Consider the following 57,671-nt stretch of genomic DNA (forward strand, 5'->3'; position numbering starts at 1 on the left):
CTGTGTCGAGGTGCCTTGCCTGGTCGACGGCAATGGCATCCAGCCCACGCGCGTAGACGACTACCCGGCCCAACTGGCCGCGCTGAACCGCACCAACATCAACGTGCAGGAACTGATTGTCGAGGCGGCGCTGACCGGCAAGACCGACGCCGTCTACCACGCGGTGATGCTCGACCCGCTGACGGCGGCGGTGTGCACGCTGCCGCAGATCCACGCGATGGTGGGCGAGCTGCTGGCGGCGCAGAAGCAGTGGCTGCCGCAGTTTGCGTAGGGCAAAAGAAAGCCTAATGCAAGACACTGAAGTCTATTAGTTTTACCACCAAGACACCAAGACACCAAGATTAACTTTCCAAAACCTTGGTGTCTTGGTGTCTTGGTGGTTCACTTTCGTCTTTCGTCATCTGTCTTTCGTCATCTGTCCTTCGTCGCGTTAGCTAGCCCTCGTCTTCGGCAATGCGCGCCTCGCGCCAGCGAAACACAAACTGCTCGTCGCCACGGTTGCGCCGGAAGCGATACAAGGTAGTTGGGCGGCCGCGCCCCTCACGGCGCATCCCCGTGTCTTCCAGCACATTGGCATCTTTGATCTTGCGGTAGAAGTTGCCTTTGTCCAGTTCCTCGCCCAAAATCTGCTCGTAGATATGTTTCAGCTCAAGAATCGAAAACACCTCGGGCAAGAGCTGAAACGCCAGCGTGGTGTACTCCAGCTTCGAGCGCAGGCGATCCAGCCCGGTCGCCAGGATCAGGTCGTGGTCGAAGGCCAGCGTGCCGGGCAGCTTTTGCAGCGAAAACCAGCGCACCTCGGTGCTTTCGTCCGACACGCGCAGGGTTTGCTTGTCGGCGCTCACCAGCGCGATATAGGCGATGCTGATCACGCGCGTGCGCGGGTCGCGCCGTGGCTCGCCAAAGGTGTAGAGCTGTTCGAGGTAGATGTCGCGCACGCCGGTTTCTTCTTCCAGCTCGCGCCGCGCCGCCTGCTCCAGCGATTCGTCCATATTGATGAAGCCACCCGGCAGCGCCCAGCGCCCTTCGTGCGGCCAGTGCCTGCGTTTCACCAGCAGCACATGCAGCTCGCGCTCTTGCAGCGTGAAGATCACCACGTCGACGGTGACCGAGGGGCGTTCGTAGCGGGATGGGTCGTATGTTTCAGCTTGCTCGCTCATTTCCGCTCCTTTAGTGTTAATTACACACTAAGTATACACAGCCAGCGGCGTGTTGTCAAGGATGTGGCGATTTTGGATTTGCGATTGGCGATTTGCGATTGGGACGAACAACGACGATTATTCACCGCAAAGAACGCAAAGAGCGCAGAGGTTTTGCGGTACGGAACCACGAAGGCGCGAAGGCACGAAGAAAGAATAGCGTACGGCGTACTGCTGCCGACTGCCGACTGCCAACCGCCTCCTGCCAACTGCCGACTGCCGACTGCCGACTGCCAACGGCCGACTGCCGACTGCCAACTGCCAACCGCCTCCTGCCAACTGCCAACCGCCTCCTGCCAACTGCCCGCTGCCAACTCAACACTCAGCATTCAAAACTCAAAACTTCGCGCCCACGGTTGCGCGTGGAAATGTTCTCCCCTATAATGCGGCGCACTCGCTTCCAACGCACAACGTTCGCCCGGCGCGCCGCGTGTGACTATTCGCCCGGCGCGACGTCTCATTTTCCGGCAGGCATCTCGCCCGGGGCGGCAGCGCCGACCCTGCAACTTTGCCCACTGCCACGAGCAATGCAACGCATGCAGAATTGCCAAAGGCAAAAGGAGCAGGTATGAGCTGGTCTTCGCTGATCATTGGCTTGATCATCGGCTGGGCGGTTGAGTGGGTTATCGACTGGGTGTACTGGCGCCGCCGCACCTCCGACGGCAGCGCCGAGGCCGAAAACCTGCGCGCGCAAAACAAACGTCTGCGCGCCGACCTCGACGCCGCCTCCGAGCCAGTCGAGCGCCTGAAAGCTGACATTGCCGCGACCAACGAGCAGCTAAGCGCCAGCCGCAGCGAGCTGGCAAACCTGCGCGCGCAGGCCGCCGCGCCAGCCGCACCCGCTGCCGACCTGAGCGGCGAGCTCCAGCGCCTCCACGCGCGCCGGATCGTCGAGCGCGGCGAGGCAGCCTTTCTGAGCGACCAGCTTGCGCAACTGCGCGCCGAACAGCCCGCCGCAGCGAGCGCGCCGGCTGCCAACACCTTTGCCACCCAGCAGATGAGCGCCGACGAAGTGCAAAGCGCGCTTGAGCTGGAAGGTCTGCGCGCCGAAAATCGCCAGCTCCAGGCCGAAAACGAGCGCCTGGCCGCACAGATCAGCGCGGGCGCACCAGTTGCCAACACCTTCGCCACCCAGCAGATGAGCGCCGCCGAAGTGCAGGCCGCGCTGGCCGCCGAACAGCGCCGCAGCGCCCCAAACACCTTCGCCACCCAGCAGCTTAGCGCCGACGAGGTGCAAAGCGCGCTGGCAGCCGAGGGCCGGGCCCGCAGCCGCGCCGTGGGCGAAAGCGACGACAGCGCACGCCTGCGCGCCGACCTTGATGACGCCAACGGCCAGCTTGCGCAATTGCGCGCCGAGCTGGCTGCGCTGCGTGGCAAGCCGGCCCGCGATGCACTGATCGACATCAACGGTATTGGCCCGGTGATCGAGAAGCGCCTGTTCGAGGCCGGCATTCTGACCTTCGCGCAGCTTGCCGCCGAGGCACCCGAGCGCCTGCGCGAAATTGCGCGCCTGAAAGACTGGCAGGACGCCGACCCGAACGCGTGGATCGCCGAGGCGCGCCAGCGCGCCGACCAGCAGAGCGAGGGCTAGCGTATGAATACGCGCACCCTGGGCTGGATCGGCTACGACTGGTTCAAGCTCGTTGTTACGATCATCCTGATTTTGCTGCTGATCTGGTTTGCATACGCGGCCAGCGGCGCGCCGGCCACCAGTGTGCCGCGTGAGCTGCCCGCTGCGCCGGGCGCTGCCTCGCAACCCACCGCCGCTGCGGCTGGCGCGCCAGCCGCGCCCACCGCCATTGCCGCCCCGGCCGCACGCGCGCCGTCGCTCGAACTACCAGCCGGCGCAGCCCTGCCGCCCGGCACGGTGACGTTCCGCGGAACCGCCGCGCCAAACAGCCAGGTGCAGGTAACGGTCGATGGAAAGCCGGCTGGCACCGCCACGGCCGACGCCAGCGGCGCGTGGACGCTCGACGCGACGATTGATCAGGCGGGCGAGCATAGTGTGGTGGCGCAAACGCTTGATGCGAATGGCGCGGTTGCTGCTGCCTCGCAGCCGGCCACGCTGAAGCTCGAAGCCAGCGCGCCCGCGCCCGCCATCGCCGCGCCAACGATCAACCTGCCGGCCACCGCGCAGTCCGATGCGCCGGCAACCATCAGCGGCACCGGCACGCCCGGCAGCACCGTCGAGATTGTGGTGGATGGACAGGCGGCTGGTAAGGTCACGGTCGGGGCCGATGGGTCATGGAGCATCCCCGTGACGCTGGCCGAGGGCGCGCACGAAATCAGTGCGCGGGCGCTCGCGCCGGGCGGCGAGGTGGCTGTGGAATCCGGCCCGTCCACGCTGACCGTGAGCGCGCCCGCCGCCGCTGCCGCGCCAACGGCTGCCGCCGCGCCAGGCGGTGCCGCGCCCGCAATCGGCTTCCCGGCCGATAACGCAGCCCTGCCCGCCGGAGCCTTCACCATGACCGGCACCGGCACGCCCGGCAGCACAATCGAAATTCTCGACAGCGACAAGGTGATTGGCACCGCAACGGTTGGAGCCGACGGCACCTGGAGCTTCCCAATCACGCCAAGCGGCGGAACGGCTGCCTACAGCGCGCGCGCCGCCGGCACCACCGACGTGACGGCCAAACCCATCCGCGTGACCTTTGGCGCGGGGCAGGCCGCCGATTGCAGCACACTCGCGCCCAACTGCGACGCCTGGGTGACGCGCAAGGGCGGGCTTTCGCTGCGGCTGCGGGCGGGAGCGGGCACAGGCCAGGCGATTGTGGCGCGGCTGCCGGTTGGCACGCAGCTCACTCTGCTCGACGGCCCGCAGCCCGACGGCGGCCTGAACTGGTGGCATGTCCGCACGGTTGGCGGGCGCGAAGGCTGGGTGGCGGGCGAGGAACTAGTGCTCCAGCCCGATTAGCGCGGGCTTCAGCGAACGGCGTTGCCCTGGCACGCACACAGAAAGAAGACGAAGGCGTTGATCGCGCTTTCGTCTTCTTTTTATAGAAATTCGTCCACAGATTTCACAGATTGCACAGATTTTGGAAAGACTCGAGCAATCCACCGGCAAGTTCTGATGATTTAGAAATAAACTGCAACCAAAACACCGGCGCAGTCGTTATGCGAGTGAGCACCCTTCGATACGCGCTTCGCGCTACTCAGGGTGCGATAAGGCAGGGCAATCAAACCTGCTTTGAAATACATTTTGCCACGCCGCATCGTTTATAATGGCAGGGACCACACAGAGCGAAAGGCATCCTGATGCATCATTCACGTCTTCTGATAGCCATTGTTCTTGGGCTGCTGCTGGCAGCTTGCGGCCAGGCCGCCCCGACGCCGGGCGGCAGCAGCGGTGCCGCGCCGACCAGCGCCGGCACAAACGCCGCGCCCGCCAACATCACGCCCGTGTTTGCGTTTTCCGAGGCGGTAGCGGGCAAAAACCGCATCGCCATCGGCCTGGTGAGCAACAACACGCCGCTGAACGAGCCAAATGCCAAGGTGCACCTGCGCTTCTACAACCTCGACGAAGCCAACCCGCAGGTGAAGTTCGAGTCCGACGCGAGCTACTTCGGGCAGGGCTTGCCAGCCGCGTTCTACGTGGCCTACCCGAACTTCGACACCGCTGGCAACTGGGGCGTCGAAATCGCGGTGCAGATGCCCGGCCAAACGCAGCCGGTGGTAAGTAAAAACAGGCTGGAAGTCAAGCAAAGCTCGGCGGTGCCCAATGTCGGCCAGCCAGCAATTGCAGCCAAAACGCTGACCGTGAAGGATGTGCCCGATCCCAAGCAGCTTTCTTCGGGCGCAACCGTCGACCCGGCGATGTACCAGATCAGCCTCGACGAAGCGCTGAAGAATGGCAAGCCGACCGCGCTGCTGTTTGCCACGCCGGCCTTCTGCCGCACCGCCACCTGCGGGCCAAGCCTGGATGTGATGCAGGGCTTGCAGAAGACCTATGGCGACAAGGTGAACTTCATCCATGTCGAGGTCTACAAATACCCGTTCGATCAATCGGTCGCGGCGCAGGAGCAGGCAGCCGCGACGGCCCAGAAGGAAAACCGGTCGCTGACCGAGGCCGAGGCCGCCACGGGCCTGGCCGACCCGATGGTGCAGTGGAAGCTGAGCTCGGAGCCGTGGCTGTTCCTGATCGACGCGAAGGGCGTGATCGCCGGGCGCTACGAGGGCGGCCTGACCAAAGAAGAACTTGGGCCGGCCATCGAGAAGATTATCGCCGGGCAGCCGGTCTTTTAGCCGGTTTGAATGTTTGAAGGTTGACAGGTTGCACGTTTCCAAACACGGCCAACCTGCAACCGAACAGGCGTATTGCAATACGCCCAGACGCCAACCTGCAACCCGCTAACCCGCTAACCCGCTAACCTGCAACCTGTCAATCTGCAACCTGCTAACCCTGCAGTGCCTGCTCGATCAGCCGCTCCAGCGGCGTGACGCCACCCGCCGCCCAGGCCGCGTCGAAGGCGGGTGGGGCAAGAGTGGCGCGCGCGGCGGCCAGTGTCGCGTCGTGCTGGCGCTGGTCGAGCAGGGCCATGGGCATGTTCGCCTGAGCGCGGTAGGCCAGCAGCGCCGCGCATAGCCGTACCGCCGCTTCGGCCTGGCCGCGCGCCAGCCACAGCTCGGCAATATAGCCCAGGTAGGTCGCCAGGTCGCGCCGGTTGGCCGAAGCCCACGAGATCGCCAGCCCCTCGTGCAATTGGCGCGTCGCCTCGTCCATTCGCCCCGCCCGGAGTGCAATACTGCCCAGCCCCTGCAATGCCAGCGCCGCGCTGCGTGGGTCGCCCAGGGCGCGGTATTGCTCCAGCGCACTGGCGTACAGCGCCCCGGCGCGCGCGTGGTCGCCCTGCACGCGCGCGACATCGGCAAGGTTGCCCACAATCATGGCGGTGAGCTGCTCGTTGCCAATCGGCCGCGCCACCGCCAGCGCTTCTTCGAGATACTCCAGCGCCCGCGCATGCTCGCCCGTATTCTGTGCCAGCGTGCCCAGGCTGTTCAGGCGGTTGGCAATGCCCCACTGGTGGCCCAGCTCGCGGCACACTGCCAGGCTTGCCTCGAACTGCGCCTGCGCGGCGGCGTAGTTGCCCTGCTCGGCATGCAGCAGGCCCAGGCTGTGCATGGCCGCCTGCACGCCCACCGAATCGCCAAGCTGCTGGTTCAGCGCGATGCTGGCAGCGAAATAGGCTGTCGCCGCCGGGTAATCGGCCTGGTCGCTGGCAAGCACGCCCACGCCCTGCAGCAGGCGGGCGCGCACGGCGGGCGCGATTGGCGGGGCGGCAGCGTCGGCGGCGCGCAGAATGCGTTCCAGCCACTCGCGCCCTTCGGCAATATAGCCCCGAATATACCAGAACCAGCGCAGCACCGCGCCCATGCCAGCGGCGGCGGCCACGTCGCCCAGCGCCAGCGCGTGATCGAGCGCGGCACGCAGGTTGTCGTGCTCGGCGGCAAGCCGGTCGAACCACAGCTGCTCCTCCGCGCCCTTCAGGTGCGGCTCGGCCTGCGCGACCAGCCCGGCCATGCAGGCGACAAAGGCGCGCTGCGTCGCCGCCTCTTCACCCGATTCCGCCAGTCGCGCAGCAGCATACTGCAGCACCAGCGGGTGCATGTCGTAGCGGCCGGCCGTGCCACGCGCCAGCAGCGACTTGCCAGCCAGCGCGGCCAGGTGCGGCAGGCCAGCCCCGGCCACGGCAGCGGCCGCTGCGCGATCAAAGCCGCCGCGAAACACGGCCAGGCGGCGCAGCACCTGCTGCTCGGCGTCGGGCAGCAACTGCCAGGTGGTGGCAAGCAGCGCCCGCAGGCTGCGGTGCCGCTCGGGGCGGTCGTGCTCGGCGCTGGCGGCCAGATCGAGGTTCGCGGCAATTTCGGCCTCAATTTCCGCGCATGAAAGCAGCGGCACCCACGCCGCCGCCAGCTCGATGCCCAGCGGATGACCCGCAAGCTGGCGGCACAGGCGCGCAATTGCCTGCCGGTCGGCCGGGCCGGGCGCGAACTCAGCCGCCACGCGCCGGGCGCTCTGCACAAACAAGGATCCTGCGGCGCTGGCTTCCAGCACGCCCGGCGCATCGACGTTTGGCAGCTCCAGTCCACCAATGCTCAGCACCCACTCGCCGCGCGCCTGCAAGCGTTCGCGCGATGTTGCCAGCACCGTCAGGCCAGCGGCGCGCTCCAGCAGCGCGGCCACCACGCCGCCCGCGCCGGCCAGGTGCTCAAGATTGTCGAGCACGAGCAGGGCGTGCTTGCCATGCAGGTGCGCCGCCACCTGCGCCAGCGGGTCGTCGGCACCGCTGAGCGCAAGGCCAAGCGCCTGCGCGATTGCCGGCATGATCTGGCTGGCGGCCTGCGCAACAGCCAGCGGCACCACCACCACCTCGTCAAAGGCGTCGCGCTGCTCGTCGGCGGCTTGCAGGGCCAGGCGGGTTTTGCCGCTGCCGCCCAGCCCGGCAATCGTCACCAGCCGACAATCGCGGTTGCTCAGGTAGTCGGCCAGGCGCGCAAGCTCGTCGGCGCGGCCCAGAAACGGCGTGGCCGCCTGGGGCAGCGCGGCCGGCGCGGGCGAAGACGCCGGCTCGCCTAATGTGCCCGCACGAATCTGTTCGTGCAGCGCCAGCGTCTCGCCGTCGGGCTCGACGCCCAGCTCGCGCTCCAGCACGGCCCGGCAGCGCTCGAACTGGGCCAGCGCGGCCGAATGCTGGCCGTCGCGCTCAAGCAGGCGCATGGCGGCGCGGTGCGCTTCTTCATTCCACGGGTCGAGCTCAAGCTGGCGAAACACGGCCGGCAGCGCAAGCGCGTAGGCTCCGCGCCGCTCGTGAAAGGCGGCCAGTTGCTCCAGCGCGGGCAGCACTGCGCGCTGCAAACGCTCGCGCTGCACCAGCGCCCATTCCTGAAACTCCAGGCAATCGCGCGGCGTGAAGCCTTCCACAAACGCGCCCCGGTACAGCGTCACCGCTTCGGCGCGGCGGCGGGCGCACTGCGCGCAGCTCGCGGGGTCGCGGTGCGGGTGGCGGTCGCACTCGTCGAGCAGCGCGCCAAACGCGGCGGCGTCGAGCGTGTAGTCGGCAGCGGGGTTGATCTGAATGGCGTCGCGCGTGGCGAGAATGAGCGGCGTGGCGGCCTCGCGGTCGCCCAGCGTGCGCCGCAGGTTGGCGAGCGCCTGGTTGAGGTTCAGCAGCGCGGCGCGCTCGGGGCGCTCGGGCCAGAGCAGCTCGGCCAGCGCGCCGCGCCGGTGCGGCCGGTCGGCCTCGGCCAGCAGAAAAATCAGCAGCGCGCGCACCTTATCGGATTCAAAGCCACCAAGCGCGGCACCATCGCGCATAAACTGAACCGGGCCGAGCAATGCGGCTGCAAACTGCGCCATGGCGTGTTCCTTATAGTTTCCTTATTGGCTTTCGGTACAGTGCCGCTGTGGAAAAACGTGCTAGGAAACAGGAGAATTCAATGCGCTTTCGAGCTTTTCATATCGGCAATTCGCTGCTGCGGCCCGCGCGCCTGCTGCTCGCCCTGGTGGGCGTGCTGCTGCCGCTGCTGGTTCCCACCGCCGGGTTCGCCGCCGACGGCCCGCCCAGCGATCCCGCCAGCGCGCCTGCGCCCGCCGCTGCGGGTGGCCGCATTTTCGTGCCAGTGGCGGTGAAAGTCGGCAAGCCGACACCCCCGCCTCCGCCGCCGCCAACCAACACCGTTGGCAGCTTCTTTGTGGCGCGCGACGGCAAAACTTTCAGCGCCAACGCCAAGGTGGACGCAAACGGCGGCATGCATATGGCCTTTGGCGTGTTCGCCTCCGAGGGCGATCGCCCGCCGGCGGTGTATGCCTACTGCCCCGGCCCCGAGGCCGCCTGCGCCACCGACGCAGGCTGGCAGGGCGTTGCGCTTTCCGACACAGTGGGCGAAGTGCAGCTTCAGCTCACACCCGAGGGCAAACCGCGCCTGCTCATTCGACGATATAGCACCGAAGTTTCGCACGACCAGTACGTCTATGGCGAGTGCGACAGCAACTGCACCGTGGCCGCGCAGTGGCAGTTTACCACGCTTGTCACCATTGGCGGCATCGACGTGTTTGGGAAAGATAACCCGCAGCACTCGTTTGCGCTCGACCCGTGGGGCCGCCCGCGCTTTGTGTTCACCAATGGCTATGGGGCGGGCTGGACGCCGGGCGTCTACTACGGTTACTGTGACGATGGCTGCACCGACACGAATAACTGGTACGCCACCCAGATCGAAGAAGGGCCACAAAATCGCTCGCTGGAGTTCGATCTTCCGTCGCTCACCTTCACCCGCGATGGCCGGCCGCGCATTGTCGCCAACATGTCGTTCAGCGGCGAGGCGCAGGGCGTGCGCTACCTGGAGTGCGACACCAACTGTGGCGAGCTGAGCGGCTGGGGCAGCGTTGCGCTCTACCCGCGCGGCGGCGGCGTTTCGGCCACCTGGGATCTTGTGCTCGACCCATTTGACCGGCCGCGCCTGGCCTTCTACCAGGCCAGCACCGGCGATGGCAGCGGCGACCGCTTGTTCTACACCTCGTGCAATGGCGACTGCCTGAGCGCGGCGAGCTGGCAGCGCACGCCGATTGGCCTGCCGCAGGAAGCCGGCCAGAACGCCGATCTTGAGCTGGACGCGCAGGGCCGCCCGCGCATCGCCTACGAGGGGCTGCTGGGCAATGGCCTGGGCTATAGCTGGTGCAACAGCGGCTGCGAAAGCGCGGCTGGCTGGCGGCACACCATTGTCGAAAGCGCGGCCGCCCTGCAAGCCGATTTCCCGGTGGTCAACCCAATCACCTGCGACCCGTCGTTCTGGACCGACGCCATCCCGTCGCTCACGCTCGACGCGGCCGGCAACCCGCGCATCGCCTACGACAACCTGAGCGCCGCCAAGTGCTACTACCAGAACCCGGGCGACCCGAACACCTACTCGCGCATCGAGAAACTCTTCCGCGCCGTGCGCTGGCTCCAGTTCAACCAGCCATAGCCCAAAATACCAGCCTGTTTCTGGTGCCGCTTCCAATGGCGGGAGCGGCATCAGCAACAGAACTGCAAGAAAGAAAAGAACAGGCCATGAAGGAACAGCCCCCTCCCTACCGCTCGTTTATGCTGCGCGTGTGGCGCAGCGGCGCAGCCGAGACCCCATGCTGGCGTGCGTCGCTGGAAGACCCGCGCACCGGCGAGCGCCACGGTTTCGCCAGCCTGAGCGAGGCATTTCACTACCTGGAAGCGCAAATCCAGCCGGCCGAGGTTGAGCCCAGCCAGAAAGGCACACAAAGAGATTGACATGCACCGCCACTGTGCCTACAATGTAATCACATCGCAGGAGGTGCGCTATGTCAAACGTCATTCGGACACGACTGGTCAAAATCGGGAACTCGCAGGGAATTCGCATCCCCAAAGTGCTGCTCGACCAGCTCCATCTCGACGACGATATTGAGCTGGAAGTGCAGGACAGCCAGCTGATCATCCGAGCCGCCCAAACTCCGCGCGCCACCTGGGCGGCAGCATTTAAGGCAATGGCAGCACAGGGCGACGACGCGCTGCTCGACGCCGATCTCCCGCCGACGGCGTGGGAAGCGAGCGAGTGGGAATGGTAGCCAGGCGCTTCGACGTTTACCTTGTCAACCTCGACCCGACGGTCGGTACCGAAATACAGAAAACACGCCCCTGCCTGGTTATCTCGCCCGACGAGATGAACGAGCATATTCAAACCGTCATTCTCGCCCCTATGACCACCAGGGCGCGCAGCTACCCCACCCGCATTGCCTGCCACTTCGATCAGAAAGACGCGCATATCGTGCTCGACCAGATTCGCACCGTCGATAAGCGCCGCCTGATTAAACGAATGGGGCGTATCGACGCACAAACGCAGCGGCAGGTGCTGGCGGTGCTTGCCGAATTGTTCGCCGAGTAGTGCCAGCCTTTTCTCCTAGGGGTAAAACGCATAGCGCTCGCTGATGCGCATTCCCAGCAGCCGGTAGTAGCGCGTGCTGCGGCCAGCCTCGGCGCGCAGGCGCAGCACATACACCGGCGGCACGCACGCCCGCTGCACAATCCGCTGCAGGCAAATGCGATTCTCAATCGTCAATTCCAGGGCATACGGCCCCAGCGTAATCTCGCCGGTTGGCGGGGCGAGCGCGCCGGCCCGAACTGCCGCCGCCGGCACGGCACAGGCCAGCGCCAGCGCCAGCAGCCCGCCGCACAGCGCCAGCAAAATCCCGCGCCGCGTGGCCGGCACGCCCGGTTCTTCTCGCATCGCATTCCCCATCAGCACAAAAGGGGCGAAACGCGTGATCGCGCTTCGCCCCTTTCGCCGCCCGAATAGCGCGCTACGCCATCGCTTCCAGCTCGTCCACCAGCCGGTCGAAGGTATCCATCGCCGCCTGCACAGGCGCGGGCGTGGTCATATCCACCCCGGCGTCGCGCAGCATGTCGATCGACGAGCGCGACGAGCCGCTGCTGAGGAACTTCAGGTAGCGGTCGACCGCTGGCTGCCCTTCGTCGATGATCTGGCGGCTGAGCGCCAGCGCCGCCGACAGGCCAGTGGCGTACTGGTAGACATAGAAGTTGTAGTAGAAGTGCGGGATGCGCGCCCACTCAAACGCGATCTCGTCGTCGAGCGTGACGGGCGGGCCCTGGTAGCGCTTCACCAGCTCGTAGTAGCCCTTGCTGAGCGCGTCGGACGTAAGCGGCTCGCCGGCCTCGGTGCGCGTGTGGATGTCCAGCTCGAACTCGGCAAACATCGTCTGGCGGAAGATCGTGGCGCGAATATCGTCGAGCTGCTGCACGATCAGGCTCTTGCGCAGCATCGGCTCGTCGCGCGTTTTCAGCAGGTAGTCGTTCAGCAGCGCCTCGTTCAGCGTCGAGGCCACTTCGGCCACGAAAATGGTGTAGTTGCCATACACAAAGGGCTGCGTGTGGCGCGTGAAGTAGGAATGCATCGAGTGGCCCAGCTCGTGCGCCAGCGTGAACATGTCGCGCACACGCTCCTGGTAGTTCAGCAGGATGAACGGCGGCGTGGAGTAGGAGCCGCTGCTGTACGCGCCGCTGCGCTTGCCCACATTCTCATACACGTCGATCCAGCGCTTGCTGAAGGCCTTGCCCAGCGCGTCGGCATAGTCGGCCCCCAGCGGCTTGAACGCGGCTGTGACCGTGTCGCGCGCTTCATCGTAGGGCACCGCCAGGTCGGCCTGCGGCACCAGCGGCGCGTAGGTGTCGTAGATACGCAGATCGTCCAGACCCATGATTTTGCGGCGCAGCGCCATATAGCGGTGCAGCTTGGGCAGGTTGGCGTTGATCGTTTTGACAAGGTTATGATACACGTCGAGCGGAATGTCGCGCGGCTCAAGCGCGGCCGCCAGCGCGGATGGGTAGCCGCGCACGCGAGCGCCGACGACATGGCTGCGCACTTCGGCGGCCAGCGTGGTGCCAAGCGTGTTCAGGATGCCCTGGTAGCCGCTGTAGTAGTTCTTGAAGGCGTCGCGCCGCACGCGCCGATCCTTGTTTTCCATCAGGCGGCCGTAGCGCGCATGCGAAAGCTGGATCTTCTGGCCCTGCTCGTCTTCGATCTCGGGGAACTTGAGGTCGGCGTTGGTCAGAATTTCGAAGATCTCGCTCGGCGCGCGCGTGACATCGCCGAACTGCGCCAGAATGCCCTCGACCTCGGCCGAGCGGATGTGGGCGCGCTGGCGGGCCAGCTCTTGCAGCTCGTAGCCATAGATCGCCAGCTTGGGCTCGCTTTTCAGCCAGCCGCTCACGGTTTCCTGCGGGATCGACAGGATTTCGGGCTCGATAAAGGCCAGCGCCGCGCCAATGCGCGCCACCAGCGAGCCAGCGCGCTCGTCGAGCGCCTGCCCGGTCGGCTCGGTGCTGTCGGAGTTCTTCAGGTTGCTGGCGTAGGTGTAGAGCTGGTAGAGGATCTGGGCGATTTCGTCGCGCAGATTGAGCGCGCGCAGCAGCTTGGCCGCGCCCTGGGCCAGCGCGCCTTGCAGCGCGGTCAGCTCGGGCAGCAGCCCTTCGATGCGGGCGACATCCTGATCCCAGGCATCGACGTTGGCATACACAACCGAAAGATCCCAGGTATATTCGGTGGGGAGTTCGCTGCGGGCGGGGACTTTTTGCGCTTCAGCCATATACGCACACTCCTTCATAACGAGGTTTGGGCCACTGCTGCCGGCGCGGGGCTCCCGGCAGGGCACAATTGTACCACTTTTACGCTCGGCAAGCCGCTGGGCGCAATTCATCCGCCGGGCGGGCAAGATACGTATGATCCATAGAGGGGCGTATGCGATACGCCCAGACCTAGAATCGCAGAACCGCCTGAGGGTTTAGGGTCTGGGGTTTTGGGATTAGGCTTGCAACCTGCAACCTTCGAACTTGCAACCTGGCAACCTGAAACCTTCGAACTTCCCAACCTGGCAACCTGCAACCTTCGAACTTGCAACCTGGCAACCTGCAACCTCGGTGGCCAGGAATTCTGCGATAATAGGTGCGCCTTTCTAAACCTGGAGCAACGAACAATGCCAGCCCTTGAATTACCCGCCCCGATGCTCGAAATCTTTCGCGCGTTTCGCACCTGCGAGTTCAGCACGCTCGCCAAAGATGGCACGCCAATCACCTGGCCGACCCTGCCATTCTTCGACGAGGCGGCCGGGCAGTTTCTGATCACAACCTCGATTGCGCTGCCACAAAAGGTCTACAATGTGCGCCGCGACGGGCGCGTGGCGCTGCTGTTCTCCGAGCCGCGTGCGAGCGGGCTGGCGCGGCCAGGGGCGGTGCTGGTGCAAGGCGACGCCACCGCGCCCGACGAGATCGTGACCAGCATTGCCGGCGCGGAAGCAGCGCTGGCCGAGGTGTTTCGCCGCCAGCCCGGCAGCGCGATTTACAGCAGCAACCCGCTCCTGCGCCGCATGTCCGACTGGTATTACATGCGCCTGATTATCCAGATCGTGCCGCGCCGCATAAGCTGGTGGCCAGGCGGCGATTTCAGCCGCGCGCCCGAAGTTTTCGAGCTGGCCGCGCCAACCGCTACGCCCGCCACAGTCTCATTTCCCGCGCCGGCCGGCCAGATTGGCGAGGGCTGGGCCACGCTGCTGCGCGAAATCGCCGGCTACGAAACGGCGGTGCTGGCCGGCCGCGACGCGCACGGCTACCCGTGGAGCGCGCGCGTGCGCCCGCAGCCCGACGCTCGCGAGCGCACGCTGCGCGTGGTGCCGCCGCCCGGCGCGCCGCTGGTGCCGGGGCCGGCTGGCCTGCTCTGCCACCGCCACGACGACCAGCTGTGGAAACAGGAAAGCAGCGGCGCGCGCGGCGCAATCGAACGCGATGCGCGTGGCTGGCTGTTCCGCCCGACGCAGATCATCCCGGGCATCAGCCCCGACGCGGCGAGCCTGGCGCGCTTCTTTTTTAGCTGTCGCCGCAACGCCGACGCATATCTCGCAAAGCGCAAATTGCCGCGCCCGATTGTGCCGTGGGACGAGATCATTGCCGTGAAACGACAGGCGCTCGGAAAGTAAGATCTTGCCAGCCGAGCGAGTGTACGCTACAATGACTGTATAGCCCGCTGCAAACACCAATACGCGCCCGACAATACACGTACTATGCCCAAGTTGCCAGAAGTATCGCTGCCCGCACAGCTCAAAGAGCGCCTTGCGCACGGCCACCCGTGGGTGTACCGCACCCATGTGCCGCCACAGCTGCGCCTGCCTTCGGGCAGCTGGGTGCGCGTGCGCTGCGGCAGCTGGTCGGGCTATGGCCTGTGGGATGCCGAGCGCCCGATTGCGCTTCGCGTCTTCAGCACGCAGCGCCCGCCCGACGCCCGCTGGGTGCGCGAGCGCGTGCAGGAAGCGTGGGGCCTGCGCGCGCCACTGCGCGAAGCCGGCTGCACCGCCTACCGCTGGCTGTTTGGCGAAGGCGATGCCCTGCCCGGTCTGACGGTCGACCGCTATGCCGACTGGGCGGTGATTGCGCCGTATATGGATGGCGCGGGCGAGCTGATTGCGTGGCTGGCCGACGCCCTGCAGGCCACCGATCCGAGCCTGCGTGGCGTGGTGCTGCGCCGCCGCGCCGCCGACGACGGGGATGATGAGCCGGGAACGGAGCGCGATGAGGCGGGCGGCGCGCGTGGCATCGGGCTGCTGGCCGGCAGCATGCCGCCAAAAGGGCTGGTCGTGCGCGAGCACGGCATTCAGCTCTACGCCGATTTGCAGGCCGGGCAGAAAACCGGCTTGTTTCTCGACCATCGCGAAAACCGCCGCACGGTTGAGCAGATGAGCGCCGGGCGCAGCGTGCTGAATTGCTTCGCCTACACGGGTGCGTTTTCGCTCTACGCCCTGCGCGGCGGCGCGCGCCACGTCGTCAGCACCGACATTGGCAAAGGGCTGGCGGCCGCAGCCGACGCGAATGTCGCGCTCAACGGCTTCGACCCGGCGCGCCACGAGTTTGTGACGGAAGACTGTTTTGCGCTGCTGGAGCGCTATGCCGCCGAAGGCCACCAGTTCGATCTTGTGGTGCTCGACCCGCCGAGCTTTGCGAAAAGCAAGCAAAGCCGCTACGCCGCGATCCGCGCCTATACGCGCATCAACGCGCTGGCGCTGCGCTGCGTCGCGCCGGGCGGGCTACTCGCCACCGCCAGCTGCACCAGCCAGGTTGGGCCGGAAGCGTTCAAAGACATGCTCGCCACCGCTGCCAGCCAGGCCGAGCGCCCGTGCCAGATCATTCACGAGGCTGGTCAGCCGCTCGATCACCCGGTGCCCGCAGCCTTTCCCGAAGGTCGCTACCTGAAGTTCGTCGTCGCCCGCGCCGGTAACCGTCTCTAAATCAGGGCCCGCACGGTTCATACGTGACTCTTCCGCCCGAAGAGCGTCACACTACATACAAACGCAATTTCATACGATAGGACCATGCTGTGCACACAATTCTGATCGTCGAGGACGAGTCGGTCATTCGCGATATGATCGACCGAATGCTGAAAATTGCTGGCTACCGCGCGATTATGGCCGAAAATGGCGCGCGCGCGGTGGAAGTGGCCCGGCAGGCGCGGCCCGACCTCATTCTCATGGACATGGGCCTGCCGATTATGAACGGCTGGGACGCGACCCGCGCCATCAAGGCCGACCCGGAAGTGCAGCAAATTCCAATTATTGCGCTCACCGCCTACGCGCTCACCGAAGATCGCGAGCGCTGCTTTGCAGCCGGCTGCGACGACTACGAAACCAAGCCGATTGAATTTCCGCGACTGCTGACCAAAATCCGCCGTCTGCTCCAGCCGGCTGCCGCTCACGTGTAGCAATTGCAGGTTAGAAGGTTTACAGGTTACAGGTTGCAGATTAGGTTGACAGGTTACAGGTTGGCAGGTTGCAGATTAGGTTGACAGGTTACAGGTTGGCAGGTTGCGGGTTGTAGACTCAACCTCAAAACCCCAGATCCTAAACCCTAGTGCAGTTGCAGATTACTGCCCACTGCCGACTGCCGACTGCCGACTGCCGACTGCCCACTGCCCACTGCCGACTGCCGACTGCCCACTGCCCACTGCCCACTGCCCACTGCCCACTGCCGACTACTTGGTTCTCGGTTCTGTGGTTCTCGGCTCTCGATTCTTGTCACACCACGCGAGTTCGGGTATAATCGCGCCTACATCACTCCCCGGTGCTGAACCAAGGCAACGGCGCCTGCTGCTATTGTAATTCGCACGCTTACAAGCAGAGGCGGCTGCATGGGCAATCTCTTTAATGATTACGCGCTCGATGGCTTCTTCGACGAAATGTTCGCCGCCGAAGGCCAGCCCCAACCACACTACGAGCGCCTGTTTCGCCGCCTGAGCGAGCTTTCGCGCACCGACTTCGACGAGCGCATTCGCCTCGCCGACATCTCCTTCCTCTACCAGGGCATCACCTTCACCGTCTACAGCGCGCAGGAAGGCATCGAGCGCATCTTCCCCTTCGACCTTGTGCCGCGCATCATTCCGCAGGGCGAGTGGCAATTCCTCGATCAGGGCCTGCGCCAGCGCGTGACGGCGATGAATATGTTTATCTACGATGTCTACCACGAGCAGAAAATTCTGCGCGAGGGCATCGTGCCGGCCGATCTGGTGCTTGGCTCGCAGGGCTTCAACCCGCTGATGGTCGGCGTCGACCCGCCCGGCGGCGTGTACATCCACATCACCGGCACCGACCTGGTGCGCGATGAGCAGGGGCGCTACCTGGTGCTGGAGGACAACGGCCGCAGCCCGTCGGGCGTGTCGTATGTGCTCGAAAACCGCGCCGCGATGAAGCGCGCCTTCCCGCGCCTGTTCGAGCGCTCGAGCGTGCTGCCAGTCGAGCACTACCCGCAGGCGCTGCTCGAAACCCTGCGCGACGTGGCCCCGCGCAGCGCCGACCAGCCCACGGTGGTGCTGCTCACGCCCGGCGTCTACAACTCGGCCTACTTCGAGCACTCCTTTCTGGCGCGCCAGATGGGCATCGAGCTGGTGGAAGGGCGCGACCTTGTCGCCTACGAAAACCGCATCTTCATGCGCACCATTCGCGGCCTGCAACCCGTCGACGTGATCTACCGCCGCATCGACGACGCCTTTCTCGACCCGCTGGCCTTCCGCCCTGAGTCGATGCTGGGCTGCCCGGGCCTGTTCAACGCCTACCGCGCCGGAAATGTGGCGCTGGCGAACGCGCCCGGCACTGGCGTTGCCGACGACAAGGCGATCTACCCCTTTGTGCCAGACATGATTCGCTTCTACCTGAGCGAAGAGCCGCTGCTGGAAAATGTGCCGACCTATCGCGGCGACAAGCCCGCCGACCGGGCGTATATGCTCGAACACCTCGACTCGCTCGTGGTCAAGGCGGTGAACGAGTCGGGCGGCTATGGCATGCTGGTCGGCCCGCACGCCACTGCCGCCGAGCGCGCCAGTTTCGCCGAGAAGATACGCGCCAACCCGCGCAACTTCATTGCCCAGCCCACGCTGGCGCTCAGCCGCCACCCAACCTTTGTGGAAGGGCATTTCGAAGGGCGGCACATCGACTTTCGGCCCTACATCCTGCAAGGCCGCGACATCACGATCATCCCGGGCGGGCTGACGCGGGTGGCGCTGCGCCGTGGCTCGCTGGTGGTCAACTCGTCGCAAGGGGGCGGCAGCAAAGATACGTGGGTTTTGGATGAGTGAGTTATAAATGTTGAATGTTGAGTGTTGAGTTAGGCAATTCAGCACTCAGCACTCAGCACTGAGAACTACCTATGCTAAGTCGTGTTGCCGAATCATTGTTCTGGATGTCGCGCTACCTTGAGCGCGCCGAAGATGTTGCGCGCATTATTGCGGTGAACTTTCAAGCCTCGCTCGACGCGCCAAGCGCCAGCCAGGAGCTGGCCTGGGAGCCGCTGATCGCCATCACCGGCGACCGCGACCTGTTCACGGATGCGTTCGACCGCTACGACGCCGCGAGCGTCACCGCCTTCCTGACCATCCACCCCGACAACCCGAACGCGATTCGCTCGTGCATCGGCCACGCCCGCGAGAACGCGCGCGCCGTGCGCGAGCAGATCAGCCGCGAAATGTGGGAACAGCTCAACCGCCTTTACCACACCATCGCCACCACCGACATCCAGACGATCATCCGCAATCCCTACGATTTCTTCAGCGAAGTGCGCAACGGCTCGCACCTGTTTCAGGGCGTCACCGACGCGACCATGGCGCATAGCGAGGGCTGGGAATTCATTCACGCCGGCAAATTCCTTGAGCGCGCCGACCAGACTGCGCGCATTCTGGATGTGAAGTATGGCGCGCTGGCCGGCAGCACCAGCGGCGAAGGCGCTCCGCTCGCCAGCCTGCAGTGGATCGCGCTGCTGAAGTCGTGCAGCGCCTTCGAGCCCTACCGCCGCGCACACTCGCAGCTCCAGGCATGGCGCGTGGTCGATTTCCTGCTGCTCGACCGCAGCTTCCCGCGCAGCGTTGGCTTCTGCCTCGACCAGACGCGCGACGCGCTGGCGCAGATCTCCGACAGCCCGATCGACCGCCCGAGCAATACCGCCGAGCGCCTGCTGGGCCGTCTGTGCGCCGACCTGACCTACCTCGACATTCGCGAGGCGCTGAGCGACCTGCACATGTTCCTCGACACCATGCAGCACCGCCTCGGCACCATCGGCGACGCGATTGCGCAAACCTATTTTGTGGGCAATGTGCTGCCGCCAACCGGCACGCCGCTGAGCCGCTACGTGCAGGCGCAGCAGCAACAGCAGCAGTAGCGCCACGGAGAAGTATGACCGAGCCATCGCCGATTTTCATCATCAGCGGCACGCCTGGCGCGGGGAAAAGCACCGTTGCCCGCGCGCTGCTGGCGCATTTCAGCCACGGCCTGCACATCCCCGTCGACGACCTGCGCGAACTGGTGGTGGCCGGCATGGCCCACCCGGTGCCGGAATGGACCGACGAGACCACCCGACAGTTCGAGCTGGCACGCCGCAGCGCCGCGCAGATGGCAGGCATCTATGCCGAGGCTGGCTTTGCGGTTGCGGTTGACGACGTGCTTGACGCGGCCACACCCGGCGCGCTGTTTGCCGAACTTGCGGAACACTACCCGCTGGTGAAAGTGCTGCTCTACCCCAATTTAGCGAGCACGCTGGCGCGCAATGCCACGCGCACCAACAAACCCTTCGACACGGCCGGGCTGATCGCAACGATCGAGCGATTGCACGCCGAGACCGACCCCGCCGCCTATGAGCGGCATGGTTGGCTGATCCTCGACACCGGCGAGCACACGCCCGAGCAGAGCGCCGACGCCATCCTGGCGCGGCTGGCCGACATACGCGCCAGCGCCCGGCCAGTCGATCAGCGCGGCATTCTGGACGATGAGATTTTCAGCTACCGCAGCAGCCGCGACAAAGTATTTATTTCGTGGCGCGGCAAGCAGGTGATGATTCTGAAAGGCGAGCAGGCTGCCAAATTCCTGCGCAAGATCGAACCGCTCGACGGCAAGGCCGCCCAGCTGGTGATGGCAAAAATCACGGGGAACTTCAAGCACGGCAACGAGCGCTAGCAGAGTGGGCAGGCTATGAAACTACAGATCGAGCACGAAACCATTTTCACCTACGAGGAATATGTGCGCGAAGCGGTTGGCGAGGCCCACCTGCAGCCGCGCGACGACAATGGCCAGCGGGTGCTGAGCTTCCGCCTGACGCTCGACCCGGCCACGATCTACGACCGCGTCAGCGACCGCTTTGGCAACACTATTCACTGCTACACCGTGCTGCCGCCGCACCGCCGCTTTGTGATCACCGCGCAGAGTGTGCTTGAAACCAGCGCCAGCCCGATCACGCCCGCGCCGGCGCTGAGCCTGCTCGAAGAGTTCGAGTTCACCGCCCCGAGCGCCTACGTGCCGCGCACCGACGCGCTCGACGATTTTGCGCGCCAGCACGCGCCCGACGGCGCCGCGCCCGAAACGATTGCCTACGCGCTGATGCACGCCATCGCCGCCAATTTCACCTACGAAAAAGGCAGCACCGACATTTCGACCACCGCCGATGCCGTGCTGGCGGGCGGGCGCGGCGTGTGCCAGGATTTCGCGCACCTGCTGATCGCGCTGTGCCGCAGCCAGGGCTTGCCCGCGCGCTACGTCAGCGGCTACTTCCACGATCCCGCGCTGCCGCCCGACACCGTGCTGGCCAGCCACGCCTGGGCCGAAGTCTTCCTCGAAAGCCACGGCTGGCTCGGGCTCGACCCCACGCACGACAGCGCGACCGACGAGCATTATGTGCGCGTGGCAATTGGCCGCGACTACGCCGACGCCGCACCCGTGCGCGGGATCTACCAGGGCGGCGGAAAAGACGGCGAGGTGCTGAAGGTGCGCGTGCTGATGCGGGGGTAGCGCAGGGGTCAGAAGTCAGGTTTCAGGTGTCAGGAGACTCTTGGCTCCCGAAAGCTTTCTTGAAGCCGAAATTCCACAGATTTAGCAGATACGTGGAGCACTACGAACTACGCACCAAACCGAAAGTGCGTAATGCGTAGTTTTCAAACCAGCCTGCGAATTCGCACGCAAGCAGTTTTTACGATGTCAGCGCGGCGCGGCGCATCGCATACGCGATCAGCGCCACCACCACCACGCCCAGCACCGCCAGCGCCGCCAGCTTGACGGATGGCGCGGCACTCACGATCCCCACTACCCCGAAGCTGGCGCTCAGCGCATAGTAGAACAGCACCACCTGGCGCGGCGTAAAGCCGAGGTCGCGCAGCCGCAGGTGCAGGTGGTCGCGCCCGCCCTGCGCGGGTGAGCGCCCGGCCAGCGTGCGCGAAATGATCAGCCAGATCACGTCGAGGATGGGCACGCCAAGTACCAGCAGGACGGTTGCCAGCTTGGCCCCGCCGATGATCGCGCTTGCGCCCAGCGCATAGCCCAGAAACTCGGCCCCGCTGTCGCCCATGAAAATGCGGGCGGGCGGGAAGTTAAATACCAGAAAGCCCGCGCTCGCGCCGGCCAGCGCCAGCGGCACCAGCGCAATGGTGAGCTGGGCCTGCGGCTGGCGCAGCGCGTTCAGCGCCAGCGCGAGCGCCGCGATCAGCGAGACGCCGCCCGCCAGCCCGTCGATACCATCCGACCAGTTGATCGTATTGGTCATCCAGCCGATCCAGAACACCGTGGCAATGATCGCCAGCCACGGGCTGAGATCCCACAGGTTGATCTGGTTCACAAACGGGAACTTGAACGCCGTGAGCACAATGCCACGCGCTTCGGTGAGCTGGCCCTCGACATCGGGGTAGCGCGTGTGGTCCCACAGGTATGGCCCAACGGCAATCAGCGCGGCGGCGATCTGCGCCACGAACTTGGGCAAGGGCGGCAACTCCACCACGTCGTCGCGCCACATGACGAGGAACAGCAGCGTGCCACCGGCCAGCAGCAGCAGCACGCGCAGCCGCTCAAAGCCCGAGCGCGGCAGCAGCGGCTCGAAGGCGAAGGTGAGCAGCATTGCCACCACAAAGCCGCCGTAGATCGCCACCCCGCCAATGTTCGAAGTTGGGCGGGCATGGAGGCGGCGACCGCCCGGCTGCTGCACCCAGCCGCGCCGCTCGCTCAGGCGCATCACCCCGGGCATCAGCAGCGCAGTTGTGGCGAAAGCCACCAAAAAAGTCAACAGGAGCAAGGCTGCAATCAATAGTGGCATAGTTGTTCTGTGTTTGCGTGTGTGAAGGGGTGAAGGGGTGAAGGGGTGAGTAGGTGTCACCCTGTCACCCTTTCACCCTTTCACCGTGTCAGTCTTAGCCCGTCCCAAACTGCCGGTCGCCAGCATCGCCCAGGCCGGGCACGATGTAGCCCTTGTCGTTCAGGCGCTCGTCGAGGGCGGCGAGGTGAATGGGCACATCGGGGTGCGCTTCGGACAGCGCCTTCACGCCTTCGGGCGCGGCGATCAGCCCCAGGAACTTGATCTGCTGCGCGCCCCAGCGCTTGAGAATATCGACAGCGGCGATTGCCGAGCCGCCGGTGGCGAGCATCGGATCGAGCACCAGGCACAGATCGACCTCGGCCTCGGGCGGCAGCTTGTTGTAGTAGGTCACCGGCTCCAGCGTGGCGTGGTCGCGGTAGAGCCCGAGGTGCCAGACATGCGCCGTGGGAATCAAGTCGATAATCGGGTCGACCATGCCCAGACCGGCGCGCAGAATCGGCACCAGCCCGATCTGCACACCGATCTGCCTGCCGATAATCGGTGCCAGCGGGGTTTCGATGGCGCGATCTTTCAGCGGCAGATCAAGCGTGGCTTCGTAGAGCAGAAATTGCGTCAGCTCGCGCACCAGCTCGCGGAATTTCTTTGGCTCGGTCACGGTGCGGCGCAGCAGCGTGAGCTTGTGTTGTACCAGCGGATGCGGGGAAACCTGGACTTGTGACATCGCGCCCCTCCTTTGCTCGACACTGGTTCGGTATTATAGCCGATATCGCCGGGCGGGCTTTCAGGGACGCGAGGGAGCAAGCAAACCACGAAGGCACGAAGGCACGAAGAAAGGCGCGAGTTACAGGTTCGCAGGTTGGCGAGTTACAGGTTCGCAGGTGGCAGTGTGCAGTGGGCAGGTGGCAGGTGGCAGATGGCAGGTTGGCGAGTTACAGGTGGCAGTCGGCAGGTTGCAGGTGGCAGGTTGCAGGTTTTTCTTTTCGCGTAGCGCAAAAGCCGCACCCTTCGATACGGCCTTACGGCCTACTCAGGATGCGGCTTGGCAAGGTTCAGCACACCAGCCGGGTTATTTTGGGTATCTTCGTGAAACCCGCGCCACCGTGCTATCATGTGCGCACGCACCCGCACGAGAAAGGAGCTCACCGATGAGTCAGGTTCATACGCCGCCCGCCGAGGCGCTGCGCCCCTTCGCCGAAAGCAACCCGCTCGCCAGCCCCGCCGCGCTGCGCGCGCAGATGGATGAGCAGGGCTATTTGTTCTTTCGCCGCCTGGTGCCCGCCGAGGATGTGCTGGCGGTGCGCCGCGATGTGCTGGCCGAGTGCGCGGCGGCTGGCTGGCTCGATCCGGCGCACGACCCGATGGATGCGGTGGTTGCGCCCGATATGCAGCCCACCAGCGAGGGCCAGCCGCCGTATATGGCCGTGTATCGCAAGGTGCTGAAGCTGCCGCGCTTTCACGCCTTCCCCGCCCACCCCGCGCTGATGCAGATTGCGCGGCACCTGCTGGCGGGCGAGGTGCTGGTACACCCGCGCCGGATCGGCCGGCTGACCTTCCCGAACAATCAGGGCGCAACCACGCCCGCGCATCAGGATCACTACTACATTCGCGGCGCGGTGGAAACCTACTCGTGCTGGGCGCCGCTGGGCGATTGCCCGGTGAGCCTGGGCGGGCTGGCGGTCTGGCCGGGAACGCAGCGACGCGGCTTTCTCGACCACAGTGTGCACCATCCCGGCGCGGTTGGCGGCTGCGGCGTGCCCGTCGATCCTGCCGAGGCGGTGTGGCACACCACCGATTTCGAGGCTGGCGACGCGCTCTTTTTCCACTCGTACACCATCCACAAGGCGCTGCCGAACGATTCGGGCGACCGCCTGCGCGTTTCGACCGACAATCGCTACCAGCGCAATGGCGACGCAATCGACCCAGGCGCGCTGCTGCCGCATTTCAATCTGCAATGAACTCGCGCCACAGGCGGGCCAGCTCGCGGGCAGGGGCGCGCCAGTAGCGCTCGGGGTCGACGTCGAGGGTGGGGCGCGTGGTGAGCACCGGGCGGCGCTCAGCGGCAAAGGCGCGCAGCGCGGCGGCGGCAGGTTTTTCGCGCCCCTGCGCATCGACCAGGCCAAGCGTGCGTTCGCGGGCGCTGCGGTCGAGCGGGGGTTGACGCCACAATTCGGGCGCGTAGTCGGCGTAGGCGGCGAACCACGCGCCGGCTGCGCCATCGCGCTGCAAGCCGCTCAGCACCTGTTCGGCAAACATACCCTGCTGCTCAAGCGTGGCGACATAGCTGCGCAGCCCCCGCCCAAACGCCTGGTCGCTCAGCCAGCCGGGCGTGTCATTCGGCGCGGTGGGCATGCCCAGGTTGGTGACGGTGGCGGGCGCTTCGGCCAGATTGGCGGCGAGGGCGTGCAGAAACAGCACCCAGCGCGCATGGTTGGGGCGCTCGCCGCTCGGCGGGTCGGGCGGGTCGGCGCTGATGCCGAGGCGATTGCATGTTGCAAGCAGATCAGCGGGGCGCGGGCCGGCGCTCAGGCGCAGCGCGTGCGGGCTGGCGACGCCCAGCACCGGGGCGCGGGCACGCTCGCCGCGAATGGCATCGGCAAGCGTTTGGAACCACGCACGCACGCCGTCAGCCGATTCGGGCTTGCGCACACGCTCCGCGCCATCGCCAGGCTGCCAGGCCGCAATTGCGGGGTGCGCGGCGAAGTAGCCCACCAGCTCGTGGATAAGGTAGAGCTGCGCCTCAAGAATGCGCTCGTCGGCAAACAGGTCGGGCGCGACGTTTGCGCGCCAGCGGCCATCGGCCAGCACGGGCGGCCCCTGCTGCGGCTGAACTTCCACGGTTGGCGCGTAGGAACGGCTGGCCTGACGCAACTGTGCCAGCGGATCGGCGCCGTTGGCCCAGTCGGGCAGCCACAGCGCGCCGCCCACGGTCACTGGGAACAGCGCGGCAACCACACGCAGCCCGGCCTCACCAGCCAGCTCAAGCGCCTGCTCCAGCGTGGCCAGCGCGCCGCCATTCACGCGCTGCGGGCTGGGCTGGAATTCTTCCCAGCTCAAGCAGAAGCGCACCGTATCGCAGCCCAGCGCGGCAACATGCGCCAGCTCCTCGCGCACCGCCCCACGATCAAATGCGCGCCACCAGCCGAAACCGGCGCGGCGCGGCCAGTAGGTCACCCCAATGCTGAAGGTCGGCGGGCTTGTTTCGGCTGGCATATATGCTCCTGTACAGACGATCAGCAACTATAGCACAAGCGGCGGCGAATTGCGCAGTATAATAGCGCGCACGATACTGTTCCACAGGCATGGCCTAGAAAACTGGACACACACATGACAATTGATGAAGCCCGCTTTCGCCAGACGCTGGGCTATTTCGCGAGTGGCGTCACCGTGGTGACAACCGGCCAGGAAGGCGACTTCCACGGCATGACCGTCAGCTCGTTTTCTTCACTTTCGCTCAACCCGCCGCTGATTCTGATCTGCATCGACAAAGCGGTGCCAACGCACGATATTCTGGCCCGCTCGGGGCAGTTTGTGGTGAATGTGCTGGAAAAGCGCCAGGAACACCTTTCGCGCCGCTTCGCCACCAGCAACGCCGACAAATTTCGCGGCATTGCGTGGCATATGGGCACGCTTGGCATTCCCGTGCTCGATAATGTGCTGGCTGTGATTGAGTGCCGCATTTCCGCCACCTACGAGGGCGGCGACCACACGATTTTTGCCGGCACGGTGATTGATACCGACGTACACGAGGGCACGCCGCTGCTGTATTACCGGCGCGGCTACCACGAGCTGAAGTAAAGCATAGAAAAGGACGCCACCCTATGTACCAGCGCATGATGGTGCCGCTCGACGGTTCGGAGCTGGCGCAGGTTGCCCTGCCGCACGCGCTCGACATGTGCCGCGCGTTTGGCGCGACGCTGGTGCTGCTGCATGTGCGCGACCGCGGCAGCAGCGCCGAGGCATCGCAGCGCTACCTCAACTATACCAGCCGCCAGCTTGCCAACAGCGGCGTGCCGATTGAGCTTGCCCTGCACGAAGGCGCGGTGGCCGAAACGATTGTGCGGGCGGCCGAGAGCGCGCGCATCGACGTGATTGTGATGGCGACGCACGGCCGCAGCGGTTTGAAGCGCGTGGTGCATGGCAGCGTGGCGGAAGAAGTGCTGCACAGCGCCAGCGTGCCCGTGCTGCTGGTGCGCGCTGGCACGCCCGCCGAGCAGCCCGCCGAGCGCCCGGCAGCCCACAGCCCGGCGTGATGCGCCTGCGGCGCGGGGCTAGGGGTTGGGCGATGGGGGTTGGATAGCACGTCCGATTGCATAGCTTTATGCACTACGCACGACGCACTACGAAACAAAGTATCGTAGTGCGTCGTGCGTAGTAATGCCAGAATTTCCCCTCTCTATGCCCCATCTTCCACTCCCCAATCCCCGCCATGCAATCGTGGTATACTTCCCGCACACATCCCTAGAGAAACAGGACGCGCATGCCACTCAATCCCGATACGCGGCAGCGCCACCCATCGGCAGAACACGCAATGCCCGCCAGCGATGATGCTGCACGGTTACGCAAACAAGGCTACCGGCTCACCCCGCAGCGGCTGATTGTGCTCGATGTTGTGAAGCGCGGGGAAGGCCACCTGACGGCCGACGAAGTTCACGCTGCGGTGGTGCCGCAGCACCCATATATCAACATCGCCACGATCTATCGCACGCTGCAATGGCTGCAGGATGTCGGGCTGGTTGCGCCGCTGGCGATAGGCACCGGCCCACTGCGCTACGAATATGTCTGGGGCGAAACCCACCATCATCTCGTCTGCCAGGATTGCGGCTACGAGCAGGAGATCAGCGACGACATTCTGCTTGCGCTGAAAGAACAGCTTCAATCGCGCTACGCCTTCAGCGCCCAGCTTCACCACCTCGCCATTCCCGGGCGCTGCAGCGCCTGCCAGCAGAATACCGACAGCAAAGACGCGCGCCCTGCGCAGGAGCACGACGTATGAACTTGTTGCGACGTTTATTTGGCGGCGGAGACGCGCCCGCCACCGACCAGGCGATTCACCTGTATGTGCGCTGCGCGCGCTGCAGCTCGCCCGTGCATGTGCGAATCGACCCGCGCAATGATCTGGTGATCGAGTATGGCGACGACGAAGACGCCACCGGCTACCGCCTGATCAAGGAAATTATGGACTCGCGCTGCTTCCGGCTGATGCGCGCCGAGATCGAGTACGATCGCGGCCGCCGCGAGATCAGTCGCCAGCTCGAGGGCGGCACCTTTATCACCAAAGACGAGTACGACCGCAGCGTGGCCGAGCGCGACGCCGAGCGCAAGGTCGGCTCGTAAGGCACGCAACCCCGGCTTGAAGCTATGGGCGCGAAGCCTTGCGTGCGGTTGCGCGCCAACACGCCATTCCCGAACTTTCGTGCCTTCGTGGTTCAAGGCGCGATTGTAAGGGGCGCGCTCAGGCGCAGCCGCCATTCTGCACAAACGTATCTACCAGCGTGCCGTCGATCGCCACAAAGCGGTAGCTGACTTTTGTGCGCGTCGCTTCCACCAGCATTGCGCCAAATTCGTCGTTGTACTGCACCGCGCTGCCCGCGATTGGCGTGCGCACGGGGTAGTGCGACGAGCCGCCCAGCCCGTTCACGAAATACGGGAAGCCATCGCGGATGATCCGCTCGTAGTGGTGGTCGTGCCCAGCCAGCACCGCGTCGGCGCCCCAGGCCGCAAACGGCCACTGCATCCCCGCCGTCGAGCCGTGGTCGCCTGAGGAAAAGGGCGAATGATGCGCCACCACCAGATTCCAGCACGCCGTCGAGCGCGTCAGCGCGCTATGCAGCCAGCGCCCCTGCGTTGAGTCGCTCGTCACGCCGTCGGGCTCGCGCTCGTCGCTGTCGAGGATGAAGAAATGCACCGGCCCGCGCGTCACGTCGTAGTAGCGCTCGTTGCCGGGCAGCGTGAAGTAGCCCTGAAAGGCTTCCAGACCATCCGCATTCCAGTCGTGGTTGCCGAGCGCCGGGTAGAAACGGTTGCTGCGCGCCCGCGAGCCATAGCTGCCGCGGTAGGGATAAATATAATCGCTGTAAAACTGGCCGACGCGCTGGTCGATATACGCAACCTTGTCGGTGCCGTAGTTGTTGTCGCCCACGGTGATGATAAAGCCTGGGTCCCAGCGTTTCACCAGATCGGCAACCTCGCCCTCGCCGGGGTCGGCCGAGCCGTAGTCGCCAATCACCGCAAAGCGCACATAGTTCGCCTGGTCGTTGGGCGGCGCGAACGGGCGCACCGCAATCGGCACAAAGAGCTGGTGCTCGCCCCCGGCCGCGCCAGCCGCTGCCACGCACACCAGCGCCAGCAGCCCGGCCGCCATGGCGCGCGGCAGCTTCCAAAAACGCAATCGCATGGACTCCCTCCCTCGTCGTGGGCCGCACGGTTTGCGCACCCCTCTCGTAGGTAAACGCCCGGCAGCCCGCGAACGATGCGCCAGCCCGCAGCCGCGCCCGGCAGCCATGCTATACTGGGCACCAGGAGGCCGGCGCGCGCGCCTGGCCCGATTGGAGGAGCGGTATGCGTGAAGAAGAAGCAATTGACCTGCTGCTGATCCACGGCACAGTTGTGACCATGGACGCCGAGCAGCGCGTGCTGATGGATGGCGCGGTGGCGATTCGCGCCGGCGCGATTGCCGAGGTCGGCCCGAGCGCCGATCTGATCGCGCGCTACCCCGGCGCGCCAACGCACGATTGCGCGGGCTGCGCGATCATCCCCGGCCTGATCAACGGCCATGCCCACGTGCCTATGAGCCTGCTGCGCGGCCTGGTTGCCGACCAGCAGCTCGACGTGTGGCTGTTCGGCTATATGTTCCCGGTCGAAAGCACTTTTGTTACCCCCGAGTTCGTCCGCACCGGCACGCAGCTTTCCTGCGCCGAAATGATTCGCGGCGGCACCACCACCTTTGTCGACATGTACTACTTCGAGGAAGAAGTGGCCCGCGCCGCCGACGAAGCCGGCATGCGCGCAATCTGCGGGCAAACCGTGATGCGCCTGCCCACGCCCGACGCCGCTTCCTACGACGAAGGGCTGGAGCGCTCGCGCCGCTTTATCGAGCAGTGGCACGGCCACCCGCGCATCGTCCCAACCATCGCGCCGCACGCGCCCTACACCTGCACCGACACGATCTACCGCGAGGCGGCCGCGCTGTGCCGCCAGTACGGCCTGCCCATGACCACGCATCTTTCGGAAACGGCGCGTGAGGTGCAGGAAAGTCGTGCCGAGCGCGACGCCACGCCATTCGGCTACGCGGCGCGGGTGGGCGCGTTTGATGTGCCATGCATCGCCGCACATGGCGTGCACGCCACCGAAGACGACATCATTCTGATGCGCGAGCACGGCGTTGGCGTGGTGCCCTGCCCGACCTCGAACCTCAAGCTTGCCAGCGGCATCGCGCCATTCCGCCGCTTTCTGGAGGCGGGCGTGCGCACTGGCCTCGGCACCGACGGCCCGGCCTCGAACGACGATCAGGACATGCTCACCGAGATTCATCTGGCCGCGCTGCTCCCGAAAGGCACCAGCGGCGACCCAACCGCCATGCCTGCGCGCGAAGCTCTGGCGCTGGCGACCTCGCGCGGCGCACAGGCCATTCATCTCGACCACCTGATCGGCTCACTGGAAGCGGGCAAGCGCGCCGACATCACAATCATCGAGCTGGGGCGGCTGCATTCCGCGCCGCGCTACAGCTACGCGCCCGACGCGATCTACACGCACCTGGCCTACAGCGCCCGCGCCGGCGATGTGCGCGACGTGCTGGTGGATGGGCAGTGGCTCATGCGCAACCGCGCCCTGCTCACGCTCGACGAGCGCGACGTGTTAGCGCGCGCCCAGGCCGTTGCCGACCGCATCGACGCCTTTCTGGCGCGGCGCGAGGTCAATCTGCTCGACAAAATCCTGGCGATTGGCGGCATTCAGCAGGCCGAACTGTTCGAGGTGCAGGTCAAAGCCGTCATCGACGACGCGACGGTAGGGCGCATTGGCGCGCTGGTGGGCAGCCCCGAGATCACGATTGCAAAGGCCAGCGAGCGCAAGCAGTACGACACCTACTTTACCTGGAACGATGCGGCGAAGGGGCGCGTTCGCCTGCGCGAAGACCACCGCCTCGACCCGGGGGCGCGCATCGAGCCGAAATACACCATCACGCTCACCGCGCCCGCCGACCGCGCCGAGTACGCCTCGGCAGTGCGCCTGGGGCGCGCGCGCTACACCGCGCTGGCCGACCGCACGCTGCGCTTCTACCGCGAGTACTTCCAGCCCGACCATGTGATCGAGATCGAGAAGCAGCGCCAGCGCTGGCGAATTTTGTTCCGCGGCGAAGATTTCGCGCTCAATATCGACACGCTGGTGGGTCACCAGCAGCCCGGCCCGTTTCTGGAGATCAAAAGCCGCACCTGGAGCCGCCGCGACGCCGATGCCAAGGCCGCGCTGATTGGCGAACTGCTGCGCCTGTTTGGCGTCGACGAGGGCGCGCTGGTGAAGCAGGAATACGTCGAATTATAAATTTTGAGTGTTGAGTGTTGAGTTGACAGAAGCAACTCAGCACTCAACACTCAACACTCAACACTATGCTGTATCTCATCGGCCTGACGGGCAATATTGCCTGTGGAAAAAGCACGGTTGTCGCGATGCTGCGCGAATTGGGCGCGAATGTGATCGACGCCGACCGCGTGACGCACGAATTGCAGCAGCCCGGCCAGCCGGTGTACAACCAGATCGTCGCCGCGTTTGGCGCGGGCATTCTCAGCGCGCCCAACGGCCCAATCGACCGGCGTGCGCTTGGCGCGATTGTGTTCAGCGACCCGGCTGCGCTCCGCCGCCTGGAGCAGATCGTCCACCCGGCCGTACACGCCCGCATCGCCGCCTGGCTCGAAGGCGTGGCGCAGGCACCGCACCCTGCTGTGCACCCGCCCGTCGCTGTAATCGACGCGATCAAGCTGCTGGAGTCGGGCTGGAAACCGCAGTGCGACGCGATCTGGGTGGTGAGCTGCCCGCCCGAGCAGCAGCTCGCCCGCCTGGTCAGCACGCGCGGCATGAGCGCGGAAGAAGCGCGCACACGCATTGCCGCCCAGCCGCCCCAGGCCGAGAAAATCGCGCAGGCCAGCGTGGTGATCGACAATGGCGGCACGCTGGAAGGCACGCGCGCGCAGGTGCAGGCCGCGTGGGATGCGATTGCCGATTAGTGTTATGTCGGGCAGCACAAACAATTCAACGCCATAATCGCTTTTCAAAATCCATGCTTGTCATGCAAGGAAACACTATGAGTCAGCCTGAGTTTCCAACAGAACTTCACTTTCGCCCCCGAGCAACGACTACAGTACCATTGAACATACCAAGCGATGCTCTGGAAGAGCTGCAACAGGTCGCTGCTAACCGAGATATGTCGGTCGAAGCATTGTTGAAGCTTTATATTGGGCAAGGGCTTCGACATGATATTGCGCAACGGTTCGCGGATCGCGTGTTAGAGCTGACGGCCCAGGTACTTGCGCGCCATGGACAGTCGCAGGAACAAGTGGATGCGATTGTGCGCGAGATTCGCAACGCAAGCGGAAGCTGATACAGCCCTCGCCTGACCGCAAGCTTCTACCTACCGCAGGCTGCCAACGTCCACCACACGCGGCGGCATGCCCACCAGCCGCACGCGCGGGCCTTCCGCCGCAGCCGAAAGCAGCATCTCCAGCGGCGCAACCACCGCTGGCCGCCCGGTGTCGGGGAACCAGACCCGCCCGCGCTTCACCACAATACACAGCCCGCGCTCGTCGCCCACCGCGTTAAAGGTCTCGCTGCCCGGCCCGCGATACTCCGCAACCCCCACCTCCGCAAGCGCCCGCACGGTCGCCGGCACATCCTCGGTCGCCACGCCGATCTCGCTCACGCACAGCAAGTGCTGCGGCCCGAACGGCGGCTCGAAGGCGGCCGACAGCGTGTGGCGCGCGATTAGCTCCAGAATATTGCCGGCCGGGTCGAGGAAATACAGGTTGTCGGCGTCCCAGTTTTCGGAATGAAACACATCGCGGCCAGTCTGGTCGGCCAGCAACGGCACGCGCGCCCGCAGCCACGTCTGCGCCGCCGCAAAGCTCGCGGGCGGGATGTTCAACGCAAAATGGTAGTAGGGCCGCGTGCCGGTTTCGGCACGGATGAAGGAAAAAAGCGTGCTACCCGCCTGGAGCGTCAGACGCTTGGCCGAAACCTCGCGGGCAGGCAAGCCCAGCACGCGGGTGTAGAAGCTGTGAAGCGCCACAAGATCGTGTGCGCTCAAGGTCAGTTCGTGAATGTGCATGGCACCCCTGTGTAACAAAAGCGTGGTGCTTGCGCGTCCTGATCCATGGCGAGGGTCAACACCTCTCGAATATGGCAGACAGGAACGTTTACCACGAAGACGCGAAGGCACGAAGGGCTTCAGGATGCTATCAAATCCTGGTGTCTTCCAGTCTTGGTCGCTGTGTGCAAAGTATCGGGGCCAGGGTACGCGCTTACGTGCCCTCGCGCAAGGGCCGCCCGACCGATTTTGCCCTGCCCACACGATCATGATCGATTTTTCGCAACGCAGGCCGTTTATCCATGTAGACCCGCTTGCTCTCAACGAACTCGGCGTGTGCGCGCCCGCGCTGCGCCGACAACCTGACCAGGGGACATGCCCATGGAAACCTTATTTGTGCTCATTGGCTTCTTGTTGTGCATCATACTGCCACTCGCGCTGATGGTGGCGTTCATCCGCTGGCTGTGGCGGCGTGGCAGCACGCCTGTGGCCGATCAGGCGGCGCTGCTGGCGGCAATGGAAGCTCTGGTTTTGCGCTGGCAGAGCGAAGGCGCGCTCAACCCCGACATCGCCAGCGAGATACGCATTCTGCTCATTGGCGAGCGCAAACGTGTTGCCGCGCCTGCGCAGCCTGCGCCGGCGCAGGCTGCGCCTGCCCCGCTCAGCGCGCCCGCAACCGTGGCGCTCGGCCCGGACGATGCTTCCGCCGCTGCGCCTGTGCAACACGCGCCGACGCAACCTGCAACCGCGCCGACGCAGCCTGCATCCAGCGCGGCGGCAACTCCTGGCACAGCCACCCCGGCGCACAGCACAGCAATGCCGGTTGCACCAGCCGTTCCGGCCGGGCCAACGCTCGGCGACCGCTTCGGCCAGGCGCTGCTGGCGCTCCGCACGCGCCAGACCTTGCTTTTCCTTGGTGCGTTTCTGCTGTTCATCTCGGCCCTGATCCTGATTGTGTTCAACTGGGCCAGCTTCTCGCCCATCCTGCAGTTCGCATTGATCGCGGGCGTGTGCGGTGGCTTCTGGGCCGGCGGCGCGTGGCTCATTCGCAACACCGACCTCGACCGCGCTGGCGCGGGCTTGCAGGCCGTTGGTGGCGTGCTGGTGCCGGTGGTTGCGTTCTCGCTTTCGCGGCCGGGCCTGCTCGACCTCGCGCCGCGCTGGGGCTGGCTGCTGGCCTCGCTCCTGTGCGTGCCGATCTATGCCTTTGCGGCATGGCGTCTGCGCCGGCCGATCTATTCCGGCGCGGCCTGTGTGAGCGTTGCCAGCGCTGTGCTGGCGGCTATGAATGGCGTCGATGCGGAATGGCTGCCCACCGTGCTCCTGCTGACGCTGGCGCTTTTTCTGCCGTTGGAACAGTGGCTCGTTTCGCGCGTGCCGGCATTGGCCGCCGGGCCGCGCTGGGTGGCGCATGTTGCCGCACCGCTCGCACTGCTGGCCGCCCTGCTGCTGGTCGAATTCGACCCGGCGCGGCCAGCGCTGGCTGGCGCACTGTGGGCGGGCGCAGGCTTCTACGCGCTGGCGCTGGCGCTGAAACCGCGCCAACTGTGGGCGTGGGTCGCCGCCGCGCTGCCGCCCGTTGCGCTGGTCGCCACGCTGCTGGCCTGGAACCCGGCATTGCTCTGGTGGGCGGTATGTGCCGCACTGCTTGGGCTGGCCTACACCGGGCTGGCGCTGGCGCTGGAGTCGCGGGCGGGGGCGCGGGTGCTGCCGGCCTGCCTGGGCGCGCTGGCGCTGGCTACACTCGCGGTTGCGGCCAGCGCGCTGGACATGGCCGCTGCACGCTGGGCACTGCCGCTGCTGCTTGCGAACGCGCTGCTGCTGGTCGCTGCCCGCGAGCGCGGGTGGCTGGCGTGGCTGCCCGAAGCAACGCGCGATCTTGTCGCCGCAGTTGCCTTTGGCGGTGCGGCCTTGCTGCTGGCCGGCTGGCTCTGCGCGCTGCTCGATCTGAGCCCATGGCAGCCCGCCGAGATCGCCATGGTGCTGCTGGTGTTCGCCGCGCTTGGCGTGGTAGCGGCGAGCGCGCCGCGCCTGCGCCGCAGCTACGACCTTGCGCTGCAGGTGGCGAGCATCGCAGTCGGCCTGATCGCCATGTTTGTCGCGGCGACCAGCAACGGCCTGCAAGCAGCTGCGCTAACCGGCTTCGCCGCGCTGGCGCTGTTTGAGGCAGTGCGCTACCGCAATATTGCCTGGGCGGCGGTGGCGCTGGGCGTGGCCGCGCTGGCCGCGCAATTCTGGCTGCTGCGCTTTGTTCCTGCTGCCGGTCCGATGCTTCTGGTCGTGCCGGCGCTGCTGGTGAGCGCGCTTTACCTCGAAGGCGGTGCATTGCTGCGCCGGGGCGCGTGGCGCTACTGGTCACTGCCGGCATTGGGCTGGGGCGCGCTGGCATCGCTGTACGCGCTGCTGCTTGTCGGTGGCGATCTGCTCGGGCCTGGTGCAACTCAGCCCTGGCATGTGCTGGCGTTGCTGGCGCTGGCGGCGATTGTTGCGCTGGCGAGCGCCCTGTGGCGCGCGGCATGGGCTGGCGCAGCCGTGGCGCTGCTGCTGGCCGTCGCGACGCTGCTGTCCGCCGAGCGCGGCTTTTTCATCGGCTGGCAGCCCGAATCTGAATACTTCGGCCTGATTATCTGCGCGCTGACGCTGGGCTTTGTGCTGCTTGGGCAGGGCCTGCGCCGCGTGGCGGCGCGCTACGCCCCGCCCTACGAAATCGTGGGCTACGCGCTGCTGACCTTTGCGTTCTTGCCTACCTTCAGGGATGCGCGCGCCGCCACGCTGACCTGGGCGGCGATGCTGGCGCTCTACACGCTGGCGCGCTGGCTCTACCGCCGGCGCTGGGCCACCCTGCCCGCACTGCTCGCGCTCGACATGGCGCTACTCAGCGGCGCAGGCTGGCTGCTGCCCGATGGCCGCCCGGCTGGCTCGGCGCTGATTCTGCTCGGCGCGGCATGGTTTCAGGGCGTGCTGGCGCTGTGGGCCGCGCGCGGCACACCACTCCGCGCCGCGCCCGACCTGAAGCACCTCCAGCCAGCCGGCGTGGTGGCGTTTATCAGCAGCACTGCCGCGCTGACGATTGCTTCGCGCGCCGACGACGTGCTGGCAATCGTTGGCTTTGGGCTGGCTGCACTGCTGGCGCTCTGGGCCACGCTGCGCCGCAACGACATTGCAGCCTGGAGCGCGCTCGTGTTCCTGGGAATTGGGCTGGCCGCAGCGCATCGTTTCTTCGGGCTCGACCCGCGCTGGAGCATGGCCTGGGGCGTGGCCGAGGCGCTGGCGCTCTGCCTGCTTGGCTGGTCGCTCGATTTCGTGCGATCCCGGCAAGGAGGCGACTCGCCGCTGGCGGTGTGGGCCGCGCCACTGAGCTATGGCCCGCTGGCGGCGGGTGTGCTGCTGACGGCAGCGCTGGCAAGTAGCCAGTTCGAGCGTAGCAGTCTGCCGCCGCTGACGTTCGCGCTGGCTACACTGGCGCTGGTATTTGCCACCACGGCCGCGCGCCGACGCAGAAGCGAATATGCCTACGCGGCGGCGGGCGCGCTGGTGCTGGCCGGGCTGTGCCAGCTCTACGACTGGGGCTTCCGCGAACCGCAGTGGTTTGTGCTGCCGGCCGGCTTGTACCTGCTGGCGCTGGCAGTTTGTATCCGCCGTTTCCAGCACAACCGCCAGGCCGCTCAAATGCTCGAATCGGGCGCACTGGTGCTGATGCTTGGCGTCAGCTTCGGCCAGTCGCTGCGCGCCGAGGGGCTGGAATCGCAAGCCTACGCGGCCTGGCTGTGCGTCGAGGCGCTGGCGCTGCTGGGCTATGGCGTGCTGGCGAAGCTGCGCGCGCCCTTCATCGGCGGGGTGGCCTTTTTCGTGATGGGCGTGCTGTGGCTCAGCGCCGACCCGCTGATGGCGCTGAATAAGTGGGTGCTGCTGGGCCTGCTTGGGCTGCTGCTGGTGGGTGCCTACCTGCTGCTTGAGCGCCGCCAGCAGGAGCTGGTGCGCGCCGGCCGCGCCCTGATCGAAACGGTGAGTAGCTGGGGCTAGGGTCAATCCATTCAAAGACATCAGGAACGTTCACCACAGAGACACAGGCACGGAGAGTTTTATAGCAGTTTGCAGGAGGCAGGAGGCAGTCGCATTTCAGCTCTACAATGCGTTTCTCGCTAGCACAGAAGTAATCATCCGTATTTGGTAGAAGGTGAGCCACTTTTGGCGCTCTGCGCCAAAAGTGGCTCACAAAATTAGAAACACCTTGCCGCAGGCAAATCGAACGGCACAGAAATGACGAAGGCCAACTCGCCTTCGTCATTTCTGTGCCGTGCCAGATCGCGCTAGCGCCCCAAGGCATTCCCCAGCAGCGCCGCGTCCAGCTCGACCGTCTCGGCGTAGATCAGCCGCCCCGGCTGGCGCACCACACGTTCGCCGTCCACCGTTTCGGTTTCGACATAGCTTGCCGCCACGTATTCGCGCTCTTCGATCAGCAGGCGATACTGCCCGGCTGCTGGCGCGCCGCCCGGAAACGCCACCGTGCCAGTCCACACCAGCAGGTCGGGGGCGCTGTTCGCGGGGCGGTCTTCGCTGAGCGTGACCGTGCCGCTGGGCACGTCGCGCCACGCCAGGTCGCTGGCAAGGTCGGGCACGCGCTCTTGCACGCGCACCGCAACCTCGGTGGGATGCTGGGCGGGCTGGGCAGGTTGCGGCTCGGCGTGGAGCAGAGGGCGCGGGCCGCGCGGCGCAACGCCCGAAAGCGTGATGCGCAAGCGCTGCGGCGCGTAGGGGTCGCCGGAAACCACCAGCGAGCGGTCGGGCGTGAGCTGCGCGAAATCGGCCAGCACCACCCGCGAGAGCTTGGCGTCGGCCAGGGCGTGCGGCTGGTAGCGGGCCAGCGCCATGCGCACAAACGGCGTGTAGCTCGATCCATCCACGTTCAGCGTGACGTCGCAGAACCACATCTGCCGCTCGGCGTCGTATTCCACCGGGAAGCCCACCACGCCAACGCGGCCAGCCTGCCCGTTCGTGCGCGGCGTTGGCTCTTCCAGCGTCAGGTTCTCGTCGGCGGCAGCATAGCCATCAAAGTCGAAACGGCCCGGCAGACTGCCCAGCCTGCCGCTCTGCCAGATCGGGTCGGCGCCCCACTGGGTGATAAACGGCTTCCAGGCTTCGCGATCAATTGTGCCGAACTGGCTGAGCAGCACCACGCCCAGCAGCTCGCCTTCGCCGCTGGAAAACCACGGGCGGTTCAGGTAGACGCGCAGGCCGCCGCCAAAGCGCACGCTGCGCTTGATGTTCGTGCTGGCCTGCCGCTGCCACGCAAATGTTGGCACCACATAGGCCACGCTGGGCGCGGCCGGGCGCGCCGATGCCGGCACATCTACCTCTACTGCCACGCTGCTGCGCGTGAAATCCAGCCCGGCATCCTGCGCGAAGTATTCGCGGAAGCGCGAGCTGGCGACGGCGGTGTAGCGCACGCGGTGGCGTTTGGCGTCGTCGAGCGCGTGGCGTGGCGCGGCGTCGCGCGTGAGCAGCGTGTTGCCCGGCACAATGCCCACGCGGTCGTAGGCGCGCGCGAACAGCACGGTGTCGTGCTCGGGGTCGTAGTAGCCGTTCGGGCGGCGCTCGGGGCCGTCGGCCACCAGCTCGCTTTCTTCCAGCTCGGGCAGCTCCAGCGTGTCGACATGCGCAGACACGGCGACGGTGCCGGGCGCGGGCTGGGCCGGATCGTCGACCGGGTCGATCCATTCAGCCAGCAGATCGACTTTGGCACTGCTCGCGCCGTGCAGCCGCAGCCCGCCAATCAGAAATGCCTCGGTGCTGCCGGGCCGCCGCCATGCCGTCAGGGCCGCGCCTTCCTCGGGGGCGTCGCTCCCGCTCGATGGCGCGGTTTGCAGCGGGTTGGTCAGCCAGCCACGCGCCAGCGCATTGGCCTCGGCCGCGCCATCGTGGTCGGTGCTGGCGGCCACGAACTGCGGCAGGCCCAGGGGCTGCTGCACGGCGTGTACCAGCGTGAGCAGGCGCGGCGGCGAAATCATCCAGTGGCCGCCTTCCACGGCGCGCTGCAAAATATGCGCGATCAGGTCGGTATCGTCCGCGTCGCGCAGGCTCTGGCGGCTGGCCTGGTTCTGCGCCAGCTGCTCGATGCGTTCGCGCAGCCACTGCCACACACCCATGAGCTTCAGGTCGTCGGCGCTGGTGTAGCTGCTGAGCGGAACCACTGCGGTGCTGCCTTTGGGCAGCTGCACAGTCAGCGCGCGGCTGGCGGCATCCCACTGCGGCGGGCCGTTGCCGTCGGCCAGCGCCAGGCGGAAGGGCAGCGTGGCCTGCCAGTCGGCTTCGCCGCCAAAGCTCACCAGCGCGGCCGATCCGGGGCGCGGGTTGGTGTCGGCAATCGGGGTGTAGGGCAGATCGCCAGCCAGCCCGTCGTCGGGGCGGGCCTGCGCCACGCTCAGATCGGGCGCGCCGGGCAGGTCGCGCAGGGCTGCGCCACGCGCCAGCGCGTCGGGTATGAAGGGCACGCCCGGCAGCGTTTCGGCCGGTTCCAGCGGGAAATTCTGCTCTTGCCCGGCCACCAGCACCGGCGCGGCGGGCATGTTCAGCTCCGCGCCGTCGCGCTGGCGAATACGATCCCACATGGCGGGGTCGCCGTTCACGCGCCCGCTCGCATCGTCGAACATGCCCAGTTTTTCGGCCATGTCCACGGTGGCGCGCGGCGGGATGATGTGCCGGTCGCCCGCGCTCAGGTCGGCGGCGCCGGTGTCCAAACTCGGGTCGCTGTTGAAGCTGCGGATCACCAGCCGGTCGAGCGCCGAGCCAGGGCCAGTCACGGCGCGCTCGTCGCGGGCGGCCAGCAGCGGCGCGGGCACTGGTTCGTAGCGCAGGTAGACCACATGGCCCGGCTGGAGGTTGGTTCGGCGCGGCAGCGCGGCCAGGTCTTCCAGCAGTCCGGCCAGCGCGTCGTCGGGCGCGAGGCTGTTGTTCGCCAGGTCGACCGTGCGGGCGCGCAGGCGGTAGGCGCGGCCAAACTTCAGGCGCGGCAGGGTGCCGCCCAGCACGCGAAAGTTTGTGGTCATGGGAAATGGTGTGGCCGGCGGATTCAGCTCGTACTCGGGGTCGCCGTCGGGCGGGATGGCGCGGGCCGGGTCGGCAAAGCGGCTGAGCGCCTTGCCGGGGCGTGGTGCGCTCAAACTCCAGCCGGCCCAGCGCGCAATTGCCTCGTGCAGGTACAGGTCGGCGGTGCCGTTGGGCGCGCCGGGCGCGGCCCTGGTGGCGGCCAGCTGCACAAAGCCTTCTTCGCGCTCGGTCGCGAGCTGTTCCGCGCCGATCTGGTAGGCGCCGCTGCGCAGGTGCAGCGAGTGCCACGCCTGGGTAAACGAATCCCACACGTCGAGCCGGTAGCCGCGCAGGAGGTCGGCGGCGGCAAAGGGGCGGGCCGGGGCCGCACCCGGCGCGAGCGCGTCGTTGAAGGTTTTGGCGTCGCGAAAGGTCGCCAGCAGCTTCATGGCGCGCATGTCGGCAAACAGCGTGATGCCGCCCGAGCGCAGCGCCGGCAGGGTGCTGGTGTCGTCGAACACGTCCGGGTGGCGCGGGCGGCTGGGCTCGCCCTCGGGGTTCAGCAGCCCTTCGGCCAGCTGCGCGGCCTTGAGCAGCGCGCCATCCACATCCACCTGCGCCAGCCCAAACTGCTCGGGCGCGAGGTGCAGCAAGCCAAAGATCGGCTCGGGCTGCGTTTCGTTCAGCATGCCGGGCGACCACAGGCCAAACACGCGCCGGCCATCGCCCAGCTCGACATGCGCCACGGCGGTGCTTTGCACGGGCGTGTCGGTCGGCACAGCCCAGTCCCAACCCGGCCCAACGCCCGTCACGGCCAGCGTGTCAGGGTTCGCCAGGTTGGCCGTCAGCGGCACAAAATCGCGCGGCAGCTCCAGATCGAACACCAGGCCCAGCGCGCGCTGCACCGCGCCATAGGTGTTGAGCGACGAGAGCGCCTGGTGGAAATCCAGCGTCTCGCTATGATCGACTGGCTCGTTGTCCTCAAGCGCGGGCGGCGCGGGCATGTGGTGAAATGCGGCGAAGTGCTGCAAAAAGCGCCCGCGCTGGCTGTTCGGGTCGTTGTCGGGCGGGAAGGGCTGTGGCGGCAAGCCTTCGGAATCGAACGATTGCGCGTTGTTCGCCCACAGCCCAAGGTTGCGGCGCAGGCTGGTGGCGCTGGCATCGAGCCGGGTGGCCTGCGGCCAGCTGCGCGCCTTTTCGGCGTCCCAGTTGATTGGCAGGCCGCCCAGCGCGCCGCGCAAGGTGCTGCGGGCACGCGCGCCGCCTTCGCGCTTGGCCGGGTGGCGGTCGGGCAGCGCCAGCTCGACGCCGATCTGCTGGTACAGGTCTTTGATCAGCGCCAGCCCTTTGCGGAAGGGGTAGGAATGCAGCCCGCCGCCGCTGTAGTCGTCGAATTCGTGCGAGCGCACCAGCGTTTCGGCATTGAACAGTGCTTCCCACAGCTCGGGGCGCAGCGGCGCGGGGTCAATCGCCAGCGTCATCGACTGCGCGCCACAATCGACGCGCAGCTTCAGGCCGCGCTCGGCCAGCAGGCGCGTCCAGCCCAGCCAGTCGGCAAATGCGCCCAGGCGCGTTTCGCCCACCAAGCGCGGCGACACCAGCACCGAAACGGGAAGCGGATCGGCATCCAGGCTGGTGCCGCGCGGCATGATGGTAAAGAATATTGTTTGCGATGGGGCCATGTGTCAGGCTCCTTTTCGGTTTGCAGTCTGGGCGTATGCAATACGCCCTTCGCATCTTGGTTCGCGTGTCTGGGCGTATGCAATACGCCCTTCGCATCTTGGTTCGCGTGTCTGGGCGTATTGCATACGCCCTTCGCGTCTTGGTTCGCGTGTCTGGGCGTATTGCATACGCCCTTCGCGTCTTGGTTCGCGTGTCTGGGCGTATTGCATACGCCCTTCGCGTCTTGGTTCGCGTGTCTGGGCGTATTGCATACGCCCTTCGCGTGTCTGGGCGTATTGCAATACGCCCTTCGTCTTTCCTACGCAAACGCCGCCGCGTATTCGCTCCACAGATCGGGCGCGGGCAGCATATCGCCAAAGGTCGGGTCGCCATTCGAGCCGCCAAACGATTTTTCCACCGTCAGCGCGACGCTCTTGCTGAAAAAGGCGATCTCGACCGTGACGGTCAGCGTGGCCTTGCCATAGGCTTTGTCTTTTGGCGCGGGCATGTAGGTGAAGCTCAGGTTGAATTCCACCGAGATCGAAATAATGCCCAGCACCGAAAGCTCGCCGCCGACGCGCAGGTAGCCCGTCAGCGTGGCCTGCATCACGTTGGTGGTGTCGTTGCGCGCCATGCCGAAATAGATGCCCGCCATCATATGCACGCTGCCGCTGGCAACGCCCAGGTTCAGCGCGGCGCAGGCACCAAACTCCAGCGCGGCTTCAAGCTGCTTCACGCCTTTGGTATCGACTTGCAGGTGGAAAAAGCCGCCGCCGCCGAGGAACATCACGGTGAGCACAAAGGGATGGTGGCGCTCGCTGACCGCGAAATCAAAGGTTGGCTGGCCGTCTTTGAAGGGCAGCTCCAGAAAGGCCGCGAGCTGCACATCCTTCAGCGCGAAGACGCCAATCGCCACGGGCGGCAGGCCAATCGCAAAGCCGGCGCGCACCAGTTCGGGCGTCAGGTCGAGGCTGGGGCCATCGCCAAACAGGCCGGGCGGGATGAGCTTGCGCAGCTCTTCCACAAAGCTCAGGTCGCCTTTGAACTCCACCGGCTTGGAGGCGGGCGGCTGGTTCGGCGCAAGGTCCACCGTTACGTCGGGTTTTTGCCCGCTGACATTGCGAAAGCCAAAGGCTTCGAAGTTCACCACCACCACATTCAGCAGCTCAATCGCAAAATTCGTCAGCCGCCCCTCGAATCGCGAGGTTTCGCCGCCCGCGCCATCCAGCGGGCGCACAATTTCGCCCGTAACAAGGAGCTGCGTGTCGCCGCGCTTGCGGAAGCGCACAATGCCCACATCCACATCAGTGTCGACAATCTGCGGCCGCCAGTCGAGCCGGGCAACAATGTTCGCGCCTTCGCGGGTGGTGGTGATGTTTGGCGCACTGTTTGCCAGCCCAAGCACCGGGGCCAGCAGCGCGCTCAGGTCGAACACGCCAAAGAGCTTGGCGGTGTTGGGCGGGAAGAACTGCTTGGGGTCAAACGTGTCGGCCACGGCGTCTGCGATGCGCCCGGCCAGCGGGCCAATGGTTTGCGACAGCGCGCCAACTGCCATGTTTGGCGTGGCAATGCCGCCAGCCTGCTTGGCATCGAAGCCCACACCCAGGCGCTGCGGGTTGCCCAGCGCGTCGCTCACCTGCGCGAACACGCCATTGGTTGCGCCCGCGCCGCCGGTCACATAGTCGGGGAAGAGGCGCAGCGTGGTGGCTTGATTCTGGCCGAGTAGCTGCTGCACCGCCGGAACCAGCACATCGGCAGTGTGCAGGCGCGGCTGCCAGAAGGCCACGCCCGCGCTGCCTTCGGTGGCAAAGCGCAAGCCCTGCGCGTTGAAGGTGGTGTTGTCGCGCTCGCCGGCCGGGGGCGCCAGGCGCAACTTTTGTCCCGGCACGCGGCACAGCCGCCGCTCGCCGCTGCCGTTGTAGGTGGTGAACACGGCCGAAAAGCTATTCGGCTGGTCGCTGAACGGCACAAAAATCAGCGAGGCGGTGAACTCGACCGTTTGGCCGGCGATGTCGGTGCCAACTGCGTGGAACTTAAAGTCCTGCTCGCTGCCCGCCGGGCCAAGCATGACCCAGAAGGTGCCGCTGGTGATGTTGGCGGGCGCGGCAAAGGGAAAGGCAATATCAGGCGTCACCAGCGTGGTCAGGCGGATGCGCGTGAGCGGCATGCCACGGTTGTCGTGCGGCAGCGCGCCGCTGTAGTTCAGCTCGGGCTGGCGCACCACGATGTACATGCGCTGGATGAGGTAGGCCACCGGCGCGCCATTCTGCTCGATGAAGCGGCGCTCGGTCACTTTCACCAGCGCGGCGCGATGCCCAAAGGGGTAAAGGTTGCCTTCGTACACAATCCGCACGTAGTGGTCACGGCCTTGCGCGGCCGAGTGCACCCATTCCGAGACGTCGAGCCGCCGGCCGCGCCGCCCCAGCAGCAGCCCGCCCAGGCCGGGGCCGCCCGCCAGCCGCGCAAGGTCGGGCGCGGCGTCGGCACGCAGGTCGGGCGCGGCGTCGGCGCGCAGGTCGGCGCGCAGCAGGCGGCGCAGCACGGGTGGCGCAGCTGGCTCGGCCACGGCGTTGCCCGCGCCGCCCAGCACAATGCGAATCGGTATCCAGCGCCAGGGCGGGTTCCAGCCGCCGCGCGACTTCAGGTAGCCGCCCAGTGGCGACAGCATGAGCTGCTCGGCGTAAAACGGCTCGGGCAGGTAGGTATGGTTTTGCTCGTCGACATAGCCGCGAAATGCCGCCGTCAGCGCCACCAGCTCGTGGCGATCTTTGGGCGACATGGCCGTTACCGGGCCGAGGTCGGGGTCGAAGTTCTGAAAGCCGGGCGGGTTGTCGGCGTTGTAGTCGGGCGACCAGATCGCCCGCAGCGGCGCGGGGTTCTGGCGCGTCAGGCGCTCGTCGCCCGCGGGGCCGCGCCGCACCAGCTGCGTGTGCCACAGCTCGGTGCGCCCACGCGCCGATTTTGTGCCGGCGCGGTGCAGCCAGCCCATGTCTGGCGCTGGCGCGATCAGCAGGCGGTAAGGCAGCTCGATCGCGGTTTCCAGCGCGTCGGGCGGGCGAATCGCCGGCGCGGCATCTTCAGCGCCGGGCTGCACCAGCGGCGACAGCACCGGCACCAGGCGCGACCAGTCGAGCAGCCCGGCAATGCTATAGGGGATAGCCACTTCTGCCGGCACCGCAAAGACCAGCCGGCTTGCCCCGCCAATGCGCGCAGCAGTGCTGCCAGGCGGCGCAAACGGCTGCTCGGGCGATGGCGGCGGCGCGGGCTCGCCGGGGTTGCGCACTGGCGGCTCGCCGGGTGGCGCTGGCGTGGGCGCACTGCGGAAATAGGCGGCTTCGGCAATGGTCTGCGGGGGAAAGTGGACCACCAGATAGGCAGGCTGCGCGGCGTCGTCGATCACAAGCTGTGGGGCAGCTGGGTCGGCGGCATCGAGCCGCAGGTTGAGCGCGTCGATACGCAGGCTCAGCAGGTCGTCGGGGCGGGCGAGATCAATGCGTAAGGTCATGGCGCCTCCTTGGGCGGGGCAGAACGGGTGCCGAGCGCGGCACGGTTCGGCTCGCCAATAATTCGGAGTGTCATGTAAACAGAACGCAGCGCTCTACACTTTTTCGCCGCCCCGCCGCCCGCCGCCGATGACGATCCGTTCACCAGGCAGCTTCTTACGAAACGCCCTGGTACAGCATCATTCCGCATACAGACGCAAAAACGGCTGCCTTTGCAGGCAGCCGTGGAAGTGAAAGAAAGAATATATGTGAAGCGCGATCTGGGCGCGTCGGCGACCTCTCGGTCGCTCAAATCTGTCTGTCAGTAGTAAAGCAGATTCTGTGCCACGCTGCATCGGCGGCTCGGCTGATCCATACATCCATCGCATGACGGAGCCATGGGCGGGGGCACTTTCGCCTTTGTCATGCCCTCGCTGCTGGCTTTGTCCGTTGCCCCTGCCGCCGGGGGTATGGTACAATATGCGGGCGGCCATACCCTGCAACGACACAACATAAGGAGCGTGTTGCGATGGATAAATCAACGTGGACGACCAAAACTGGCCTGGCTCAGATGCTCAAAGGCGGCGTCATCATGGACGTGGTAACGCCCGAACAGGCGCGCATCGCTGAAGAAGCGGGCGCTGTTGCCGTGATGGCGCTTGAGCGCGTGCCGGCCGACATTCGCGCGCAGGGCGGCGTGGCCCGCATGAGCGACCCCGAGATGATCCTCGGGATCATGGAAGCCGTGACCATCCCGGTGATGGCGAAGGCCCGGATCGGCCACTTTGTCGAGGCGCAAATTCTCGAAGCGCTCGGCATCGACTACATCGACGAAAGCGAAGTGCTGACGCCCGCCGACGAAGAGCACCATATCAACAAGCACAAGTTCAAAGTGCCGTTTGTGTGCGGCTGCCGCAACCTGGGCGAGGCGCTGCGCCGCGTGGCCGAGGGCGCTGCAATGCTGCGCACCAAGGGCGAGGCCGGCACCGGCGACGTGGTCGAGGCCGTGCGCCACGCCCGCACCGTCTACATCGAGATCCGCCGCCTGAAGAGCATGGACGAAGACGAGTTGTTCACTTACGCCAAGAGCATCCAGGCACCCTACGACCTGGTGCGCAGCGTGGCCGAAACTGGCCGCATGCCAGTCGTCAACTTCGCGGCTGGCGGCATTGCCACCCCGGCCGACGCGGCGCTGATGATGCAGCTCGGCGTCGATGGCGTGTTCGTCGGCTCGGGCATCTTCAAATCGGGCGACCCGGCCAAGCGCGCGCGCGCAATCGTCGAGGCCACCACGCACTACAACGAGCCCGAGATCATCGCCGAAGTCAGCAAGGGCCTGGGCGAACCGATGGTTGGCATCAACGTCAGCTCGCTGCCGCAAGACAAACTGATGGCCGGGCGGGGCTGGTAATGTGATTGACGATTTACGATTTTGGATTGACGATTTGGCCCTGCCGAAGGCTATCAATCGGCAATCACCAATCGTAAACATCGAGGAATTTTGATTTACGATTTATGATCTACAGCATCGCCATCCGACGGTTCTCGTAAATCGTAAATCGTAAATCGTACATAACTATGACAATAGGCATTCTCGCTCTGCAGGGCGATTTTCGCGAACACCAGGAAATGCTGCAGCGCATCGGCGCGCCAACGCTCCAGGTTCGTCTGCCGAAACAATTGGAACAGATTGATCGTCTGATTATTCCGGGTGGGGAAAGCACAACCATCGGCAAATTGCTGGTGCTGTACGGCCTGCTCGAGCCGATCCGCGAGCGCGGAAAGGCTGGCATGCCAATCTGGGGAACCTGCGCAGGGGCCATTCTGCTGGCGCGGCACATTGCCGAAGGCCGGCCCGAGGGGCAGCCCGCGCTGGCGCTGATGGACATCACGGCGCGGCGCAACGCATTTGGTCGCCAGCTCGACAGCTTCGAGGTCAACATGGCGATCGACCTGCTGGGCGATGAGCCGATCAACACGGTGTTTATTCGCGCACCCATCCTGGAAAACCCGGGCGCGGGCGTCACGACGCTGGCAACACTCAACGACGGGCGGATCGTTGCGGCGCAGCAGGGCCACCTGCTGGCCACATGTTTCCACCCCGAGCTCACCGGCGACGAGCGCTTTCACCGCTATTTTCTCGAACTATAAGTTTTGGATGCTGGGTTGTGAGTTTGGGTTCGCGCAGCTCAAAACTCAGCACTCAACACGCAAAACTGGACTCTATGATCCGAGCTGTCACCCCCGGTGACTTGTGGACATTACGGCGTAAACCGCGCAGCCAGGTCTGGCTGTATAACGAGGCGATGCTGGCGCGGCCGCATCGCCAGTTTACGTTTGCGCTTCGTTCGATGCTCGACAGCCGGCGCGACGGCAGCACGCTCGTGCTTCGCGAGCGGGGTATGCGCGCCGTTGCACAGGCGGTTGGGCGCAGTGGCCGCCCCGAGCAGGATATCGTCATGCTCTCGGCCTATGGCGGCGGGCGCGGCGTGCCAACCGACCCCGACGCATGGTTTCGTTTGATCGAGGCGCTGTGCGTGCATGCCGGGCAAGGCCGCGTGCAGCGCCTGTATGCCGCGCTTTCGCAGCGCCACGAAGAGCTGCGCGAGCTGTTTCGCCAACTGGGTTTTGTGGGTTATACCCAGCAGGTTGTGCTGCGCCTCGAAGGCCCCGACTGGGACCAGGGCGTGACCGTTGCGCCCATGCGCCCGCAAGCGCGCCGCAACGACTGGGCGCTGCACCGCCTGTACGGCATCGTCACCCCGCACCTTGTGCAGCAGGCCGAGGCCCGCGTGGCCCGCGACTGGCAGCTGCCGATCACCGAAGGCTGGCGGCGCGCGCCCCGGCGCGGCTGGGTGCTCGGCGACGACGACAACCTCACCGCGGCGCTGCGGCTTGTGAGCGGCCCGGCAGCGCACGTATTTACCCTGCTCATTCATCCTGAGTCGCGCGATATTGTGACCGATGTGCTCCGCTTCGGCCTTGGGCACATCGCCGATACCCTGCCGGTCTACCTCTTGCTACGCGAATACCAGAGCGAGCTGCTCATACCAGCCAGCGATCTTGGCTTCCAGCCAATCGGTGAACAAGCCCTGCTGTTCAAGCAAACAACCGTCGCGGTGCGGCGACCGAGCCTGCTCCCCGCCCTTGAGCCACGGCCGGAACCACGCGGTCCGATCCCGACCATTTCCTCGCTTGGCGAGGATGCGAGGTACTATGACAGAGCCACGCAGCATCACCAGTAACATCGACCTTCTGCTCGACACGCTGCCGCTCCACATCCGGCAGTCGATCGAAGATGGCCCCGATGATAAAGAAAACCTGCTTGAAATCGTGATGGACCTGGGGCGTCTGCCCGAGGCGCGCTATCGTGGTCGCGAGCGCTTTCTCAGCGAGCGCGAGATCATGCAGGAAGATATTGATTATGTCATTCAGCGCATTGGCGCGTTTGGCGAAGATAACCGCGCCGGCATCCCGCGCACGCTGCACCGCATTTCGGCTATTCGCAACCGCAGCGGCAAGGTGATCGGCCTGACCTGCCGCGTGGGCCGCGCCGTGCTTGGCACCATCGCGATCATCCGCGACCTGGTGGAAGCCGGGCGCAGCCTGCTGCTGCTGGGCAAGCCGGGTGTGGGCAAAACCACCATGCTGCGCGAAACTGCCCGCGTGGTGGCCGAAGACCTGCGCAAGCGCGTGGTGATCGTCGACACCTCGAACGAAATTGCCGGCGACGGCGACATTCCGCACCCGGGCATTGGCCGCGCGCGCCGCATGCAGGTGCCGCGCCCCGCCGAGCAGCACGCCGTGATGATCGAGGCGGTGGAAAACCACATGCCCGAGGTGATTGTGATCGACGAGATCGGCACCGAGCTGGAGTCGCTCGCCGCCCGCACCATCGCCGAGCGCGGCGTGCAGCTGATCGGCACCGCCCACGGCAATACGCTCGACAATCTCATGTCGAACCCAACGCTGTCCGACCTGATCGGCGGCATTCAGGCGGTGACGCTGGGCGATGAAGAAGCGCGCCGACGTGGCACGCAAAAGACCGTGCTGGAGCGCAAGGCGCCGCCGACCTTCGATGTGCTGGTGGAAATCCAGAGCTGGGATCGCGTGTCGGTCTACACCGACGTGGCCAGCGCCGTCGATAGCATTCTGCGCGGCGAGGAGCCACAAGCTGAGCTGCGCTCGCGCGACGAAGACGGCCAGATCCAGATCGAGGCGGGGAGCATCCCGCCGCCGCGCGACGACAGCGGGCCGTACAACGGCGGCGGGCGGCGCGGCGACAGCTGGGGCCGCAATGGCAACGACGGCGGGCGCGGCGACCGCAATGGTCGCCAGCGCTCCGAGCGCCGCATCGGGCCGATTGCCGCACCACCCAGCGCGCCACAGCAGCACCAGCAGCGCATCTACCCGTTCGGCGTCAGCCGCGACCGGCTGGAGCGCGCAATTGGCAACCTGCATGTGCCGGCGGTGATTGTGCGCGACATGCACGAGGCCACCATGGTGATGACGCTGAAAAGCTACTATCGCCAGGGTTCCGACCGCATGCGCCAGGCCGAAGATCGTGGCGTGCCAGTGTATGTGCTGCGCAACAACACGATCACCCAGATGGAGCGCCAGCTTGGCGACGTCTTCCACCTGCGCAGCAGCAGCGACGAAGAGGACGAGGGCGAGCTGATCATCACGCCGGTCGCGCCGGCACCGACGCAGCGGCGCGCAAATGGCGGCAATGGCGGTAATGGTGGTGGCAATGGCGAAAACAAGCGCCTGACCGACGCCATGATGGAAGCCGAGCAGGCCATCACCAAGGTCATGAATGGCGAGCGCAACGCCGTCGAGCTGGCTCCGCGCGAAAGCTATGTGCGCCGTTTGCAGCATCAGCTCGCTGAGCGGTATAATGTCAACTCGGAAAGCCGGGGACGCGAGCCAAACCGCCGCGTCAAAATCTATCGGAGCTAAGGATGCGACGCGAGAGCCAGGGCTGATCTGGCTCTCGCTGCCCCCAACGCCCGCCCTACGCTATGAGCCTATTTGTCACATTCGAAGGCCCGGAAGGCAGCGGAAAAAGCACGCAGGCGCGCCTGCTGTATAGCTACTTCCACGCGCGCGGCTACCCCGTCATTCTCGTGCGCGAGCCGGGCGGCACCCGCATTGGCGACCTGATTCGCCGCATCGTGCTCGATTTGCAGCACACCGAAATGGCCGACACCACCGAGATGCTCTTGTTCTCGGCGGCGCGCGCCCAGCTCGTCAATCAGGTCATTCGCCCTTACCTCGACCAGGGCGGCATCGTCCTGTGCGATCGCTACGCCGACTCGACCTACGCCTACCAGGGTTTCGGCCTGGGCCGCGATATGGACGAGCTGCGCACCATCACGGCGATTGCCACCGGCGGCCTGCTGCCCGATGTCACGATCTACCTCGACCTGACGGCCGACGAAGGGCTGGATCGCAAGCAGCGCAAACGGCAGGAGCAGAGTGGCAAGCCCGCCTCAGCGCTAAGCCTGCCCTCAGAACTGCCGCGCCCGAATGCCGACCAGCGCGCCAACGTGGTTGAATGGAACCGCCTCGACGCGCGCGAAGTGGCCTACCACCGCCGCGTGGCCGAGGGCTACCGCAAGCTGATCGCGCAGGAGCCCGGGCGCTGGCACTCGTTCGATGCCCGCCTGCCAATCGAAGTGTTGTCCGACCAGATCGCGCACGAGCTGGAGCCCTGGACCGAGCATATTCAAATGATTGCAACCGCCTCGCCCGATACGCAGTGATGCGCGGGCCGGCCCAATCAATGCGACATGAGGGCGCGCACGGCGTGGGCGGCAACCGCTCACGCCGCGCCCATATCATCACGCTGGCGCGAAGACTTACGCGCCAGGCGCGCTTAGCCTTCGGCAGAGCGGTACTCATTATTTTTTGTAACTGTTTCTGCGCGACGCGCAGAAACAGTTACAAAACTTGATTAGAAATTCCTTGCTGCCGCAGGCAAAACGGAGTGCCACAAAACCGCACATCTGTAGACGATAGTAGTGAAGATTAAGCCAAGCAGATAAAGGCCAACTATGAAACTAGTGCTTGCAGTTGTTCAGCGCCAGGATGCCGGCGAGCTGCTCGAATCGCTCACCGCGCATGGCCACCGCGTCACGCGCATCAGCAGCGAAGGCGGCTTTCTGCACGAAGGCAACGTCACCCTGCTGATTGCCGTGCAGGATCACCAGCTCGAAACGCTGCTGCAAGACGTGCGCGAGCACTGCTACACCCGCACGCGCTACGTCTCGCCGCTGCCGCCCGTCGCGGAGTCGGGCGAGTTCTACCCGCCCTCGCCGGTAGAAGTGCAGGTGGGCGGCGCAACCGTGTTTGTGCTGCGCGCCTCGGATGTGGCGCGGCTCTAGCGCAGCAGCAGCGCGCGAATCAGCTTCGTATCACTTGTTTCTGCTTGACATTTTGGCCGACTGAGCGAGAATAAGGCCGGGCGAGTGCCCGTTACCATGCCCATCACGAGGAGTTGAAGCTTTGGATATCCGGTCGATCATTAGCAACGTTGTTCCGATTCTCTCAATCATTGGCTGGGCGCTGGGCGCCTATATTGTGCTGCTCTGGGCCGCTTCGGTGCTGTGGACATACCGCGACATCCATTCGCGCAGCGAGGATGTGGTGGTGCAGGTGCTGGCCGTGTCGCTGGCGCTGCTGCTGCCCTTCGCCGGCGTCATTCTGCATATGATCCTGCGCCCCCGCCAGACGCTCACCGAGAAGTACGAGCGCTCGCTGGAAGAAGAATACCTGCGGCGCGACCTTGAGGAAAAATACGTCTGCCCGCACTGTCAGCGCGGCATCGAGCCCGATTTTGTGGTGTGCCCGCACTGCCACACTGCGCTGCGCCGCCGCTGTGGCGCGTGCGACCGCGTGGTTGACCTGACGTGGTCGGTCTGCCCCTACTGCGGCGACGCCAGCACCGCCAGCCCGTCCGCCCCGCTTGGCGCTTCTTACCGCCCGCGTCTTACCGAGCCAGCCGAACTGGTCGAGCGCTGATGAAACGGTTGCGGCCACGGCTGGCAGCAGTGCTGCTGCTGAGCGCGCTGGCGCTGGCAGGATGCGCAAGCTCCGGCAATGGAAGTACGCGCATCGGCCCAACCACCGCAAAGCAACCCGGCAGCGCCGCCAGCTCCACCCCAGCTGGCGAGCAGCGCGCCATGGGCAGCCCGAACGCACCCATCACGGTTGTCGAGTATAGCGATTTCCAGTGCCCGTTCTGCGCCCGCTTTGCCAGCGACACCCAGGCCAAGCTTCAGCAAGAGTATATTGACACCGGCAAGGTGCGCTTTCTCTACCGCGATCTGCCGCTGACTGACATTCACCCGGGCGCGCTGCTGGCCGCGCATGTCGCAAACTGCGCCGCCGAGCAGGGCAGCTTCTGGCCGATGCACGATCAGCTCTTTCAGGGCGCCGCGTCACGCGCATGGGGCCAGGGCGACATGAACGACTTCAACGTCTTCGTGGGCTATGCAGCTGCGCTCCAGCTCGACGTTGGCAAGCTGCAACGCTGCGTGCAGAACAACCAGTTCGCCAGCCAGATCCAGGCCGATATGCGCGAGGCCACGGCGCTTGGTATTCGCAGCACGCCAACATTTGTGGTGAACGGGCAGCTCCTCGTCGGCGCGCAGCCGATTGAGGTCTGGCGGCAGGCGCTCGACGGCATGCTGACGCCGTAGTTCGGGAAGCAATTCGCCATGTGCTTTGGTCATCGGGCCGCGCCCGGTGGCCTTTGCTTTACCCAGGGAGAAGATGCAATGGCTGCAATCACCGACGTTCCCGGCGTGCGGGTGGGCCACGCGCACGATCTCGACGCGCTCACCGGCTGCACAGTGGTGCTTGCGCCCGAAGGCACGGTTGGCGGCGTAGATGTGCGCGGCGGCGGCCCCGGCACCCGCGAAACCGACCTGCTCGACCCGACGGCAATGGTTTCGGCCGTGCACGCAATTGCGCTGTGTGGCGGCAGCGCGCTTGGGCTGGCCGCCGCCAGTGGCGTGGCCGAGTGGCTGCGCGAGCACGGCATCGGCTTCAACACCGGCATTGCGCGCATTCCGATCGTGCCGGCGGCGGTGATTTTCGACCTGCTGATTGGCCGCGCCGACGCCTGGGCCGATGCCGCCCTGGGCCGCGCCGCCTGCGAGAATGCCAGCGACACAGCCGAAGAAGGGTGCGTGGGTGTTGGTGCGGGCGCGGCGGTGGGCAAGCTGCTTGGCCCGGCTGGCGCAATGAAGAGCGGCATCGGCAGCTGGAGCGAAACGCTGGCCGACGGCACTGTGGTTGGCGCGCTGGTGGTGTGCAACGCCTGGGGCGACGTGTACGACGAGGCCAGCAACACAATCCTGGCTGGCACGCGCCTGCCCGGCGGCAATACATTTGCCGACGCGCGGCAACTGCTGCGCCAGCCCGCCTACCAGGCTGGCTTGCAGATGATGGCGCAAAACACTACACTGGCAGTTGTCGCCACCACGGCGCGGCTTTCCAAAGCCGAAACAAACAAGCTGGCGCAAATGGCGCAGGACGGACTGGCACGCACGATCAAGCCGGTGCACACGCCCTTCGATGGCGACACGGTCTTTGCGCTGGCAACCGGCCAGCAGCCCGCGCTGCCGCTGGCAGTGCTTGGCGCAGTCGCCGCCGACGTGGTTGCGCAGGCCATCGAGCGCTGCGTGCGGCTGGCGACGCCGATGGGCGGCCTGCCCGCGCTTGGCGGCTAGAGCTGAGGGCTAAAAGATAAAGCCACGGAGAACACAGAGAGCACCGAGAAGTAAAACCACACTCTGTGCCCTCTGTGCGCTCTGTGGCTCAACTCATCCGCTCTTCACACTAGGCGTCGGGGTTGGCGCGCTCGCGGCTGGCTTCGAGGAAATCTTGCAGAATGATCGAGGCGGCCACTTCGTCGATGCGTGCCTTGCGCTGCTCGGGTTTCAACCCCAGCTCGACCATCATACGCTCGGCGGCGACGGTGGTCAGGCGCTCGTCGAACAGGCGCACCGGCACGGCGATCTTTTCCTGAAGCTGCGCCGCAAACTCCTGCACAATCTTGGCCTGTGGGCCGATCTCGCCGCTCAGGGTAAGCGGCAGCCCAACCACAACATCGGTCACTTCGTAGTCGTGGGCCAGTTTCGCCAACTCGGCCAGTGCGCGCTGCTGCGGCTGGGCGCGCAGCGTCGTCAGCGGCGAGGCCAGCACCCGCCGCGTATCGCTCAGCGCCACGCCAATCCGCCGGCCGCCCACGTCGAGCGCCAGCACCCGCCCCGGCTCATCACTCATTGCGCGGCCCCTTGCGTTGGTTCAGCCGGCTGGCCGGTTGGCTCCGATGGCACGGCTGGCTGCCCAACCGTCACGTTCAGCAGGAAATCGAAGCGCGGGAAGCTGGCGCGATCGGGCAGCTGGAAATCGCCAATCAGCCCTTGCTCTTGCAGCGAGCGCAGGCCAGCCTCGGCGGCCTCGCGCGACTGGCCGCGCAGGGTTTCTTTCACCTTCGCCAGCGTTTCAGCCGAAAGGCCCACCGCCGCACCGCAGCGCTGGATGCCGTCGATGGTCAGGCGCTCGCCATCCCAGTGCACGGCGCGCACTTCCTGCGATGGCGTTTCGCCCGGCTTGCACGGCCCGTCGCTGCGCTGCGCGAAGTAGTCGCGCACGACTTTCCCCAGCTGGTCGGTGACGGAATTGCCGCTAGGGGCGGACAGACCTTTGAAGCTTTCGCGCGCGGTCACAGTGAAGGTGGGGTTGTTCGGGTCGGCCACGGGCTGGCCAATCCCCGGCTCGACCACCAGTGGCTGGGAGGGGCCATTTTCGCCAAGCTGCGTGGTTGAGGGCGAAACGGTCGAGGCATCCACGCCAAACTTGCTCTCGTCGATCTTGCTGCGCAGCTGCTGCACGCCACTGTTATACAGGTCGGTCAGAAGCTGCCCCAGCACGCCGTCAACATCTTCCCGCGTCACAATGCGCTGCGACGCCTCACTGCCACCACCAATTGGCGCGTTGCGAATGAGGAAATTGCTGGTGTCGGTGACGATTGGCTGCTGGCCCGGGATGAGAATTTGCTTGATCGCATTTTCGCCCACGTTCGAGGCACTGCCCGGCGAGCGTGCCGTCACGCCAACATTGATCTGCCCGTAGGTGGTGCTGCGCCCCGAGATGCTGGTAGTCGTCTGCGCGGGCGGCACGGTCGCGTCGGCGTCGAGCGTGAAGCGCACTTCTTCGCCCTTGTCGTTGCTGCCGATAAACTCCGAGCCTTTGGGCAGCGGCACCGCGCTTTCGATGGTGTTAACGATTGTGACTTCGCCCCTGGCCGTGCCAGAAGGCGACATTGTTTCATTTTGCACCGTGCCCGCCACCGAGACCTCGACATCAGCCGTGACGGGGGCCGCCTGCACGGCCGCGCCGCCGCCCGCGCCCGAGGGATCGAGCGGGATGATCACGCCTTCAAAGGGATGATCGCCAGCCGCAGACGACGGCGGCGCAACGACCACGTTGGCACGATTACTCATGCCCCAGGCTACGGCAGCCAGCGCCAGCAGAACCAGCACCGCCATCACAATCAGCGGCAGCGGGCTGCGCCGGGCCGGCACGCGCTCGTCGGCGCGCTCGTAATCATAGATGTTACGCGAGCGCGTGCTGCTGCGCGCGCCGGTGCCGCGGCGGGTGCTGCGCGGGCGCTCGCGCTCGTCGTCATCGTCGAAGTCGGCCGCGCTAAAGCGGCGCGTGGTTCCGCCGCGCGCGGGTTCACTTTCGATGCCGGCCCAATCGTCCAGCGCGTCCGCGAAATCTTCGTCGGCAGGCCGCCGCTCGTCGCGCTCGTAGGCCTGGGTGGCGTCGGAAAAATCGTCAAGCGCGGCATACAGGTCGGCATCGTCTTCGTCGGCGTAGCGGTCGCGCGCGGGCACCTGGCCCAGCGCATTCAGAAAGGCGGCGTCGCGTGGGTCGAGGCGCGTTTCGGGCAGCACGCGAGTGCTGCGGTCGCGCGGGGGCAGGGGCGGGCGCTTGGTGCGGCCATCGTCGATCTGAAAGCTTTCGAGATTGTTGCGCCTGGCCGCCGCAATCACCTGGGCGTCGGCGCTGAATACCAGCAGCAGAACGCCCTCGGCGTCGAGTGTGCGGCGCAGGCGCTCGAAGCCGCGCGGTGCCTGAAATGCGCCAGTATCGGGCGGCACCAGCAGCTGCACCATGCGCGAGCGCGTTGCGCGCACTTTCGCCAGCGCCGTGTCGACATTGTCGTCGGGCGCGAGCGGCACCAGCGCGGATTCAGCTGCTGACATTAGTACGCCTCTCTTTTATCGCATTCCTGCCAGAACCAAGAACCGCGGAACCACAGAACCACAGAACCGCGGAACCAAAGACCGAGAACTACAGAACCGAGAACCAAGAACCGTGGAACCAAGCAGATGGCAGTAGGCAGCGGGCAGGCGAGCTGCTACCTTTCAACTTTCAAACTTGCAACCTGCCACCTGCAAACTGCAAACCCGCAACTTACTGCGCCTGCTCGCCCACCAGCCGACCCACCTGCGCCAGCGCCTCGTCGAGCTTGGCAAGGTCGCGCCCGCCGGCCTGCGCCATGTCGGGACGGCCACCGCCGCCGCCGCCCATCACCTGCGCCAGCGCCTTGACCATATTGCCGGCGTGGAGCTTGCGCTTGACCAAGTCGGGCGTCACGACGGCGAGAATTTGCGGTTTCTCGGCAATCACTGTGCCAAGTACCACCACGCCACTGCCCAGCTTGTCGCGCAGCCAGTCGCCCATTTCGCGCAGCCGCGTGGCATCGGGCGCATCGACGCGCGCCGCCAGGAAGGGCACATCGCCCTGCTGCTGCACATTGCTGAGCAGGCTTTCCAGCGCGCCACGGGCAGATTGCGCGCGCAGCTTGTCGAGTTCCTGCTGGCGCTGCTTCAGGTCGCCCATCAGCGCGTCGAGCTTTTCCAGCGCCTGCGCAGCCGGCACACCCAGGCGCGCGCTCAGGTCGCGCAGCGTGGTCGATTGCGCCTCGACCCACTGCTCCGCGCCCGCGCCTGTAATCGCCTCGATCCGGCGCACGCCACCCGCCACACTGCTTTCGCCAATAATGCGGAACAGGCCAATCTCGCCGGTACGACCGACATGGATGCCGCCGCACAGCTCACGCGAACACATCACGTGAGGGTTCGGGGGTTGGGGGTTAGGGGTTAGGGGTTGATCTTCAACTGGAGCTTCCTGCTTCAAATCGAGTTCAACATTCCCTTCCGAGTCGCCTAATCCCCATCCCCCATCCTCTATCCCCTGGTCCGCGCAGCCAACCGTCACCATGCGCACGCGGTCGCCATATTTTTCGCCAAACAGCGCCATTGCGCCACGCTCCAGCGCGCGCTGGTAGTCGGTCACTTCCCACTCCACCGGCGTGTCGGCGCGGATCCAGGCATTGATCCGCCGCTCGATGTCGCGCTGCTGCTCGGGCGTGACCTGGCGATTGTGCGTGAAGTCGAAGCGCAGACGATCCGGCGCAACCAGCGAGCCAGCCTGCGCGGCATGCGTGCCAAGCACATCGCGCAGCGCATGGTGCAGCAGGTGCGTGGCGGTATGGTTGCGCATCACATCGCGGCGGCGCTCGGCATCCACATACGCTTTGAGCTCATCGTGCAGCGCGACGCTACCCGACTCGACCGTGCCATAATGGACGATCACGCCCGGCACGGGGCGCTGCGTGTCGGTGATATGGACGCGCCCATTCGGCCCAACCAGCACGCCAGTATCGCCCACCTGCCCGCCACTTTCGGCATAGAACGGCGTGCGGTCGAGCACAAGCTGCACTGGCTGGCCAGCATTGGCCGCGCTCACGGCATCGCCGCCCGACACCATCGCCAGCACGCGCCCGCTGGCGGCGTAGTGCTCGTAGCCC

47 protein-coding genes (2 of these 47 cut by a window edge) are annotated in these 57,671 nt (G+C 65.8%); 33 read left to right on the top strand and 14 right to left on the bottom strand.

Annotation, left to right across the window (positions count from 1 at the left end; translation table 11 throughout):
• Positions 1-271, top strand: partial view of an alpha-galactosidase gene (melA, locus tag M1P90_RS29965; protein ID WP_483699370.1) — the end only. Its footprint begins 1,061 nt before the window's first position; 271 of the gene's 1,332 nt are visible here — the last part of the coding sequence; its start codon lies beyond the left edge, outside the window; its stop codon occupies positions 269-271.
• Between the two features lie 163 nt (positions 272-434).
• On the opposite strand, the gene M1P90_RS29970 is transcribed toward melA, so the two are convergent.
• Positions 435-1,160 carry an NUDIX hydrolase gene (locus M1P90_RS29970; RefSeq protein WP_483699371.1) on the bottom strand — a complete coding sequence of 242 codons (726 nt, stop codon included), beginning with the start codon at positions 1,158-1,160 and terminating at the stop codon, positions 435-437.
• Positions 1,161-1,767: 607 nt separating this feature from the next.
• Here M1P90_RS29970 and M1P90_RS29975 point away from each other — a divergent pair.
• From M1P90_RS29975 to M1P90_RS29985, 3 genes are all read left to right on the top strand, one after another.
• On the top strand, positions 1,768-2,790 hold the full coding sequence (locus M1P90_RS29975; RefSeq protein ID WP_483699372.1) for a helix-hairpin-helix domain-containing protein: 1,023 nt from the start codon (positions 1,768-1,770) through the stop codon (positions 2,788-2,790).
• 3 nt (positions 2,791-2,793) lie between these two features.
• The gene (locus M1P90_RS29980; RefSeq protein WP_483699373.1) at positions 2,794-4,113 is read left to right on the top strand and encodes an SH3 domain-containing protein; all 1,320 of its coding nucleotides are present in this window, start codon (positions 2,794-2,796) and stop codon (positions 4,111-4,113) included.
• Positions 4,114-4,454: 341 nt separating this feature from the next.
• Positions 4,455-5,441, top strand: coding sequence for a TlpA family protein disulfide reductase (locus M1P90_RS29985; RefSeq protein ID WP_483699374.1), 987 nt, complete (start codon positions 4,455-4,457; stop codon positions 5,439-5,441).
• Between the two features lie 151 nt (positions 5,442-5,592).
• Here the strand turns inward: M1P90_RS29985 and M1P90_RS29990 are convergent, their stop codons facing one another.
• Positions 5,593-8,553: an ATP-binding protein gene (locus M1P90_RS29990; protein WP_483699375.1), complete on the bottom strand. Its 2,961-nt coding sequence runs from the start codon at positions 8,551-8,553 to the stop codon at positions 5,593-5,595.
• Between the two features lie 80 nt (positions 8,554-8,633).
• On the opposite strand from M1P90_RS29990, the gene M1P90_RS29995 reads away from it, so the two are divergent.
• The 4 genes from M1P90_RS29995 to M1P90_RS30010 all read left to right on the top strand — a co-directional run bounded on the left by M1P90_RS29995 (position 8,634) and on the right by M1P90_RS30010 (position 11,087).
• A complete protein-coding gene (locus M1P90_RS29995; protein ID WP_483699376.1) occupies positions 8,634-10,157 on the top strand; it encodes a hypothetical protein in 1,524 nt (507 codons plus the stop codon).
• 86 nt (positions 10,158-10,243) lie between these two features.
• Positions 10,244-10,456 (top strand): hypothetical protein, encoded by a 213-nt coding sequence (locus M1P90_RS30000; RefSeq protein ID WP_483699377.1) that lies wholly within the window; start codon positions 10,244-10,246, stop codon positions 10,454-10,456.
• A gap of 50 nt (positions 10,457-10,506) precedes the next feature.
• Positions 10,507-10,770: an AbrB/MazE/SpoVT family DNA-binding domain-containing protein gene (locus M1P90_RS30005; RefSeq protein ID WP_483699378.1), complete on the top strand. Its 264-nt coding sequence runs from the start codon at positions 10,507-10,509 to the stop codon at positions 10,768-10,770.
• Positions 10,764-11,087, top strand: a complete 324-nt coding sequence (locus tag M1P90_RS30010) for a type II toxin-antitoxin system PemK/MazF family toxin (RefSeq protein ID WP_483699379.1) — start codon at positions 10,764-10,766, stop codon at positions 11,085-11,087. The genes M1P90_RS30005 and M1P90_RS30010 overlap by 7 nt, the downstream gene beginning before the upstream one ends.
• A gap of 15 nt (positions 11,088-11,102) precedes the next feature.
• Here M1P90_RS30010 and M1P90_RS30015 read toward each other — a convergent pair whose 3' ends face one another.
• Positions 11,103-11,429, bottom strand: coding sequence for a hypothetical protein (locus M1P90_RS30015; protein ID WP_483699380.1), 327 nt, complete (start codon positions 11,427-11,429; stop codon positions 11,103-11,105).
• A gap of 73 nt (positions 11,430-11,502) precedes the next feature.
• A complete protein-coding gene (pepF, locus tag M1P90_RS30020) occupies positions 11,503-13,305 on the bottom strand; it encodes an oligoendopeptidase F (protein WP_483699381.1) in 1,803 nt (600 codons plus the stop codon).
• A 387-nt stretch (positions 13,306-13,692) separates the two neighbouring features.
• Here pepF and M1P90_RS30025 point away from each other — a divergent pair, with 387 nt between their 5' ends.
• The 7 genes from M1P90_RS30025 (at position 13,693) to M1P90_RS30055 (ending at position 21,021) form a co-directional block, all read left to right on the top strand.
• Positions 13,693-14,688 carry a pyridoxamine 5'-phosphate oxidase family protein gene (locus tag M1P90_RS30025; protein WP_483699382.1) on the top strand — a complete coding sequence of 332 codons (996 nt, stop codon included), beginning with the start codon at positions 13,693-13,695 and terminating at the stop codon, positions 14,686-14,688.
• Positions 14,689-14,772: 84 nt separating this feature from the next.
• Positions 14,773-15,990, top strand: a complete 1,218-nt coding sequence (locus M1P90_RS30030) for a class I SAM-dependent rRNA methyltransferase (RefSeq protein WP_483699383.1) — start codon at positions 14,773-14,775, stop codon at positions 15,988-15,990.
• 89 nt (positions 15,991-16,079) lie between these two features.
• Complete coding sequence (locus tag M1P90_RS30035) at positions 16,080-16,460, top strand: response regulator (RefSeq protein ID WP_483699384.1); 381 nt, start codon at positions 16,080-16,082, stop codon at positions 16,458-16,460.
• 426 nt (positions 16,461-16,886) lie between these two features.
• A complete protein-coding gene (locus tag M1P90_RS30040; RefSeq protein WP_483699385.1) occupies positions 16,887-18,326 on the top strand; it encodes a circularly permuted type 2 ATP-grasp protein in 1,440 nt (479 codons plus the stop codon).
• Positions 18,327-18,397: 71 nt separating this feature from the next.
• Complete coding sequence (locus M1P90_RS30045) at positions 18,398-19,402, top strand: alpha-E domain-containing protein (RefSeq protein ID WP_483699386.1); 1,005 nt, start codon at positions 18,398-18,400, stop codon at positions 19,400-19,402.
• 14 nt (positions 19,403-19,416) lie between these two features.
• Positions 19,417-20,193 (top strand): P-loop nucleotide/nucleoside kinase family protein, encoded by a 777-nt coding sequence (locus M1P90_RS30050; RefSeq protein WP_483699387.1) that lies wholly within the window; start codon positions 19,417-19,419, stop codon positions 20,191-20,193.
• 15 nt (positions 20,194-20,208) lie between these two features.
• The gene (locus M1P90_RS30055; protein ID WP_483699388.1) at positions 20,209-21,021 is read left to right on the top strand and encodes a transglutaminase family protein; all 813 of its coding nucleotides are present in this window, start codon (positions 20,209-20,211) and stop codon (positions 21,019-21,021) included.
• Positions 21,022-21,199: 178 nt separating this feature from the next.
• Here M1P90_RS30055 and M1P90_RS30060 read toward each other — a convergent pair whose 3' ends face one another.
• Positions 21,200-22,312 carry an MraY family glycosyltransferase gene (locus tag M1P90_RS30060; protein WP_483699389.1) on the bottom strand — a complete coding sequence of 371 codons (1,113 nt, stop codon included), beginning with the start codon at positions 22,310-22,312 and terminating at the stop codon, positions 21,200-21,202.
• 94 nt (positions 22,313-22,406) lie between these two features.
• On the bottom strand, positions 22,407-23,033 hold the full coding sequence (upp, locus tag M1P90_RS30065; protein WP_483699390.1) for a uracil phosphoribosyltransferase: 627 nt from the start codon (positions 23,031-23,033) through the stop codon (positions 22,407-22,409).
• A gap of 424 nt (positions 23,034-23,457) precedes the next feature.
• Between upp and M1P90_RS30070 the strand changes: the two genes are divergently transcribed.
• Positions 23,458-24,267, top strand: a complete 810-nt coding sequence (locus M1P90_RS30070) for a phytanoyl-CoA dioxygenase family protein (protein ID WP_483699391.1) — start codon at positions 23,458-23,460, stop codon at positions 24,265-24,267.
• Here the strand turns inward: M1P90_RS30070 and M1P90_RS30075 are convergent.
• Positions 24,254-25,522: a glycoside hydrolase 5 family protein gene (locus tag M1P90_RS30075; RefSeq protein WP_483699392.1), complete on the bottom strand. Its 1,269-nt coding sequence runs from the start codon at positions 25,520-25,522 to the stop codon at positions 24,254-24,256. The genes M1P90_RS30070 and M1P90_RS30075 overlap by 14 nt on opposite strands.
• A 114-nt stretch (positions 25,523-25,636) precedes the next feature.
• On the opposite strand from M1P90_RS30075, the gene M1P90_RS30080 reads away from it, so the two are divergent.
• The 4 genes from M1P90_RS30080 (at position 25,637) to M1P90_RS30095 (ending at position 27,646) form a co-directional block, all read left to right on the top strand.
• Positions 25,637-26,107, top strand: a complete 471-nt coding sequence (locus M1P90_RS30080) for a flavin reductase family protein (RefSeq protein ID WP_483699393.1) — start codon at positions 25,637-25,639, stop codon at positions 26,105-26,107.
• A gap of 23 nt (positions 26,108-26,130) precedes the next feature.
• Positions 26,131-26,562 (top strand): universal stress protein, encoded by a 432-nt coding sequence (locus M1P90_RS30085; RefSeq protein WP_483699394.1) that lies wholly within the window; start codon positions 26,131-26,133, stop codon positions 26,560-26,562.
• Between the two features lie 227 nt (positions 26,563-26,789).
• Complete coding sequence (locus tag M1P90_RS30090; RefSeq protein ID WP_483699395.1) at positions 26,790-27,305, top strand: Fur family transcriptional regulator; 516 nt, start codon at positions 26,790-26,792, stop codon at positions 27,303-27,305.
• Entirely contained in the window at positions 27,302-27,646 is a 345-nt protein-coding gene (locus M1P90_RS30095) for a hypothetical protein (protein ID WP_483699396.1), read from the top strand. Before M1P90_RS30090 ends, M1P90_RS30095 begins: the two co-directional genes overlap by 4 nt.
• 118 nt (positions 27,647-27,764) lie before the next feature.
• Here M1P90_RS30095 and M1P90_RS30100 read toward each other — a convergent pair whose 3' ends face one another.
• A complete protein-coding gene (locus tag M1P90_RS30100) occupies positions 27,765-28,706 on the bottom strand; it encodes a metallophosphoesterase family protein (RefSeq protein WP_483699397.1) in 942 nt (313 codons plus the stop codon).
• 164 nt (positions 28,707-28,870) lie between these two features.
• On the opposite strand from M1P90_RS30100, the gene M1P90_RS30105 reads away from it, so the two are divergent.
• The 3 genes from M1P90_RS30105 (at position 28,871) to M1P90_RS30115 (ending at position 31,904) form a co-directional block, all read left to right on the top strand.
• Complete coding sequence (locus M1P90_RS30105) at positions 28,871-30,850, top strand: amidohydrolase family protein (protein ID WP_483699398.1); 1,980 nt, start codon at positions 28,871-28,873, stop codon at positions 30,848-30,850.
• A gap of 65 nt (positions 30,851-30,915) precedes the next feature.
• Positions 30,916-31,530 (top strand): dephospho-CoA kinase, encoded by a 615-nt coding sequence (gene coaE / locus M1P90_RS30110; RefSeq protein WP_483699399.1) that lies wholly within the window; start codon positions 30,916-30,918, stop codon positions 31,528-31,530.
• Between the two features lie 77 nt (positions 31,531-31,607).
• Positions 31,608-31,904: a hypothetical protein gene (locus M1P90_RS30115; protein WP_483699400.1), complete on the top strand. Its 297-nt coding sequence runs from the start codon at positions 31,608-31,610 to the stop codon at positions 31,902-31,904.
• 30 nt (positions 31,905-31,934) lie between these two features.
• On the opposite strand, the gene M1P90_RS30120 is transcribed toward M1P90_RS30115, so the two are convergent.
• Positions 31,935-32,627: a VOC family protein gene (locus tag M1P90_RS30120; RefSeq protein WP_483699401.1), complete on the bottom strand. Its 693-nt coding sequence runs from the start codon at positions 32,625-32,627 to the stop codon at positions 31,935-31,937.
• Between the two features lie 360 nt (positions 32,628-32,987).
• Between M1P90_RS30120 and M1P90_RS30125 the strand changes: the two genes are divergently transcribed.
• A complete protein-coding gene (locus M1P90_RS30125; protein WP_483699402.1) occupies positions 32,988-36,629 on the top strand; it encodes an SCO7613 C-terminal domain-containing membrane protein in 3,642 nt (1,213 codons plus the stop codon).
• 287 nt (positions 36,630-36,916) lie between these two features.
• Here the strand turns inward: M1P90_RS30125 and M1P90_RS30130 are convergent, their stop codons facing one another.
• Both M1P90_RS30130 and M1P90_RS30135 read right to left on the bottom strand, forming a co-directional pair.
• Entirely contained in the window at positions 36,917-41,314 is a 4,398-nt protein-coding gene (locus M1P90_RS30130) for a hypothetical protein (protein ID WP_483699403.1), read from the bottom strand.
• 299 nt (positions 41,315-41,613) lie between these two features.
• Positions 41,614-44,799 (bottom strand): hypothetical protein, encoded by a 3,186-nt coding sequence (locus tag M1P90_RS30135; RefSeq protein ID WP_483699404.1) that lies wholly within the window; start codon positions 44,797-44,799, stop codon positions 41,614-41,616.
• 506 nt (positions 44,800-45,305) lie between these two features.
• Between M1P90_RS30135 and pdxS the strand changes: the two genes are divergently transcribed.
• From pdxS to M1P90_RS30180, 9 genes are all read left to right on the top strand, one after another.
• Positions 45,306-46,187 carry a pyridoxal 5'-phosphate synthase lyase subunit PdxS gene (pdxS, locus tag M1P90_RS30140; RefSeq protein ID WP_483699405.1) on the top strand — a complete coding sequence of 294 codons (882 nt, stop codon included), beginning with the start codon at positions 45,306-45,308 and terminating at the stop codon, positions 46,185-46,187.
• A 167-nt stretch (positions 46,188-46,354) separates the two neighbouring features.
• Entirely contained in the window at positions 46,355-46,927 is a 573-nt protein-coding gene (pdxT, locus tag M1P90_RS30145) for a pyridoxal 5'-phosphate synthase glutaminase subunit PdxT (RefSeq protein ID WP_483699406.1), read from the top strand.
• Between the two features lie 74 nt (positions 46,928-47,001).
• Positions 47,002-48,021: a hypothetical protein gene (locus tag M1P90_RS30150; protein WP_483699407.1), complete on the top strand. Its 1,020-nt coding sequence runs from the start codon at positions 47,002-47,004 to the stop codon at positions 48,019-48,021.
• A complete protein-coding gene (locus tag M1P90_RS30155; protein ID WP_483699408.1) occupies positions 47,993-49,735 on the top strand; it encodes a R3H domain-containing nucleic acid-binding protein in 1,743 nt (580 codons plus the stop codon). Before M1P90_RS30150 ends, M1P90_RS30155 begins: the two co-directional genes overlap by 29 nt.
• A 62-nt stretch (positions 49,736-49,797) precedes the next feature.
• Positions 49,798-50,541: a dTMP kinase gene (gene tmk / locus M1P90_RS30160; protein ID WP_483699410.1), complete on the top strand. Its 744-nt coding sequence runs from the start codon at positions 49,798-49,800 to the stop codon at positions 50,539-50,541.
• Positions 50,542-50,832: 291 nt separating this feature from the next.
• Positions 50,833-51,162: a cyclic-di-AMP receptor gene (locus M1P90_RS30165; protein WP_483699412.1), complete on the top strand. Its 330-nt coding sequence runs from the start codon at positions 50,833-50,835 to the stop codon at positions 51,160-51,162.
• Between the two features lie 121 nt (positions 51,163-51,283).
• Positions 51,284-51,799: a zinc ribbon domain-containing protein gene (locus tag M1P90_RS30170; protein ID WP_483699413.1), complete on the top strand. Its 516-nt coding sequence runs from the start codon at positions 51,284-51,286 to the stop codon at positions 51,797-51,799.
• The gene (locus M1P90_RS30175; RefSeq protein WP_483699415.1) at positions 51,799-52,479 is read left to right on the top strand and encodes a DsbA family protein; all 681 of its coding nucleotides are present in this window, start codon (positions 51,799-51,801) and stop codon (positions 52,477-52,479) included. Before M1P90_RS30170 ends, M1P90_RS30175 begins: the two co-directional genes overlap by 1 nt.
• 78 nt (positions 52,480-52,557) lie before the next feature.
• Positions 52,558-53,514 carry a P1 family peptidase gene (locus tag M1P90_RS30180; RefSeq protein ID WP_483699417.1) on the top strand — a complete coding sequence of 319 codons (957 nt, stop codon included), beginning with the start codon at positions 52,558-52,560 and terminating at the stop codon, positions 53,512-53,514.
• A gap of 109 nt (positions 53,515-53,623) precedes the next feature.
• On the opposite strand, the gene ruvX is transcribed toward M1P90_RS30180, so the two are convergent.
• The 3 genes from ruvX to alaS form a co-directional block, all read right to left on the bottom strand.
• Complete coding sequence (gene ruvX, locus M1P90_RS30185; protein ID WP_483699418.1) at positions 53,624-54,070, bottom strand: Holliday junction resolvase RuvX; 447 nt, start codon at positions 54,068-54,070, stop codon at positions 53,624-53,626.
• A complete protein-coding gene (locus M1P90_RS30190) occupies positions 54,067-56,061 on the bottom strand; it encodes a hypothetical protein (protein ID WP_483699419.1) in 1,995 nt (664 codons plus the stop codon). The genes ruvX and M1P90_RS30190 overlap by 4 nt, the downstream gene beginning before the upstream one ends.
• A 211-nt stretch (positions 56,062-56,272) precedes the next feature.
• Positions 56,273-57,671, bottom strand: the 3' portion of a protein-coding gene (gene alaS / locus M1P90_RS30195) for an alanine--tRNA ligase (RefSeq protein WP_483699420.1). It continues 1,394 nt past the right edge of the window; only the last 1,399 of its 2,793 coding nucleotides appear in the window; its start codon lies beyond the right edge, outside the window — the gene reads right to left on this strand; it ends in the stop codon at positions 56,273-56,275.

This window comes from Kouleothrix sp. 19917 (assembly GCF_057073505.1).

Bases quoted from the DNA above. Each gene is read 5' to 3' on its own strand.
- M1P90_RS30015 (WP_483699380.1), bottom strand. From the start codon at position 11,429: ATGCGAGAAGAACCGGGCGTGCCGGCCACGCGGCGCGGGATTTTGCTG.
- upp (WP_483699390.1), bottom strand. From the start codon at position 23,033: ATGTCACAAGTCCAGGTTTCCCCGCATCCGCTGGTACAACACAAGCTC.
- M1P90_RS30025 (WP_483699382.1), top strand. From the start codon at position 13,693: ATGCCAGCCCTTGAATTACCCGCCCCGATGCTCGAAATCTTTCGCGCG.
- M1P90_RS30050 (WP_483699387.1), top strand. From the start codon at position 19,417: ATGACCGAGCCATCGCCGATTTTCATCATCAGCGGCACGCCTGGCGCG.
- M1P90_RS30155 (WP_483699408.1), top strand. From the start codon at position 47,993: ATGACAGAGCCACGCAGCATCACCAGTAACATCGACCTTCTGCTCGAC.
- M1P90_RS30060 (WP_483699389.1), bottom strand. From the start codon at position 22,312: ATGCCACTATTGATTGCAGCCTTGCTCCTGTTGACTTTTTTGGTGGCT.
- M1P90_RS30085 (WP_483699394.1), top strand. From the start codon at position 26,131: ATGTACCAGCGCATGATGGTGCCGCTCGACGGTTCGGAGCTGGCGCAG.
- M1P90_RS30130 (WP_483699403.1), bottom strand. From the start codon at position 41,314: ATGGCCCCATCGCAAACAATATTCTTTACCATCATGCCGCGCGGCACC.
- M1P90_RS30190 (WP_483699419.1), bottom strand. From the start codon at position 56,061: ATGTCAGCAGCTGAATCCGCGCTGGTGCCGCTCGCGCCCGACGACAAT.
- pdxT (WP_483699406.1), top strand. From the start codon at position 46,355: ATGACAATAGGCATTCTCGCTCTGCAGGGCGATTTTCGCGAACACCAG.
- coaE (WP_483699399.1), top strand. From the start codon at position 30,916: ATGCTGTATCTCATCGGCCTGACGGGCAATATTGCCTGTGGAAAAAGC.
- M1P90_RS30005 (WP_483699378.1), top strand. From the start codon at position 10,507: ATGTCAAACGTCATTCGGACACGACTGGTCAAAATCGGGAACTCGCAG.
- M1P90_RS30150 (WP_483699407.1), top strand. From the start codon at position 47,002: ATGATCCGAGCTGTCACCCCCGGTGACTTGTGGACATTACGGCGTAAA.
- M1P90_RS30010 (WP_483699379.1), top strand. From the start codon at position 10,764: ATGGTAGCCAGGCGCTTCGACGTTTACCTTGTCAACCTCGACCCGACG.
- M1P90_RS30040 (WP_483699385.1), top strand. From the start codon at position 16,887: ATGGGCAATCTCTTTAATGATTACGCGCTCGATGGCTTCTTCGACGAA.
- M1P90_RS29985 (WP_483699374.1), top strand. From the start codon at position 4,455: ATGCATCATTCACGTCTTCTGATAGCCATTGTTCTTGGGCTGCTGCTG.
- M1P90_RS30165 (WP_483699412.1), top strand. From the start codon at position 50,833: ATGAAACTAGTGCTTGCAGTTGTTCAGCGCCAGGATGCCGGCGAGCTG.
- M1P90_RS30175 (WP_483699415.1), top strand. From the start codon at position 51,799: ATGAAACGGTTGCGGCCACGGCTGGCAGCAGTGCTGCTGCTGAGCGCG.
- M1P90_RS30105 (WP_483699398.1), top strand. From the start codon at position 28,871: ATGCGTGAAGAAGAAGCAATTGACCTGCTGCTGATCCACGGCACAGTT.
- M1P90_RS30090 (WP_483699395.1), top strand. From the start codon at position 26,790: ATGCCACTCAATCCCGATACGCGGCAGCGCCACCCATCGGCAGAACAC.
- M1P90_RS29980 (WP_483699373.1), top strand. From the start codon at position 2,794: ATGAATACGCGCACCCTGGGCTGGATCGGCTACGACTGGTTCAAGCTC.
- ruvX (WP_483699418.1), bottom strand. From the start codon at position 54,070: ATGAGTGATGAGCCGGGGCGGGTGCTGGCGCTCGACGTGGGCGGCCGG.
- M1P90_RS30120 (WP_483699401.1), bottom strand. From the start codon at position 32,627: ATGCACATTCACGAACTGACCTTGAGCGCACACGATCTTGTGGCGCTT.
- M1P90_RS30180 (WP_483699417.1), top strand. From the start codon at position 52,558: ATGGCTGCAATCACCGACGTTCCCGGCGTGCGGGTGGGCCACGCGCAC.
- M1P90_RS30045 (WP_483699386.1), top strand. From the start codon at position 18,398: ATGCTAAGTCGTGTTGCCGAATCATTGTTCTGGATGTCGCGCTACCTT.
- M1P90_RS30115 (WP_483699400.1), top strand. From the start codon at position 31,608: ATGAGTCAGCCTGAGTTTCCAACAGAACTTCACTTTCGCCCCCGAGCA.
- M1P90_RS29990 (WP_483699375.1), bottom strand. From the start codon at position 8,553: ATGGCGCAGTTTGCAGCCGCATTGCTCGGCCCGGTTCAGTTTATGCGC.
- M1P90_RS30125 (WP_483699402.1), top strand. From the start codon at position 32,988: ATGGAAACCTTATTTGTGCTCATTGGCTTCTTGTTGTGCATCATACTG.
- pdxS (WP_483699405.1), top strand. From the start codon at position 45,306: ATGGATAAATCAACGTGGACGACCAAAACTGGCCTGGCTCAGATGCTC.
- M1P90_RS30100 (WP_483699397.1), bottom strand. From the start codon at position 28,706: ATGCGATTGCGTTTTTGGAAGCTGCCGCGCGCCATGGCGGCCGGGCTG.
- M1P90_RS30055 (WP_483699388.1), top strand. From the start codon at position 20,209: ATGAAACTACAGATCGAGCACGAAACCATTTTCACCTACGAGGAATAT.
- M1P90_RS30095 (WP_483699396.1), top strand. From the start codon at position 27,302: ATGAACTTGTTGCGACGTTTATTTGGCGGCGGAGACGCGCCCGCCACC.
- M1P90_RS29975 (WP_483699372.1), top strand. From the start codon at position 1,768: ATGAGCTGGTCTTCGCTGATCATTGGCTTGATCATCGGCTGGGCGGTT.
- M1P90_RS30135 (WP_483699404.1), bottom strand. From the start codon at position 44,799: ATGACCTTACGCATTGATCTCGCCCGCCCCGACGACCTGCTGAGCCTG.
- pepF (WP_483699381.1), bottom strand. From the start codon at position 13,305: ATGGCTGAAGCGCAAAAAGTCCCCGCCCGCAGCGAACTCCCCACCGAA.
- M1P90_RS30000 (WP_483699377.1), top strand. From the start codon at position 10,244: ATGAAGGAACAGCCCCCTCCCTACCGCTCGTTTATGCTGCGCGTGTGG.
- M1P90_RS30075 (WP_483699392.1), bottom strand. From the start codon at position 25,522: ATGCCAGCCGAAACAAGCCCGCCGACCTTCAGCATTGGGGTGACCTAC.
- M1P90_RS29970 (WP_483699371.1), bottom strand. From the start codon at position 1,160: ATGAGCGAGCAAGCTGAAACATACGACCCATCCCGCTACGAACGCCCC.
- M1P90_RS29995 (WP_483699376.1), top strand. From the start codon at position 8,634: ATGCGCTTTCGAGCTTTTCATATCGGCAATTCGCTGCTGCGGCCCGCG.
- M1P90_RS30030 (WP_483699383.1), top strand. From the start codon at position 14,773: ATGCCCAAGTTGCCAGAAGTATCGCTGCCCGCACAGCTCAAAGAGCGC.
- tmk (WP_483699410.1), top strand. From the start codon at position 49,798: ATGAGCCTATTTGTCACATTCGAAGGCCCGGAAGGCAGCGGAAAAAGC.
- M1P90_RS30070 (WP_483699391.1), top strand. From the start codon at position 23,458: ATGAGTCAGGTTCATACGCCGCCCGCCGAGGCGCTGCGCCCCTTCGCC.
- M1P90_RS30080 (WP_483699393.1), top strand. From the start codon at position 25,637: ATGACAATTGATGAAGCCCGCTTTCGCCAGACGCTGGGCTATTTCGCG.